The sequence below is a fragment of the Curtobacterium sp. MWU13-2055 genome (genome assembly GCF_023242305.1).
GTDB lineage: Bacteria > Actinomycetota > Actinomycetes > Actinomycetales > Microbacteriaceae > Curtobacterium.
In genome coordinates this window covers 1-55,962 of record NZ_JALLIO010000008.1, presented here as the reverse complement: position 1 = coordinate 55,962, position 55,962 = coordinate 1, and the positions used below count along the sequence as shown (strand labels likewise).

The window sequence follows — 55,962 nt, the reverse complement described above, 5'->3', positions numbered from 1 at the left end:
TCCCGCACGAGGTCGACGAGCCAGTCGGTGAACGCCGCCTGGTGCTCGAGGAGGTCGGCACCGAGCAGCGTGCGGCCGAGGTGCCAGTCGCCGGTGTGCAGGATGCGCATGCGGACACGGTAACGCCGGCCGGGGACATCGCCGGACGGCCGCGCGCCGCCTGTGGAGAACTCAGGGCACGCAGCTCGCCGACGCCAGGCCGAGGACCGAGACGACCCGCACCTTGACGGTCGGCGTGCTGGTCGCGGTCCAGTTGTTGCCGAGGTTCGTGCGGAGGTTCAGCGTGTAGGTCGTGCCGAGGTCGAGCAGGCCCGCACCGCCGTAGACGAGCGAACGCTGTCCGGGGGTCGTGGCGGTCGCGAGCTGGGTCGTCCCGTTCATGAGGTCGAACGAGTTCGGCACGGTGGGGTCCGTGTAGGTCCAGGTGATCGTCACGGTGCTCGACGACGCGGCCGTGCAGGTCAGCGTGGGGACACCGGTGGCCGTGCCCGCCGTGAAGTTCGACACCGGGTTCACGGTCGTCCGCGACCACGGCACGGCCACCGCCTGCGCCGGCACGAGCACCCCGATGCTCCCCGCGATGACGAGGACCGCCGCCGCACCGCCGAAGCGGCGCAGCCGCTGCACGCGACGCTCGTGCACCCGGAGCGAGCGACGGGTGACGACGGTGGTCCCGCCGGACGGGAGGCGCGTGGCGGCGTCGTCCCGTGCCTCCCGGCCGGTGTCGGTACCGTCCGACGGCCCGTCACCCGACCCGTGGGCGGTGTCGCCCCCGTCCGAGCCGTCGGCGTCGTCGTCGTCGATCGCCGCGAGGCGGCAGAGCGACCCGTCGACCGTGCAGAGCGCGAGCAGCGCCGTCAGGCCGAGTGCGAGCACGACGACCTTGACCCACTCCCCCTGCCGGAGCCACAGGATCGGCGCCCCGACGAACGGGATGCGCAGAAAGGCGACCCCGTGCACGGCCGAGCGTTCGAGCGGTGTGGAGTCCTGCTGCGGGTTCGCGTCGCCCTTGGTGACCAGGGTGCCTCCCGGGCCGTCCTCGACGTAGCGGTGCATGCGGAGGTGACCCGGCTGGTCCGGGTCGTCCGCGAGCAGGATCTTGCCCGTCCGGACCTCACCGGACGCGACCGGGCGCGAGACGACGACGTCCCCGGGCGTGAGGCGCGGCTCCATCGACCCGGTCATCACCGTCGTCGGTTGCCAGCCGATCAGCGCGGGGGCTGCCGCCCACAGGGCGAGGCCGAGGAGGGTCGCGACCACACCGCGTGCAACGGTGCCGACGACGACGCGCCCCCAGTCGACGACGTCACGGAGCACGGCGTGCGGTGTGGGACCACCGTGCACTGCGATGCTGCTCATGACTGCCTTCGACCGGGGGCGCGTTCTCGGGGGTGGTGACCGGGGCTGGCTCGGGCTCAGCCCCGGTCACCGGGTGGGGAGGGCTCCCGGCTCAGCTGTTCTGGGCCTCCCAGGTGAGGCCGAGGGACGCGGTGCCGCCCTGCACCGTGTTCGGCGCGGTGCTCGAGACCGTGTAGGTGAAGCGGTAGACGCGCGACTCGGACGCGGACCCGGTCGGGGCCCAGGTGCCGAGGCCGGTGGCGAAGTTCGTCGAGCCGGTGCCGAACGCGGCGAGGGTGCCGTTGTAGAGCGTTCCGCTGGTCGCGGCCGGTGTGAATCCGGTGCAGGAGCCGAAGCCACCGCCGGTGCCCTGCTCGACCTGCAGGTTGATGTTGCCCGAGAGGTTGTTCGTGGTGGCCGGGTTCGTGCCGTACAGCTTCACGGTCGAGGCCAGCGAGCCGGTCGACGTGACCGTGATGCAGTTGGCGCCGGTCGAGCCGGGCTTCAGGCCCGTCGCGGTGAAGAGCGCGGTGTTGTTGTCGTCGTCGGTGAGGGCGACGCTGCCGGCGGTCCAGTTGCTGGTCGGGTTGACGGTGGTGGCCGAGAACGCCGAGTAGGACGCGGTCGAGACGACGACACCCGAGGCGACGAGGGCGGCGGGGATGGCGATCCAGGCCGCGAGACGGGCGGCGCGAGGGGTGACACGAGACATTGCGGGAGCTCCTGATCCGGAAACGGTGGCGCCGTGGTCGCGGTGGTTGGTCGCGTCGGTGCCGTGGTGTTTGCTACGACGATCAAGTTACTTTTCCGCCGAGCAACTCACAAGGGAAGGAACCACCCCCGTGCTGGGGGTATCTTGACGAGTGAGATACTTGTTGACTGAGTCTTCCCACCCCCTGCCGAGAAGAGCCGCCGATGACGGACACCACCCAGCCCGTCCTGCCCGACACCCTGCCGCCCGCGCCCGTGTCGCCGACCGTCTCCGTGCCGGAGCGCGTGGACTCGGACACCGACCTCGCGAAGCTCCTCACCGCCTTCCGCCTGCTCCAGACGCAGCACGCCCGCGTCCTGCACCACGAGAGCGTCGTGCGCGGGCTGAACGCCACCGACACCCGCTTCGTGTTCTTCCTGGCCGCGGCCGACGGCGAGGGGATCACGCCGAAGCAGGCCGGCGAGTACCTCGAGCTCACCACCGGCGCCATGACCTCGCTCGTCGACCGGCTCGAGCAGCGCGGACACCTCGAGCGCCGCCCGAACCCGCAGGACCGTCGCAGCGTCCTGCTGCACCTCACCGCCTCGGGCGCCGAGGTGGCCCGGCAGATCGGCGCCGTCTACTCGGACGCCTTCCGCGAGGTCGTCGCCCCCGCCGACCGGGTCCGCCTCGCCGCCGCGTTCGCCGGGCTCGGCGACGCCCTCGACCGCCACTCGCGCGCGGAGACCGCAGCCCGCTCCGCGTGACCTCGTGTGTCGGGGCGCGCGCGTAGCGTGGTGCGCATGACACCGTCCGAAGTCCTGATCGAAGCGTTCTCCCGCGTCCCCGAGACCGTCGAGCGTGCCGTCGACGGCCTGTCCGAGGACCAACTCGCAGCGCGTCCGGCCGCCGGGGCGAACACCCTGGCATGGCTCGCGTGGCACACCGCCCGTGGGCAGGACGTCCAGATCGCCGACCTCGCCGGCACCGCGCAGGTGTGGACCGCCGACGGCTGGTACGACCGGTTCGGCCTGCCGTTCCCGGCCGAGGCCCTCGGCTACGGCATGTCCCGTGACGACGTCGGTCGCGTGCGTGCCTCGGCCGCGCTGCTCACCGGGTACCTGCGTGCCGTCCACGACCGCACCGTCGCGTACCTCGGCACGCTCGGCCCCGACGACCTCGACCCCGTGGTCGACGACGCGTGGGACCCGCCCGTCACCGCCGGTGCCCGGCTCGTGAGCATCCTCGACGACTGCACGCAGCACGCCGGCCAGGCCGGCTTCGTGCGCGGGTTGCTGTTCTTCAACCGCTGACGCGGTCGCGCGCGGGCGCGCAGCGCGCGGGCGGGCGTGCTCGCTTCGTGAGCAGAAATGGTCGGGTCCGATTTCCGGACCCGACCATTGCTGCTCACCATGTGACGGACGGGAGGCCCGTGGCGAGCTCGCCACGGGCCTCCCGTCGTGCGTGTGGTCGCGACTAGCGCGCGGCGAGCTCCGACACGATGCCGTCACCGGGGGCGGCCTGCACGAGGTCCGCCGCGATCTCGGCACGCTCGAGGATGCCCTCGATCTTGCGGATGCGACCACGCGGGACGAGGGTCACGACGGTGCCCTCCTTGCCGGCACGACCCGTGCGGCCGGAGCGGTGCATGTACGCCTTGTAGTCGTCCGGGGCATCCGCCTGCACGACGAGCGACACGTCGTCGACGTGGATGCCGCGGGCGGCGACGTCGGTGGCGACGAGCACGTTCACCCGGCCGCTCGTCAGGAGCTGCAGGTTCCGGGTCCGGCGCGACTGGTTCAGGTCGCCGTGGAGCGACGTGGCACGGATGCCGGCGTCCTCGAACTGGTCGGCGAGGCGCTCGGCGTAGGCACGGGTCCGGGCGAAGACGATCGTCTTGCCGTCGCCGGCGACGAGCTCCTCGAGGACACGGTCCTTCTCGCGCTGCTCGACCACGAGGACACGGTGGTCGATGGTCGAGGACGCCTGGTCCTCACCCGCGACCTCGTGCACGCTCGGCTCGTGCAGGAACTGCTCGACGAGCGCCGCGACCTGGGTGTCGAGCGTCGCGCTGAACAGCAGCTTCTGTGCACGGTTGCCCTGCGGGGTGACCTCGGCGGTGGCGGAGAGGATCTCCTGCACCGGCTCGAGGAACCCGAGGTCGCACATGTGGTCGGCCTCGTCGAGCACGGAGATGACGACCTCGCTGAGGTCGAGCTTCCCCTTGTTCATGAGGTCCTGCACACGACCAGGGGTGCCGACGATGATGTCGACGCCACGCTCGAGCGCACCCTCCTGACGGCCGTACGGCACGCCGCCGTAGATCTGCGTCGTGAAGAGGCCCACCGAGCGGGCGATCGGCTGCACCGTGCGGTCGATCTGCAGGGCCAGCTCGCGGGTCGGCGCGAGGATGAGCGCACGCGGGGCGCGGCCCATCTTGCGCTTCGTGCCGCCGCCGTGCTCCATGAGCTTCTCGACGAGCGGGGCGCCGAACGCGATGGTCTTGCCGGAGCCCGTGCGGCCACGGCCGAGGACGTCCTTGCCGGCGATCACGTCGGGGATCGTCGCGGCCTGGATCGGGAACGGGCTGCTCGCGCCGAGCTCCTGCAGGGCGCGGGAGATGTTGCCGCCGATGCCGAGGTCGCCGAAGGTCACGCCCTCGACGTCCGACGCCACGGTGGACTCGGCCTGGAGCTTCGCGAGCTTGACGTCGTCGGCGGGGACGAACTTGCCGCGCTCGGGCTCGTCGAAGGAGCGGCGGGGAGCGCTGCGGTCGTCGCGGTCGAACTTACGCGGAGCGCGGTCTTCGCGGTCGAACTTGCGCGGAGCGCGGTCGTCGCGATCGAAGCTGCGACGCGGACGGTCGTCGTTGTCACGACGCGGGGCACGATCGTCGCGGTTGAAGCTGCGCGGAGCGCGGTCATCGCGGTCGAAGCTACGACGCGGACGGTCGTCGTTGTCACGACGCGGCGCGCGGTCGTCGCGGTCGAAGCTGCGACGCGGGCGGTCGTCGTAGTCACGACGGGGCGCACGATCGTCACGGTTGAAGCTGCGTGGGGCGCGGTCGTCACGGTCGAACGAGCGACGGGGAGCACGATCGTCACGGTTGAAGCTGCGCGGGGCGCGGTCGTCACGGTCGAACGAGCGACGGGGACGGTCGTCGTTGTCACGACGGGGAGCGCGGTCGTCGCGGTTGAAGCTGCGCGGTGCACGGTCGTCGCGGTCGAACGAACGACGCGGACGGTCGTCGTTGTCACGACGGGGCGCACGGTCGTCGCGGTCGAAGCGACGGGGAGCACGGTCGTCACGGTTGAAGCCGCGACCACCGCGGTCGTCGCGCTCCGGGCGGCGCTGGCCGCCGCTGTCGCGGGGCTCCCAGTTCGGGCGCGCGGGGCGCTCGCCCTGCGCCGAGCGGCCGCGACGCTCCTCGGCGTCCCAGCGCTGCTTCTGGCGCGGCGCGGTCGGTTCGGCGGCGCGGAACCCGCGGTGCTTGCTGCTGCGTGCGGCGGGGGTGCCGTTCGGGTGGCGGGGACGATCGGAGGCGCGGTTGTCCGCGCCCTTGTTGTACGGAGCCATGACTGCTTTCTCGGGTGCGCAACGAACCGCAGCGCCCGACAGCGACATCGGCGGGGGCTGCTTGCGGAGAGGGGGTTCATCCCGTCGCGATTCGACGTGATTCCAGCCCTCGAGCAACACACACCCAACAAAAAGCCCGTGATCACGATGTCACGGCGTCGAAGGCCGACCGAGCGAGTCTACGCGACCCCGCGCTCTGATGCCAGCCCCGTCGTCGACGGACGGCCGCGAGCCGGACCCGGCCCGTGCCTCCCGGCCGGCCCGTCGGTCAGGACTCGGCGAGCCGCTGTCGTTGCTCGGCCACGTCGAAGTCCGCCTTCGGCCACGAGAGCTGCATGTCCTCGAGGGCCCGGAGCAGGAGCTGCTGCACCGCCAAGCGGGCGTACCACTTGCGGTTCGCCGGCACGACGTACCAGGGCGCCTGCGGGGTCGAGGTCCGGTCGAACACGATCTGGTACGCGTCCTGGTAGCGGTCCCACAGCAGGCGCTCGTCGATGTCGCCCGGGTTGAACTTCCAGTGCTTGTCGGGGCGGTCGAGTCGCTCGCCGAGGCGTTCGCGCTGCTCGTCCTTCGAGATGTGCAGCATCACCTTGACGATCGTGGTGCCCTCGGCGGTGAGGCGGTCCTCGAACTCGGTGATCGCGCCGTAGCGTCGTTCGATCTCGTCCGGCGCCGCGAACGCCCGGATGCGCTGGATGAGGACGTCCTCGTAGTGCGAGCGGTCGAAGACGCCGAGCTGACCGGCACTCGGGAGCTGCCGCTCGATGCGCCAGAGGAAGTCGTGCTCGCGCTCCTCGGCCGTCGGGGCCTTGAAGCCCGCGTACCGCACGCCGTTGGGGTCGACCGCACCGACGACGTGCGAGACGATGCCGCCCTTGCCGGCGGTGTCCATCGCCTGCAGGACGAGCAGCACCCGGCGCTGGTCGCCGGCGGTCGACGCCGCGTACAGCCGCTCCTGCAGGGCGGCGAGGCGGGACGCCCCCGCGGCGAGCGCTTCGAGCCCGTCGATCTTGCGGCCGGGGAAGCCCGGCGTCGCATCGGGGTCGACCTGGTCGAGGCGGAAGCCCGGGTCGACGCGGAGCAGTGGTTCGGGATCGGCGTTCCAGGCCTTGCGACGGCTCACGGGTCCTCCTGCGGTCCTGGCGGCGGGTGCCCCCTGCTCTCATCCTGGCACTGTGGCGGTTCCGCCGTCGGGTGCGCGGTCGAGTGCGCGGTCGGGTGCGCGGTCGGTTGCGCGGTCGGGGTTCCTCCGCTGGGGTGACGTGGCCGGCCTCGGGTGCGGCTACCGTGGAACCGATGAAGTCCGGCCGCCGCACAGTGCTCGCGCTCGTCGCCGCGGTCGTGGCGCTCGGCGCGGTCGCGTCCTGCAGTACGGACCCCGTCGGTGACGAGAACGCGACGGTCACCGCGGACAGCGTCATCTACCCGCTGTCCCTGCAGTACCACGGCATCGACGTGGTCGCGGATGTGCCGTACGGCACGGCTCCGCTGCAGCGACTCGACGTCTGCCTGCCGGCCGACAGCGCCCCGGAGACGACCGCGACCCCCACGGCGACGCCGTCCGCCACCCCGACGGCCGACCCCGCCGAGGCCGCAGCCAGCACCGGTCGGCCCGCGGTGCTGATGATCCACGGCGGCAGCTGGTCGCACGGCGACAAGGCCACGGCCGCCTACCGGTCGGTGTGCAAGTACCTGGCGTCCGAGGGCTTCGTCACGTTCAACGTCGACTACCGGCTCGCGCCCACCGACCCGTTCCCGGCCGGTCTCGACGACGTCCGACGGGCGCTCGACTACGTGTTCCGCCCCACGACGCTGTCCACGTACGACGTCGACTCCCAGCGGGTCGGGGTGTTCGGCGGGAGCGCGGGCGGCAACCTGGCGGCGATGCTCGCGGTGACCGACCACGAGTCCGCCGCCTACGCCGAGGGCGACCGGATCCGTGCGGTCGTCGACCTGAGCGGCCCCACGAACCTGACGTCGCGCTCGACCCGGGCCGACGGGGTGTCCGCGTCCTTCCAGCGGAAGCAGCTGCTGTACCTCGGCTGCCGGACCTACGCGAAGTGTCCGGCGGCGACCCGGGCGTCGCCGGAGTACCACGTCACCTCGGACACGGCGCCGTTCTTCATCGGGCACTCGACGGACGAGTTCATCCCGCTGTGGGAGTCGCAGGAGTTCGCGGCGACGCTCCGGTCGCACGACGTGCCGGTCACGTTCGTGCAGGTCGAGGGGACGGCGCACTCGATCGCGCAGCTCGACGAGGCGATGAGCCGCCGCGTGGCGACGTTCTTCCGGACCCAGCTGGGCTGAGGCGCTGCGGGGGCGCCGTGCGCGGGTTCGGCCGCGGGCGGGTTCGGCCGCGGGCGGGTTGTGTGCCGCCGAAGCGACACTCCTCGCCGACGAGCGGCCGTCCGTGCCGCGAGAGCGACGTTGTGCCGCCGATGTTAGGCGGAGAAGTGTCGCTTTCGCAGAGACGCCAGAGCGGGCGCGCTCGCGGAGCCGCACTGCCGCGTGCCCCGGGTGGGTGGCACCCGGAGTCGGGACTACTGCCGACAGCCACCACGTCGCAGACTTCCGGGGTGACCGACACCTCGACCCGCCCTGCACGCGCCGCCGCGACCCGCTGGGACCGTTCCGCGCTGCAGACCTCTGCGGAGTTGCTGCTCGGGCTGTCGTTCGCCGCCACCATGGCCTTCGGCGGGTACGCGGCTGCGACCGGGCACCTCGCTGTGTTCGCGCAGGGCGCCGGGATCGTCTTCCTCGTCACGCTGACCTGCGTGCTCGTGTCGTGGTTCCGCGCCGTCGAGCGCGAGGAGCGTGCCGACCACCGGGTCACCGCGCCCGTCGTGCCGGCCACGGCCTCGGCCTCGGTGCCCCTCACGACCGCCGCCATCGCGGCCGTCGACGCCGAGTACCGCAGGTAGCGGGGCCCGGCGCCGACAACGCCGCCGCTAGCCCGCCGCGGCCGCCGCCGCAGCCCGCCGATCAGCCCGCCGCTCCCGCGCCCGCTCCACCACGTAGTACAGCGCCGGCAGCACCACCAGGGTCAGCAACGTCGACGACACCAGCCCGCCGATCACGACGAGCGCGAGCGGCTGCGAGATGAACCCGGACTTGCCGGTCAGCCCGATCGCCATCGGCACGAGCGCGAAGATCGTCGCCAGGGCGGTCATCAGGATGGGCCGGAGTCGTCGGGTGGCCCCTTCGACCAGGGCCTCGCGTACCCGCAGTCCGCGCCGCCGGTACTGGTTCACCAGGTCGATGAGGACGATCGCGTTCGTCACGACGATGCCGACGAGCATGAGCACGCCGATGAGCGACGCCACACCGAGTGGGATGCCCGACGCGATCTGCAGCAGGATCGCGCCCGTCGCCGCGAACGGCACCGAGACGAGCAGCAGCAGGGGCTGGAGCAGGCTCCGGAACGTCGCGACCATCACCACGTAGACGATCAGGATCGCGACCAGGGCGGCGAGCAGCAGCTGGCTGAACGCCGACGTCTGGCTCGAGGCGACGCCGCCGATCGACGCGGACGCACCCTTGGGCAGGTCGAGCTGGTCGACCGCCGTGGTCACCGACTGCACCGCCGCGCCGAGGTTCGACGCGTCCGGGGTCACGGTGATCGTCGCGGTGCGGACGGCGTCCGAGGTGGTGACGGTCGTCGGCCCCTCGGCACGTTCGACGGTGGCGACGTCGGACAGCGGCACCGGGCCGGTCGAGGTCGGGACCGACAGTGCGCGCAGTGCCGTGATGGTCCCCGGCGGCGAGGGTGCGGCGATGTAGACGTCGAGCGAGGCGTCGTCGATCTCGACCGTCCCGGTGTCCCGCGGCGACACCGAGGCTGCGACGATCCCGCCGACCTGGGTCTCGGTCAGCCCGAGCGCGGCCGCCTTCTCGCGGTCGACCCGGACGGCCAGGTACGGCTCGGCCGACGACAGGTTGCTCGTCGCCCCCGTGGTGTCGTCGACCGTCCGCATCTCGCGCAGCACCTGCGACGCGGCGGTCCGGAGCTGCGCCTGGGTCGGCGCGCTGACGTCGACCTCGATGTCGCTGCTGCCGCCGAAGCCGCCACCCGACGACGCGACCGTGAGCTCGCCCTGGTCCTTGAGCCCGTCGAGTCGCTTCCGTGTGTCCGACTGCACCCGGGTCTGGTCGGCGCCCTCGTCGGTGGTCACCGAGTACTGCACCGATGCCGTGCCGCCGCCACCGAACGCGGCCTGGATCGACTCGCCGCTCGTGCCGATCGTGGTCTGGACGGTCTCGACGCCGTCGACCGCGCGGAGCTGGCGCTCGACGGTGCGCGCCGCGTCGGACTGCGACGCCAGGCTCGTGCCGGGCTCGAGGTCCTGCGTGACGGTGAAGGTGTTCTGCCCGGAGTCACCGAGGTAGTTCGTCTTGACGAACGGCAGCGCCGCCGCGGTCCCACCGAGCACGAGCACGGCGAGCACCAGGACTACCCACGGTGCGCGGAGCGCCCACCCGAGCACCGGCTGGTAGCCGCGGCGCAGCCGGTCGGGTGCGGATGCGTCGTGCAGGTCTGCCGCACTCGCGAGTGCGCCGTCCGTCGCAGAGCTGACGGGAGGCACGGCCCCCGCCGCCCCGTCGGCGTCGGTCCCCGACACGGCCGGCTGCACCGCCCCGGCGTGCTTGTGCCCCTTCGGCGCGCGCAGGAACCAGTACGCCAGCACCGGCACGATGGTCAGGGAGACCAGCAGCGAAGCGACCAGCGCCATCGTCACAGTGAGGGCGAACGGCCGGAACAGTTCGCCGACGAGCTCGGCGACGAACGCGACGGGCAGGAACACGACCACGGTCGTCACGGTCGACGCAGTCACGGCGCCGGCGACCTCGCGGACGCCGTCGAGCACCGCCCGTTGCCGGTCGACGCCGGGTTGCAGGTGCCGCTTGATGTTCTCGATCACGACGATGGAGTCGTCGACCACACGGCCGATCGCGATGGTCAGGCCGGCGAGCGTGATGATGTTGAGCGTGTAGCCGGCGGCCAGCATGCCGATCGCGGCGAGGAGCACCGACGTCGGGATCGAGATCGCGGTGACGATCGTCGACCGGACCGACAGCAGGAACAGCAGGATCACGAGGACGGCGAACGCCAGGCCGAGCAGTCCTTCCTCGGCCAGGGAGTCGATCGACTGCTGGATGAAGGGCGCCTGGTCGAACACGACGGTGAACCGGGGGTCGCCGTCGATCTTCGCCTCGATGCCGGGCAGGGCGTCACGGACGGTCTCCGAGACGTCGACGGTGTTCGCCTCCTGCGTCTTCGTGATCGCGATGGTGAGTGCCTGTTCGCCGTTCACGCGGCTGATCGAGGTGCGCGGTGACTCCTTGATGGCGACGGTGGCGACGTCGCCGAGGGTCGTCTCCGAGGTGCCGCCCGTCAGCGGTAGGTCCTCGATGTCGGCGACCGAGGCGATGCGTTCGCCGGTCTGCACGGAGAGCGTCGAACCGCTCTGCGTGATCGTGCCACCGGGGATCAGGGTGCCGTTGTCGTCGAGCGCGTCCGAGATCGCCGTCTCGCTGAGGCCCCGGGCTGCCAGGTCGTCCTGGTCCGGGGTGATGACGACGCGGCGACCGGGGTTGCCGTAGACGTCGGCGGCCCGCACCCCGTCGAGCTTCTCGAGGTCGGGCACCGCGGTGGCGTTCAGTCGTTCGACGAGCTGTTCCTGGTCGCCCTTCGCCGACACCGCGAGCTGCAGGACGGGCAGGTCGTCGAACGACCCGGTCACGATCTGGGTCTGCACGGAGTCGGGCAGCGAGAGTGCGTTGACGACGGTCTGGATCTTGTCCTCGGCGCTGGCCAGGTTGGAGCCGTAGTCGAACGAGGCCGACACGATGCTCTGCCCGGTGGACGAGGTCGCCGAGGTCGACTCGAGGTCCGGGACCGCCTGGATCCCCTGCTCGATCTTCGTCGAGACGTCGTTGGACACCACCTCGGGCGTGGCACCCGGGTACGCGCTGACGATCGCGACCTGCGGGAACTCGACGCTCGGGATCAGCTCCTGCTTGAGGTTCGACAGCGCGATGCCGCCGAAGATCGCGACGACGATGGTGACGAGCGCGATGAGGGCCCGGTTGCGGAGGCTGAAGACCGAGAGGAGGTGCACGTCATCGATCCTCGCAGCCGCAGCCCGTGCACGTCCGCATCAGCCACCGAGCAGCAGGTACGCGCCGAGCACGCCGACGGTGCCGAGCACGCCGCTGCCGAGGGCGATCACGCGGCCGACCGACGACCGGGCGGTGGCCACCCCGACGACGAGCACGAGGATGCCGACGACGATCTCGACCACCCACGTCACCGGGCCGGTCGTGGCCACCACCTGCAGCAGCGCCCGCACCCCCTCGCCGATGAGGATCGCGGCGGTGACCCCGAAGGCTCCCGCACGCCAGCGGGCGTCACGGGAGCGGACGAACACAGCGACCGCACCGGCGAGCAGCCCCGCGGGGACGCCGAGCAGCACCCAAAGGTTGGTGACGGACAGGAAGTCCGGGTAGCCGCGCAGGTTCGTCGTGGCCCAGTAGCCGACGTGCATGAGTTCGAGCAGCACGACGCCGAGCAGCATCGCGAGCGGCAGGGCGAACCGGCCGGCACGGGCTCCGGCGCCGATGCACAGCGCGACGGCGACCAGGAACCAGGGGCCGGCCGAGTTGGCGACCGACGACAGTGCGGGCACGGTCTGCCCGAACGAGGTCAGCACACCGGCGAGCAGCGCACCGCTCAGGGCCATCGTGACGCGCACCAGAGCCGGCACCGCGGGGCACGGCTCGGACGGCGACGCGGACGACGGGGACGCAGCAGGCGCCGGAGCACCGGCGGACAGGGTCGCGTTCATGGCATCAGCATCGCGTCGTCCGCCGCCGCGCACATCACCCCACGGAGCGAGAACGACCCCGGCCCATCACCCCAGAGGATGACCCCACGACTGCTCACACCACCGCGGCGAGCGACCCCCGCACCCCGGCGGACTCCCCACCGACCCGCGCCCATGCCCGTTCGAGCACGTCCACCAGACGGCCGCGGTCCGCCGGCGCCATCGTGAACGGCACCCGCAGGAACCGTTCGAACCCGCCGTCCGGGCCGAACACCCCGCCGGACGCCAGCACCACGCCCTCGGACCGCGCGGCCAGCACGAGCGCACTCGACACCGGACGCCCGAGGCCCACCCACGTCGTCAGCCCACCTGCCGGCGACGGGACGTCCCACTCGGGGAGTCGTGCCCTGAGCGCGCCCACGACGTCGTCGCGACCCTGTCGCAGGTACTCGCGCCGCGCCTCCAGGACGGCCGCCGTGCGTGGGACCAGCTCCCGCGCGACCAGCTGGTCGAGGACGGGGGTGCCGAGGTCGCCCGTCGGGCGGGCGGCGAGCAGCCGCTGCAGGAGGGCCGGTGCGGCGCGGATCCAGCCGATCCGCAGGCCGCCCCAGAAGACCTTGTCGGCCGAACCGATCATCACGACCGACGCCCCCGACGGGTCCGCTGCTGCCAGCGGCAGCGACGGCGCGCCGTCGATCCGCAGCTCGCCCATCGTCTCGTCGGCGACCACCGTCGTGCCGACCGACGCCGCGACCGACAGCAGCAGCTGGCGGGTCGACGCGGACATGGTCGCTCCGGTCGGGTTGTGCAGCTCGGGCATCACGTAGGCGACGGCCGGTGCGGTCCGGCGCAGCGTCGTCTCGAGCGCGGCGGCGTCCCACCCGGTCCGCGCGTCGACGGGCACGCCGACGAGTCGTCCGCCGGCCTCGCGGAACGCCTCGTGCGCGTGCGGGTAGGTCGGGGACTCGACGAGCACGGCGTCCCCGCGACGGACGAGCACCCGTGCGAGCAGCGCGATGGCGTGCTGCGCGCCGATCGTCACGATCACCTGGGACGGGTCGGTCGGCAGTCCGCGCTCGGTGTACCGGTCGGCGATGGCGGCGCGGAGCCCGGGGTCGCCGACGGTGTCGTACCCGATGCCGGCGAGCGCCGCGGGCACGTGTCGCACCGCCCGCTCGACAGCCTCGGCCATCCCCGGTGCCGAGTGCAGCGCGGCCTTCCGCAGGTCGAGGAGCTCGCCGTCGACCACCCCGCCGAGCCGTTCCGGGTCGGGACGGCCGATCAGGGACGCGGGCAGGTGGACCACGCTGCCGGAGCCACGAACCGACACGACGAACCCGTCGGACCGCAGTCGGGCGTACGCGTTCGCCACGGTCGTGCGGGAGATGCCGAGCGCGGTCGCGAGTCCGCGCTCCGCCGGCAGTCGCACACCCTGCGCGACCCGGCCGTCGATGACGAGCACCCGGATGGCGTCGGACAGTGCTTCGTACGCCGGGGCGTCGGTGCCGTCGCGCCAGTCGGTGAGCAGCAGGGCAGCAGATCGGGCACTCAACAGCACGGGTGTCATGGGTCCACGGTAGCGCGATTGGCTCTCGACCAGCAGTCCAATCCGCATCGACGATGAACCCATGTCCCGCAGCACCGCCCTCACGTTCCGCTTCGTCCAGCTCTTCGTCGGACTGTTCCTCTACGGCGCCTCCACCGCGCTGCAGGTCCGAGCGGTCGTCGGCGTCTCGTCGTGGACCGTCTTGACGCAGGGCCTCGAGAACGTGGTGCCGTGGTCGTTCGGCGTCATCACCGTCGTGTCGAGCGGCGTGATCCTGCTGTTCTGGATCCCCCTGCGCCAGAAGCCGGGCATCGGCACCCTGCTGAACGCGCTGGCGATCGGGCCGAGCGCCGACCTGGTGCTCTGGCTCGTGCCGGAGCCGTCCGGCCTGCTCGCCCGGATCGCCCTGTTCGTCGCGGGACTGGTGCTGCTCGCCGTCGCGACGGCGTTCTACATCGGCGCGGGGTTCGGCACCGGGGCCCGCGACGGCCTGATGGTCGGGCTGCACGAGCGCCTCGGCTGGCCGCTCTGGCTCGCGCGCACCCTGGTCGAGGTGTCCGTCGTCGTCGTCGGGTGGATCCTCGGCGGCAACGTCGGGGCCGGCACCGTCATCGCCGCCTTCGCGATCGGTCCGATGGTGCAGCCGCTCATGCCGTTCTTCCGCCGGTTCCCGTGGAGCCCCGAGCGCCGGGTCGTCCGGGAGGCCCGTCCCACCTCCGTCGCGCACGCTTCGTGAGCAGGAATGGTCGGGTCGCAGGGCCCCACCCGACCATTTCTGCTCACCATCTGCCCGGCACCCTTGCGCCTCGTCGACTCGCGATATAGCGTGACTTCCACAGACGCGATACATCGCGAGTTGGAGGAAGCAACATGACGCAGGAGAAGTGGCTCGTCGACGAGCCCAAGGTCATCGACACCGGCATCGTCCGCACACTCCGTGTCGGACTCGTCGGTGGTCAGGTGGACGTCGTGGCACACGACGAACCCACCGCACGGGTCGAGGTCCACAGCGTGTCCGGCAAGCAGCTGAAGATCGAGGTCGACGGCGACACGCTCACCGTCGACCACCCGCAGATCCGGTGGGACGACCCCATCGGGTTCCTCAAGTCGTTCCGCGGCAAGGCCCACGCGGACGTCAGCATCCTGGTCCCCCGCGACGCCTCGGTGCACCTCGGCGTCGTGTCGGCGGGTGCGCTGCTGTCCGGCACGAACCGAGGCGCGATGCTCAACACGGTGTCCGGCGACCTCGTCGTCGACGGTGTCGCCGGCGACGTCACGGTCAACGCCGTCTCGGGCGCGACGACCATCCGCGAGCTCGACGGCGCCCTGACGGTCCACACGGTCTCGGGTGACGTCGTGGCCACGGGCGAGATCCCGCGGTTCCAGGCGGACGGTGTCTCGGCCGACGTCGTGCTCGACCTGCACGGCGTGCCGGAGTCGGCGCGCGTCAACACGGTCTCGGGTGGCGTGAGCGTCCGGCTCGAGGACGGTGTCGCCTACCAGTGCACCGTCAGCACGGCCTCCGGCAAGCTCCAGTTCGACGACTCCGAGATCCGCGGTGTGCGCGGCTCGTACGTCAAGCAGGGTGGCGAGCTGGCCGGCCAGTGGCTCGACCTGCGCGTGAACTCGGTCTCCGGCGACATCGCGGTGCTGCACGCCCCGCCTGTCGCCACCGAGCCGACCGCACCCCCGGCACCCCCGACGGCGCCGGTCCCCCCGACGGCGCCCGTGCCCCCGACGGTCCCGACCAACGACGGCGAGGTGCCCGCATGAGTCCCGTCTTCGCCCACGGCCACCTCCGCCTGTACCTGCTCGTGCTGCTGGCGGACCACCCGATGCACGGCTACGAGCTCATCCAGGCCCTCGGCGACCGGTTCGGCGGTACCTACGTGCCGAGCGCCGGCACCGTGTACCCGCGGCTCGCGAAGCTCGAGGAAGAGGGCCTCGTCTCGAAGACCGCCGACGGCCGCAAGACCGTCTACGCGATCACCGAGGCCGGCCGCACCGAACTCGCGGCCCGTGCCGACGAGATCGCCGCGGTCGAGTCCGGGGTCGCCGACTCGGTGAAGTCCCTGGCCGACGGCGTCCGCGCCTCGGTCGGCGAGGCGATGCGCTCGCTCCGTGCAGACCTCGCCGCCTCGGCGGAGAGCCCCGGCACCGGTTCCCACGAGGACCCCGTCTCGGTGCCGTCGGAGAGCGCCCGCGCCCTGCGCGAGCTCGAGATGGCCCTGTCGTCGTTCCGGCAGCAGGTCCGCGCGGACCTGCGCCGACGTGCGACCCGCGGCACGCTCCGTGCGGACACCGTGACGCGCCTGCGTGACGGCCTGGAGGCCCTGCGAAAGTCGCTCTGACGGCCCGCGGCCGACAGGCGGTCGCGACCCGTGCCTCCCGGCCGCCCGTCGCACCGCCCCACCCCGCACAGCCCAACCCACGGAACCAGGTTCCGGACACAGCACCACGCCGATCCGTGGTGTCGTGACCGGAACCTGGTTCCGTTCGCGCACGACGGCCCGCAGTCCGCGCGCTACAGCCCGGCGTCCGCGAACGCGACCATCGCATCGCGCAGCGCACGTGCCGCACCCGCTCCGGCCCAGTCGTAGGCGTGCGCGAACCGCTCGTCGTGCACGTACATCTCGGCGAGGGTCCGGAACCGCTCCGCGGTGAGGTCCGCCGGCGGCGTCGACTCGGCGAGCCACGCGAACTGCCGCCGCGCCAGTGCCTGCGCGGCCGGTGAGCCCGGGCCGTCGCCGGACGCGGCGAGCGCTGCGGCGTCCTGGGCGATCGCGCGCAGTTCGTCCTGGAACGCCTGCTTGCCCGCGGTGTCCTTCGCGTCCCACCAGGCGGTGCCGCGCTGCCAGGCGTCCGCTCCCCAGCGCTCCTCGACCTCGTGCTTGAAGCGGGTCTGGTCGAACCCGTCGAAGGTGTCCGTGGCGTTCATGGTGTCCCCGTTCTCGATCCTGGTGATGGTGGTGCGCACGGCGGCGAGCTGCCGGGCGAGGCGGTCCCGCTCGCGTTCGAGCCAGGCGACGTGTGCGGTGAGGGCGGCGACGTCGTCCTGCTCGCCGTCGAGGACCCGGCGGATGTCGGGCAGCCCGAGGCCGAGGCCGCGCAGCAGCAGGATGCGCTGCAGCCGGACGAGCGCCCGGTCGTCGTAGCGGCGGAGTCCGCCGTCGCCGACGGCGGTGGCCGGCAGCAGCCCGATGGCGTCGTAGTGGCGGAGCGTGCGACTCGACACCCCGGCGGATCGCGCCACGTCGGCGATGCCGTGGGGTGCTTTCGCAGCTGCGGTGGCGATGTCTGACGGATCCCTCATGCAGCCCACCGTAGAGGTTGACGCAACGTCAACCGCAAGGGGTGATCGGGGTGCGGAGTCGACGACACGCGACCGACCGGGAATGACCGCCCGGGAACCCGTGTTGACTCCCGCCCGGAACTGAGTAGGTTTGCCGCTCGTGACGAACGAGGTCCGGTCGCTGAAAGCGCGACTGATCGGGGATCCCCTCCCCTCCGAGAAGCTCGAAGGACAGCTCCTCCCGAAGCACCTGGCACTGCCGATCTTCGCGAGTGACCCGCTGTCCTCCGTCGCGTACGCACCGCAGGAACTCCTGATGATCCTGCTGCTCGGCGGGATGTCGTTCCTGACCTTCGCACCGTGGGTGGCCGCGCTCGTCGTGCTGCTGCTCGTGGTGGTCGTCGCGTCCTACCGGCAGCTCATCAAGGCGTACCCGTCCGGCGGCGGCGACTACGAGGTCGCACACCGCAACCTCGGCGAGAAGGCCGGGCTGGTCGTCGCGAGTGCGCTGCTCGTCGACTACGTCATGACGGTCGCGGTGTCGGTCGCCTCCGGCGTGGACAACATCATCTCGGCGCTGCCGATGCTGAACGACGTCCGCGTCGAACTCGCGCTCGTGTTCGTCGTGCTCCTCGCCGCCACGAACCTGCGCGGCGTGCGGGAGTCGAGCAAGGCGTTCGCCATCCCCACCTACCTGTTCGTGGCGTCGGTCTTCGTGATGGTCGTCACCGGCCTGGTCCGGGTGGCCGCCGGGCACGCCCCGGTCGCCGAGTCCGCCGGGTACACCGTCGACAACGTCGAGCACACGACGCAGGCGGCGTTCATCCTGCTGCTGCTCCGCGCCTTCGCCTCCGGCTGCTCGGCCCTGACCGGCGTCGAGGCCATCGCGAACGGCGTGCAGGCCTTCCGACGCCCGAAGATCAAGAACGCGCAGGCGACCCTGGTGGCGATGGGCGGCATCGCGATCGTCCTGTTCATCGGGCTCATCACGCTCGCGCTCGTGTCCCGCGTGCACTACGCCGAACGCGCCTGCGACCTGCAGGGGTTCGCGGACTGCGCCACGACGCCGCAGCGCTCCCTCATCGCCCAGATCGCGGCGGCGACGTTCGGTGACAACTCAGTGCTGTTCTTCGTCATCCAGGCGACGACGGCCGCGGTCCTGCTCCTCGCCGCGAACACGGCGTTCAACGGGTTCCCGCTGCTCGGCTCGATCCTGGCCCGCGACTCGTACGCCCCCAAGGCCCTGTCGACGCGCGGCGACCGGCTCATCTACTCGAACGGCGTCATCGTCCTGGCGCTCGTCGCCGCGGCGCTGCTCGTGGTGTACCGGGCGAACGTCACGAGCCTCATCCAGCTCTACATCATCGGCGTCTTCGTGTCGTTCACCCTCGGGCAGACGGGCATGGTCGTGCACTGGACGCGACTGCTGCGCGCGGACCGGGCCGGCACCGCCGACCCGTCCGTCAACCGAGCACAGGTGCTGCGCTCACGAACGATCAACGCGATCGGAGCCACGTTCACCCTGGTCGTCCTGGTCATCGTCACGATCACCAAGTTCACGCACGGCGCCTGGCTCGTGTTCCTGATCATGCCGATCCTGTACGTGCTCATGCTCGGTGTGAACCGCTACTACCGCGACGTCTCGCACGAGATCGAGGCCGACGTCGAGACCGAGTTCGGCGCCACCGGCGACCACGCCGTCGTGCTCGTGAACAAGCTGCAGAAGCCCGTGCTCAAGGCCCTCGACTACGCGATCGCGGCCGAGCACGCCAGCTGCGAGGCGGTCCACGTCGCGATCGACGACGCCGATGCCCAGCACCTGCGCGACCAGTGGGCCGAGTACGGCATCCGGATGCCGTTGACCATCGTGCCGAGTCCGTACCGCGACATCTCGATGCCGCTCATCAAGTACATCAAGGCGCACCGGCTCGAGCACGGCTCCGAGGTCGTCACCGTCTACACGCCGATCTTCATCGTCGGTCACTGGTGGGAGGGCTTGCTCCACAACCACCGCGGCCGTCGCATCCGCAAGAAGCTCCTGCTCGTGCACGGCGTCACCGTGGCGCTGGTGCCGTGGCTGCTCGACTCGTCCGAACTGCTGTACGGCCGCCGGTCGCGTCCGCTCCCCGGCCAGGAACGTCGCGGCGAGCCCGTGCGGCCCCCGCTCCGCCGGTCCGTCGCCGGCTCAGCCGGAGCGCCGGTCGACGGTGTCGTCGACGATCGCCTGGCCCGGTCCGCGCAGCGGAACAGCCTGCAGCCGCGTCGCGCGACCCGACCGGCCGGTCCCGCCGAGGGCGTCGACCCCGCACAGTGCACCGGTGAGCTGCACGCGCTCGTGCCGACCTCGCCGCGCCGGGGCGACGAGTCGTAGCATCTGACGTCATGACGATCACCGACCTGCGGACGTTCGCCACGTTCGACGGCCACGGCGGCAAGGTGTCGAAGCGCGTCGAGGTGCTGGACCACGAGCCCGTCGCGGGCAGCCGCCACGAAGGACTCGTCGCCGTGCGCGGCGAGCACCCCCTGGGCGCGCTCGACGAGCGCGCCGCCGACGAGTCGGCAGCGCTGTCGCGCGGCGTCCCCAGCGTCGGCTGGGTCGACCCGTCGACCCTGCGCGACTGGTACCGCCCGGACCGCGTGGTCATCACCCGGCTCGAGGCGCGGCAGTCCGGCATCGAGCCCGGTCTCTACGCCGATTCGCGCGGTCGCGGACGGGTCCGGATCGACGGCCTGGAGGCACGACTCGCCCCCGACGGTCGGCCCGCCTTCCGCGCACTGGCCGGTTCCGAAGCGCCCTGGGTGGTCGACGTCCCCCTGCCGACGGACCAGGCGGTGCGCCTCGTGGCGGTCGCCGAGGTCGACGAGGGCTTCGAGGTCGTGACCGCTCCGGTGTCCCCGTTCCTGCAGCCCGGCGAGTACGCGGCGTACGACGACGACGTCCCCGGTCTGCCCCCGCGGCCGTCCAGCGGCCGGGTCGTGGTGTCCGCGACCGTGCTGCTCGACGGTTCGCTGCACGAGGTCGAGCGGATCGACGAGCAGGCCGCGACGATCTGGGTCCGGCGCGAGGGAAGGACCGTGCCGATCGCGACGAGTGCGGTCGGCCCGGACCTGGTGCGGTACTCGGCCACGCCGATCTGACGGGGGACACGGGCCTGCGGGGTGCGTCGGAGGTGCGGCGTAGCGTCCTCGGCATGAGTGATGCAGAAGAGACCCTCGGCGGCGCCCGTCCGGACCCGTCGACCGACGCGAGCAAGGACCCCGAGCAGTGGGTCACCGGTGACGAGCCGATGACCGGACCCCAGCGCAGCTACCTCGACACCCTGGCCCGTGAAGCCGGCGAGGAGCTCTCCGCTGACCTGACCAAGGCCGAGGCCTCGGAGCACATCGACCGCCTGCAGCAGCAGACCGGCCGCGGCACCGACACCACGGGTTCCTGAGAGCGGGTCCGCCCTTCGGCGGACCCCAGCCTGGGCATGTTCTGGTGATGTCCGGGCAGACCCCCGGACGAGGGGCATCGATGACGTGTCACCGGTTAGCTTCGTGGCCATGCGAACGACATCGACCTCCATCGGCCTGACCGCGCTCCGCATCGTCCTCGGGGTGGTGTTCATCGCCCACGGCGCGCAGAAGTTCGCCCAGGGCATCCCGAACGTGGCCCAGGGCTTCTCCGGCATGGGTGTCCCGCTCGCCGACGTCGCCGCGCCCCTGGTGGCGGGCCTCGAACTCGTCGGCGGCGTGCTGCTCGTGCTCGGCGTCGCGACCCGCGTCGTGGGCGTCCTGCTCGCCGTCGACATGGTCGTCGCGGGGCTGCTCGCGCACGCGTCGTCCGGCTTCTACTCGCAGGACGGCGGCTTCGAGTACGTGCTCGTCCTGGCGGTCGGGTCGCTCGTCGTGGCACTGACCGGCCCGGGGCGGTTCTCGCTCGACGCTGTGTTCCTGGCGTCGTCCCGTCGCCGTCGTGGCGTGCAGGAGCCCCTGCCCGCCTGACCCGCCCTGCGCCGCCCTGCGCCCCTGGAGCGGCTCACGCGGCGGCGAGCACGTCCATCACCTGCCGGGCGATGAGCCGTCCGGCCCGGTTCGCCCCGATCGTCGACGCCTGCGGCCCGTAGCCCGCCAGGAACAACCGCGGCTCGTCGACCGAGCGCCCGTCCGCCACGACGACCCCTCCGGCCGCGGTCCGCAGGTGCAGCGGCGCGAGGTGCCGCAGGTCGGCCCGGAACCCGGTCGCCCAGAGCACCGCGTCGGCGTGCACGTGCGTGCCGTCGGCCGTCACCACGCCGGTCTCGTCCATCCGCGTGAACATCGGCTGGTCGCGCAGGACCCCGCGGTCGATGCCGGCGCGGATCCGCCGCGAGACCGGCACGCCCGTGCCGCTCACGATGCTCGGCAGCACCTCGCCGGCACGGGCGGCACGGTCCTGCTCGTCGACCGCTGCGACCGCCGACTCGAGGTCGAGCGACGACGAGTCCGCCCACACCATCGGCCGTCGGGTGAACCAGTGGGTCGACCGGGCGACACCGTCGAGTTCGAGCAGGAAACCGATGGCACTCGTCCCGCCGCCGACCACGACGACGTCCTGCCGGGCGAACTCCGCGGCGCTGCGGTACTCGGTCGTGTCGAGCTGTCGTCCGCGGAACGCGCCTCGACCCGGGTACCACGGCACGAACGGCGTGCCCCACGTGCCCGATGCGTTCACCACGACGTCGGCGCGGATCCGGGTCTCCGTGCCGTCGGCGGAGCGGGTCGTGACGCACAGTCGGCCGTCCGCGGTGCGCGAGACCGATGGCACCGAGACCGGACGCCGGACCCGCAGGTCGTAGTGCTGCTCGAACCGCCGGTAGTACTCCCCCACGACGTCCCGGGCGGGTCGTGACCGATCGGCGTCGTCGAACTGCAGCCCCATCGCCCGCATCCCCGGCAGGTCGTGCACGCGGTGCGCCGCGCCGAGCCGCAGGGCCTCCCACCGGAACTGCCAGGCGCCGCCCGTGCTCGGGGCACGATCGAGCAGCACCAGGTCGGTGCCGGGCACGAGCCCCAGGCGGCGCAGGTGGTATCCCACCGACAGTCCGGCCTGCCCCGCACCGATGACGACGACACGGGCGGACTGGTCGGCTGCGTTCTCGAGGGGTTCGGTCATCACTTCGATTCTCCTGTGCGCGGAGCCGTCGCGGCGACGTCCAGATCGAGGTACATGGTAGAGTGATCGGCAGATTTCAAACCACGAACCGTCTGGTTCCCCGAGTGATCTTCCGTCATTCGCCAGGACCGGACCAGAGCCGAACGAGGGGGTCACGCATGGGGCGCGGCCGTCAAAAGGCGAAGCACACCAAGGTCGCCCGTGAGCTGAAGTACTTCAGCCCGCAGACGAACTACGGTGCACTCGAGCAGGAGCTCTCCGCCGGACAACACTCCGATGACGATCTCGTCGACCGCTGGGCGGACCAGTACGGTCCCGAAGCGGCAGACGAATCCGACGAGTTCGAGACCGAAGCGGACCAGAACAAGTCCGCCTGACCGGCACAGCCGTCACGCCGCGCGCCTCCGGGCAGCGCGGCGTTTCTGCGTGCCCACGCGGATGACGCGGACCGGTCGCGACTCCCCACGCGGGGAATGCCGAGTGGTCACGAAGTGCCGCCCGCGGCCGGACCGAGCGGCACTTCGTGACCGCTCGGCGGACACCTGACGGCAGGTCGTGCGGCCTGGAGGCACGACGAACGCCCGCCACGCGGCCTGCGTGACGGGCGTGGCCGGCAGGCTCAGGCGGCGTAGCTCCCGACGAGCCGCACGGCACCGCCGTCGACGCCCTTGGCGCCCTGCTCGAAGCCGGTCAGGTCGCGGGCCGACGTGGCGATCGTGCCGACGGGCCACGCGGGCATCCCGGCCACGCCGAGCGACTCGATGACATCCACCGCGGCGCTGGCGGACACCACGGCGAACATGCCGATGCCCAGGTTCCAGGTGCCCTCGGTGTCCTCGATCGGCGCGCCTGCCATGTCGGCGAGCACGCGGAAGACCGGAAGCGGCTGCCAGGTCGAGCGGTCGACCTCGATCCACGAGCCGACGGGCAGCACGCGCGCCAGGTTCGCCGCGATGCCACCACCGGTCACGTGCGACAGGGAGTGCACGGCGCCCGGGTGCTGCTCGAGCAGCTCCAGCAGCGGCGTCGTGTACAGGCGGGTGGGCTCGAGCAGGGCTTCGCCAACCGAGACGCCGCCGAACTCGGCCAGCTGGTCGGTGTACCCGACCCCGCGCGACGCCAGGATGTGCCGGACGAGCGAGTACCCGTTCGAGTGCAGCCCCGACGACTCGATGGCGAGCACGACGTCGCCGTCCTGCACCAGGTGGGCACCGAGCTGCGAACCGGCCTCGACGACACCGGTCGCGGCGCCGGCCACGTCGTAGTCGTCCGGGCCGAGCAGCCCGGGGTGCTCGGCGGTCTCGCCACCGACCAGCGCGGTGCCCGTCGCCGAGCAGCCGCGGGCGATCCCGGCGACGATGTCGGCGATGCGGTTCGGCACGACGCGCCCGCAGGCGATGTAGTCGGTCATGAACAGCGGCTTCGCACCGACCACCACGATGTCATCGACGACCATGCCGACCAGGTCCTGCCCGATGGTGTCGTGCTTGTCGATCGCCTGGGCGATGGCGACCTTGGTGCCGACGCCGTCGGTCGAGGTCGCGAGCAACGGGTGTGAGAAGTCCTTCAGGAACGACACGTCGTAGAGTCCGGCGAAGCCACCCACGCCGCCCAGCACGTGGCTGTTGTGCGTCGCCGCGACTGCGGACTTCATGAGTTCGACGGCCAGGTCACCGGCAGCGGTGTCCACTCCGGCTTCGGCGTACGGGTTGGGCATGCGGAGTCCTTCGCGGTGACATGGCAGACTTGTTCGGTACCCCCCGATTCTACGGTCTGGAGCACACCCGCGAATGTGCGGCATCGTCGGCCTCGTTGCACAGGGCCCCGCCAACCAATCCATCTACGACGCACTGCTCCTCCTGCAGCACCGCGGGCAGGACTCGACGGGCATCGCCACGGTCGAGGGTCACGTGCACCACATGCACAAAACCCGCGGCCACGTGCGGGAGTCGTTCCGAACCCGTGACATGCGCGCCCTCCTCGGCACCATGGGCCTCGGCCACGTGCGCTACGCCACCAAGGGCGCGGCGAGCAACGAGGAAGAAGCGCAGCCGTTCTACGTGAACGCGCCGTACGGCATCGTCCTCGTCCACAACGGCAACCTCACCAACACGCGGGAACTGACGCGTGAACTGTTCGACATCGACCGTCGGCACCTCAACACCACGTCGGACACCGAGCTCCTGGTGAACGTGCTGGCGCACGAACTGCAGGGACAGGTCCGCGGCACCGACCTCGACCCCGGGCAGGTCTTCGACGCCGTCGAGCGCGTGCACGAGCGGGTCGAGGGCTCCTACGCCACGATCGCCACGATCGCCGGCCACGGGCTCCTGGCCTTCCGCGACCCGTTCGGCATCCGCCCGCTCATCCTCGGCCACAAGTTCGACGAGGCCGGCCAGCCCGAGTGGGTCGTCGCGAGCGAGTCGCTGGTGCTCGAGTCCGGCGGCTACGAGATCGTCCGCGACGTCGCCCCGGGCGAGGCGATCTTCATCGAGATGAACGGGCAGATGCACGCCCGGCAGTGCGCGAAGAACCCGCGGCTCGTGCCGTGCTCGTTCGAGTACGTGTACCTCGCTCGTCCCGACTCGGTCATGAACGGCATCTCGGTCTACGACGCCCGCCTGCGCCTCGGCAACCGGCTGGCGGACACCATCGAGCAGTACGCGCCGACCGGTGACATCGACGTCGTGATGCCGATCCCGGACTCGTCCCGACCGGCCGCCATGCAGGTCGCGCGGAAGCTCGGCATCGAGTACCGCGAGGGCTTCTACAAGAACCGCTACGTCGGCCGGACCTTCATCATGCCGGGCCAGGCGGAGCGCAAGCGATCCGTCCGGCAGAAGCTCAACGCGATGTCGTCGGAGTTCAAGGGCAAGAACATCCTGATCGTCGACGACTCGATCGTGCGCGGCACGACGAGCAAGGAAATCGTGGAGATGGCCCGCGCCGCCGGTGCGAACGAGGTCACCTTCACGAGCGCCGCTCCCCCGGTCCGGTTCCCGCACGTCTACGGCATCAACATGCCGACGCGCGACGAGCTCATCGCGCACGACCGGAAGATCCCGGAGATCAACCGCGTGCTCGGCAGCGATCACCTGATCTACCAGGAGATCGGCGACATGCGGGACGCCATCATCGAGGGCTCCGACGTGACTGACCTCGAGATGAGCTGCTTCACGGGCGAGTACGTCACGGGCACCGTGAGCCCGGAGTACCTGTCCTGGGTCGAGGCGAACCAGCTCAGCTAGGTCGCGTCCGAGACGCACCCACCTGACAGACGGGAGGCCCGTGGCGGTGTCGCCACGGGCCTCCCGTCTGGAAGCGGTTGCGGCTACGGCCGCTGGTCGCCGTGCTCGTCGATCTCGCCGTCGACCGTCTCGGGCGGCAGCTCGACCTCGACACGCTCCGCCGTCAGGCGGGCCGCGCGCCGGGCGAAGACCCGGTCGAACACGACGGCGACGACCGCGCCGACGAAGGCGCCGATCGTGACGCCCCACAGGCTGAAGTAGCCCACCAGGCTGCCGAAGCTCGACTCCTCCTGCTGGCCACCGAGGTTCATGGTGAGCGAGACGACGATCAGGGTCGCGATGAACCCGAGCACCGCACCGCCGACGATGAACACCCCGAACTTCGGGGCACGACGGATCGTGACCTCGTCGGAGGTGGAGACGGCGTTCGGCGCAGGGGCCGGGACCGGCTGGTCGTCGGGTCGATCGGTGTTGCTCACCCACCCATTGTCCCCCACTGTGGGACGTCTCCCGGCCTGTCCGCGCAGTCCGATCCAGGAGAGGATGATCCGTACGCGTTGGTATCCCAAGGGCTGGAGGTGACACGGATGCGAGAACGGACCGTACGGGGACGAGGCCGCACCCCGAGCACCCCGGCGCGCGTGACCTGGCCCGTGATGCAACGCCACGAAGAGGACCGTGCCGTGTCCGTCGTCGCGGAGCACCAGTGGAGCGTCGCGCTCGTCGGTGCCCCGGGTCTCGGCAAGAGCACCGTCGCCGCCCGCGTCACCGACCGCGTCGCCGGACGGGACGCCACCGGGCGCACGGTCGTGGTGCCCATCACCGCCGTCGCCTCCGGGCGGTCGATGCCCTTCGGCGCGATCTCGGACCGCTTCGGCGAGCTGCCGGCGACCCTGTCGGAACTGTCCGACGACGCCGGAGCCGAGCAGCGCCTCCGGGCGATCGCCGGCCTGGCGGACCGCGACGTCCTGCTGCGCGTCGACGACGCCGACCACCTCGACGCGATCTCCGCCCGGTACGTGGCGTGGCTCGTCCGGCACCAGGGTGCGCGGCTCGTCCTGACCTGCCGTGACTTCACCGCACTGCCGGAACCGCTCCGCGCCCTGTGGCAGGACGACCTGCTCGAGCGCATCGACCTCGAGCCGCTCACCCTGCGCGAGACGTCGGCCCTGGTGGCCGAGGCACTCGGCTCGCAGCTCGAGAACGCCTCGGCCGAACGGGTGCACCGCGCGACCGCCGGCAACCCGCTCTACCTGCGCGAGGTCGTCCGCGCAGCCCGTACCTCGGGTGCCCTCGAGCACACGGCGTCCGGGTGGTACTGGCGCGGCCGGGTGACGGCGTCGAACAGCCTCGCCGACATGTACCGGACGGAACTCGGCTCGCTGCCGGAGGACCTACGCGACGTCGTCGACATCGTGGCGCTGGCCGACCCGATCCCGCTCGCGCGGCTGCTCGGCCTGGTCAGCGGTGGCGACGTCGACCGCGTGGTCGCGCTCGGGCTGGTCCGGATCGACTCGCTCGACGACGGCGCCGCGGTGGCCCGTCCGCAGCACCCCCTCGTCGGCGACGTGATCCGCGGCCTGGTGCCGGTCGCCCGCCGCACGGCACTGTTCGCCCGCGCGAACGCCTTCCGCGCCGACAGTCCCGAGGGTGCCCCGCCCGCCGCACGGTTGCGGTCAGCGCTCTGGGCGCTCGACTGCGGTGTCGTGCCCCCGGTCGAGCAGCTGCTCGACGCGGCGCAGGTCGCGGTGCGGCTGCAGGAGCACGAGAGCGCGATCGCCCTCGCCTCCGCAGCGCTCCGGCGGACGCTGCACCCGAACGAGCAGGTCGCCGCGCGCTGCCTGCGGTCGCTGGCGTACTCGTACACCGACGGGCGCGAGGCCGGTCGCGCCGACGCCGAGGCTGCCTGGGCCGTCGCCCGCGCGGACCCTGGCACGGTGGACGACGCCCTCGTGGTCGAGGCCTGCGAGATCCTCGCCAACATCCGGCAGTTCCACGACGACGACGTGCTGGCAGCGGTCGCGCTCACCGACGTCGCCAGCCGGCTGGTGTCCGGCGACGCGGTCGAACGGCTCCGCCTGCTGCGACTCGCACACCTCGGGTGGGGCGGACGGTTCGACGAGGTGCGGGCCGAACTCGAGCACAGCGGCATCGTGCACGCCCCGACGATCCCGTTCGCGTTCCTGTGCGTCGCCCCCTGCGCGATCATGGCGCTCGCCACGGCCGGCCGGCTCGACGACGCCTCGGCCCTCGGTCGCCGGGCACTGGCCACCGCGATCGAGCGCCTCGAGGACGCACCGTGGAGCGTCGGCGAGATCTTTTCAGTGCTGCACCAGGTGCAGGTCTGGCGCGGCGACCTCGCCGACCTGCTCACCGAGGTGCCGGTCCGCCGGTCGAACCCGTACCTGAAGTACGACTTCACCCTCGAGCTCATCGGCGACGGCAACCTCGCCATCGGCCAACGGCGCTGGGACGACGCGATCGCGGCGTTCTCGGCTGCCTGCGAGCGGTACGACGTCGCGGACCACGGCGGCTTCGCGGCCTACCCGTGGGCACGACTCGCGATGGCGTACGCCTACGCCGGTCGAACCGAGGACGCGACTCGTGCGCTCGACCGGGCGAGGGCCACCCCGCAGCGGGCGATGCGGATCACGGGCGAGCAGGTCGCGGTGACGATCGCCTGGACCGAGGCGGTGCTCGGCAACCCGGCCGGGCTCCGGCACGCCGACGACATCATCGACCGCGGGACGGCGAGCGGTGGGTGGACGCACGTCATGTACGCGCAGACGCTGCACTACGCGATGGACATGCTGAACGGACGCGAGACCGGTACCTCGCTCGGTCGCATGCGCGAGGCAGCGGCTCGGGTCGACGGTCCGCTCGCCGCGGCGATCGTCGAGTACGCCGACGCCCTGACCGCACGCGACCGGACGCGGGTGATCGCGGCGCAGGGGGTGCTCGCGTCGCACGGCATGGCGGTCACGGCCGGCCGGCCGAAACCACCGCTCACGAACCGCGAGTACCAGGTCGCCGAGCTCGCGGCGCAGGGGTTGAGCAACCGCCTGATCGGCGAGGAGCTCGGGCTCTCGACGCGGACCATCGACGCGCACCTGTCGCGGGTGTTCGGCAAGTGGGACCTGCATGCTCGTTCGGAGCTCGCCGGACTCTTCTGAGTCCACTCGTGACGCAAGAACGTTGCGCATTGCAGCACGACGCGCCGCGGCGGTTGACACGTTGTGTGGAACATCGCGTACCTTGGTCCCTGTCGCCGGGTTCGGACCCGTTCGGGTCGGGTCCGAATCCCGGCGACTTCAAGCGTAGGTTCGCAGTGCATGCGCCCGCATCGGTAGGGACTACCTAATTCGGTTCGTCCGCCTAGGTAGTGCTGAACGCGACTAGAGCGCGACCCGCACCGGCAGGAACGCCGTCAGGTCCGCACGCGAGCCGGAAGCGCTGACGCGTGATTGCGCGACGGCCTCGTCCCAGGTCAGCTCCGCGGTCGCGAGCGCGAGCCACGTCGTGGCGTCCGTCTCGACAACGTTCGGCGGCGTGCCACGGGTGTGGCGCGGGCCGGGAACGGCCTGGACCGCGGCGAACGGCGGCACCCGGACCTCGACGCTGTTGCCCGGCACGTCGTCGGCGAGGCGCTGCAGGGTCCACCGGACGGCCGTCGCGACGGTCGCCCGTGCCGTGTCGCCCTGCTGCACCGCGGTCAGTGCGGCGCGGCCGGCGGCGTCCTCGATCCTCCTGGGTGGCATCTCCACAGGCTAGCCGTCGCCTCGCGGGGGGCGAGTCCTGATCGGTAGGGTGATCGGGTGCGAATCCTCGTCCTCGGTTCCGGTGCCCGCGAGCACGCGATCATCACGGCCCTCCTCGCTGAACAGGCGGGCCACGTCATCACGGCTGCTCCCGGCAACGCCGGCATCGCCGCCGATGTCGAGACCGTCTCCCTCGACCCCACCAACGGCGCGCTCGTCGCCGAGTACGCGATCGAGAACGACGTCGAACTGGTCGTCGTCGGGCCCGAGGCGCCGCTCATCGCCGGTGTGGCCGACCCCGTCCGCACCCGGGGCATCCCGGTCTTCGGGCCGGGCAAGGCCGCCGCGCAGCTCGAGGGCTCGAAGGCCTTCGCCAAGCGCATCATGTCCGAGGCGAACGTGCCCACCGGCCGCCCGGTGTACGCCGGCACGGCGGAAGAGGCCGTCGCCGCGATCGACGAGCTCGGCGCACCGTACGTCGTGAAGGCCGACGGGCTGGCCGCGGGCAAGGGCGTCCTCGTGACCGAGGACCGTCAGGCCGCGATCGACCACGCCACCTACTGGCTGCAGCACGGGCACGTCGTGGTCGAGGAGTTCCTCGACGGCGAAGAGGTCTCGTTGTTCTTCCTGAGCGACGGCCACGACGTCCGCCCGCTCAGCCCCGCGCAGGACTACAAGCGCCTGGCCGACGGCGACCTCGGGCCGAACACCGGCGGCATGGGCGCCTACTCGCCGCTGCCGTGGCTGGCCGATCGGTGGGCATCCGAGCAGGCCTTCGTCGACGAGGTCACCGAGCTGGTCGCGCTGCCCACCGTCCGTCGTCTCGAGCACGAGGGCACCCCGTTCGTCGGGCTCCTCTACTGCGGACTCATCGTCACCGAGCAGGGCGTCCGGGTCATCGAGTTCAACGCACGCTTCGGCGACCCGGAGACCCAGGTCGTCCTCCCCCGCCTGGCGACGCCGCTGAGCGGGCTGCTGCTCGCCGCCGCGACGGGCCAGCTCGGGGGCACCCCGGCACCGTCGTTCCGTCCGGATGCGGCGGTCACGGTCGTGCTCGCGAGCGAGGGCTACCCGGAGAACCCGCAGACCGGCCGTCCGATCACCGGCATCGACGCCGCGAACGCGCGCGACGGCGTCTCCGTCGCACACGCCGCCACCGGGGTGCTCGACGACAGCCTCGTCGCCACCGGCGGCCGCGTGCTCAGCGTCGTCGCGACCGGGTCCGACTTCGCCCAGGCACGGGAGCGCGCCTACGCGGGCCTCGGTGACATCACCCTGCAGGGCGCGCAGTACCGCACCGACATCGCCGCGAAGGTCACCCGATGAGCGCCGCGCCCGTGATCGAGGGCTGGGACCACGTCTCGTCGGGCAAGGTCCGCGAGCTCTACGTGCCGACCGGCACCGCCGACATCCAGAGTGCGTCCGAGCTGCTGCTCGTGGCGTCCGACCGGGTCAGTGCCTACGACTTCGCACTCGAGCCACCGATCCCCGGCAAGGGCGAACTGCTCACCCGCTTGTCGCGCTTCTGGTTCACGCAGCTGAGCGACGTGCCGAACCACATCATCGGCCCGTCGTCCGGTGGCACCCCCGTACCGGCCGAGGTCGAGTCGCGGTCGATGCACGTCATGCCGCTCGAGATGTTCCCCGTCGAGTGCGTCGTGCGCGGGTACCTGGTCGGCAGCGGCTGGGCCGAGTACCAGCAGACCGGCAGCGTCTGCGGCGTCGCCCTGCCCCAGGGGCTGTCGAACGGCGACCGGTTGCCCGAGCCGATCTACACCCCGGCCTACAAGGCACCGCAGGGCGAGCACGACGAGAACATCTCGTACGAGCAGACCGTCGACCTGGTCGGCGCCGAGGTCGCGGCGACCCTGCGCGACCTGTCGCTGCACGTGTACACCGAGGCAGCCGCGATCGCCCTCGAGCGCGACGTCGTGATCGCGGACACCAAGTTCGAGTTCGGGCAGGACGCCGACGGCCGGATCCGGATCGCGGACGAGGTCCTGACCAGCGACTCGAGCCGGTACTGGGACGCCCGGGCCGACGGTCGGACGGACTCGTTCGACAAGCAGATCGTGCGCGACTGGCTCAGCGCCAACTGGGACCGCCAGGGCACGCCTCCGGTGCTGCCCGAGGCGATCGTGTCCCGCACCGCCGCGCGCTACGCCGAGCTCATCGAGCGCCTCGGCGCCTAGCTGATTCCTGCTGCGGGCCTGCTGCGCGGGCCCCGAGCGGGCCCCGACCGGGCCCCGACCGGTCACGACACCCCGCTCACATCCGGCGACCGGTCACGAGCCGTCGTTCAGACCCCCGGCGCCTGACCGTTCGTGACCGTCCGGCGGCGCGCCGACGGCACGTCGTGACCAGTCGACGAGCGACCAGTCCCGACCTGCCGACGACCTGCCGACGGCGCGTCGTCAGAGGTCGCGCGCGACGACGACGACGGTCAGGTCGTCGCCCGGGTCGTGGTCGACCGCACGTGACCGCACCCGCTGGAGGAACGTCGCGATGTCCGGCGAGCCGCGGTAGAGCTCCCCGAGCTGCGACAGCGACGCGAGCGTGGAGTCCCACAGCTCGAGCGCGCCGTCGCTGACCACGATGACCACGTCACCCGGACGCATGACGAGCGACCCGGAGGCACGTTCGATGCCCGCGGGGTGCAGCCCGATCGGCAGGTCCGACGACCGCAGGATGCGCTCGGCGCCGTCGTCGCGGAGCTGCAGGACGAGGCCGTGTCCGGCGTCGGTGAAGTCGATCCGGCCGGTCGAGGGCGTGAGGCGGCCGTGGAACATCGTCGCGAACGACTCGGCGCGGCTGAGGTCGGGTGCGACCTGCGCCTCGAGCTCGGCGACGGCGACGTCGGGTGCCAGGTCGCCGCGGGCGAGCAGTGCGCCGCGGATGTTCGCGGCGAGCAGCCCAGCGGACATGCCCTTGCCCATGACGTCCGCCACGGTCAGGTGCACGGCGTCGTCGCCGGAACGGTGCCAGTCGTGGAAGTCGCCGGAGACGACGCCGTGCGGCACCGACAGCCCCGCGATCCGGTAGCCGGGCACGTCAACCGTGCCGGGTTCGAGCCCCGCGAGCACGGACCGCAGGCGGTCCTCGTCGGCACCGGCTGCCAGTTCCCGCTCGGCCCAGACACCGAGCTCCTGGAGCAGGGCGACCTCGTCGGCGTCGAGGGTCCGTGGTTCCGGGTCGATGAGGCAGAGAGTGCCGACCTTGACGTCGTCGTCGCCGAGCCGCAGCGGGACCCCTGCGTAGAAGCGGACGTTCGGGTCGCCGACGACCATCGGCATGTCGGAGTAGCGGGCGTCGATGCGCGCATCCGGCACGAGCACGGGGCCGCGCTCCCCCAGCGTGCGCCCGCAGAAGGTGTCCTGCAGCGGGATGACCGGTCCGAAGTGGCTGTCGCTCTGCTGGGACTTGATGGTCAGCGAGGTCTCGCCCGCCAGGTTCAGGAAGGAGCCGGAGACACCGAGGGCTTCACGCGCGATGCGGGTGATCCGGTCGAAGCGTTCTTCGGCGCCACCCTCGACCACGTCGAGTGCGGCGAGCAGCGCTGCGCGGCGCACGGCGTCGGGCGCGCCGGTGACTGGGACGGTCGTCGCTGTCTCCGAGTGCATGCACCCACGCTAACGCGCCAACCGGACAGGGCCTGTCCCCACTACGGAGGACGCACCACCCCAGTCCGCGGGGCAGGCTCGCCGAGCGCTCGGCGGTCGACCCTGGTCCGGCGCGGCCCGGTGCCGGACTACCCTGGACGCGTGTCCCGCCGTGTCCTGCCCGCTGTCGCCCTCGCTGCGGCGGCTCTGGTGACGCTCGCGGGGTGCGGCGCCCACGACTCGACCGGCCAGGTCTCGGTCACCGTGTCGGACAACGCCGCCGACCACCCGTACGAGGTCAAGGTCTTCGCGTCGACGGGCAAGCTCTCCGAGCACCAGCGGGTGTTCCCCGGAGGCACCGCGGACTTCGCGGGCGTCCCGCTCGGCAAGGTGACGGTCCGCGCGGGCTCGCTGTGCCCGCAGACGACGACGGTGACGAACGACGCCGTCGCGACGGTCACCCTGACGACGACGGGCTGCTGAGCGCGGTTCGGTTCAGACCGCGCCCGGACCTCGCGCGATCGTCTCGTGCGGCTGCTCGCCGAAGCGTGCGCGGTAGTGGGCGGCGAAGCGACCGAGGTGCGTGAACTGCCAGCGCCGGGCGACGTCGCTCACCAGCAGCCCGCCCGAACGCGATCGGCCGAGTTCGAGGTGGACCCGGTCGAGCCGCACCTCGCGCAGGTACTGCATCGGCGTCACCGCGAGCCGCCGGCGGAAGAGGTCCTGCACGCCGCGCTCGCTCAGGCCGCACGAGTCCGCGATGTCGGCCACCGAGAGCGGCTGGTCGGCCTGGTCGTGCACGAAGCGGATCGCACGACGCATCCGGTGCTCGACGTCGGACCGTGACGGCGAGAACGTCGACAGCACGACCGTCGCGATGCGTCGGTTCAGGGCGGCTCGCTCGTCGGCCGGCAGCGCGGGGTCGAGGACGCGACCGGTGACGTCGCGGAGGAGTGCTCGGAGGGGTTCGATCCGAGGGTCGGCGGCGTCCGGTTGCCGGAACTCGGCCGCTGGACCGCCGCCGCCGAGCAACGCCGTCGACAGGTGCAGCAGGGTCATCGCCGTGGCGTCGGTGTCGAAGCCGTACGCCACCGAGGCGGAGAGCATCATCGGGCGTTCGGCGCCGACGTCCCAGCTCGAGCCGTCGTCCGCGGTCAGGCGGGCACGGCCGTCGGCGAGCCAGAAGACCACGTGGTCCGGTCGGGGGCCGATCGTGCCGGAGCGGTGTCCGTGCGTCCCGATGCGCCGGATCGACAGCTCCGCGTCACCCCCGGTCACGTAGTCCATGGGCGCAGCGTTGATGGGCACAGCATCGAAGGGCACAGCGTCCATCGGAACAGTGCCTCCGCTCACCCCGCTGCGGACGGTCCGGCACGGGAATCGGAACGCTACCGCACCGGACGACCGGGGCGGGCAACGACCGCCCCGGACCGCTCAGGACGGGTCCGGCACCTGGTCCCACTCGTCGGCGTACCGCGAGAGCACCGTCCACCGTGACACCGGCCACGTGGTGATGAACGCACGACCGACCACGTCGTCGACCGGCACCGTGCCGTGCACGCGGGAGTCCGCCGAGTTGTACCGGTTGTCGCCCATCACCCAGATGCGCCCCTTCGGCACGGTGATGTCGAAGTCGGTGCCGGAGACCCGGTCCGACCCGATCTCCGGCACGACGTACGGTTCGTCGACCGGGTGGCCGTTCACCGACAGGTGTCCGCCGGTGCCGCAGCACGAGACGGTGTCGCCGGGCAGGCCGATCACGCGCTTGATCAGGTCGTCGCCCTGCCCGGTGCCGAGCCAGCCGCCCGGGTCCTGGAACACGACGACGTCACCGCGCTGCAGCGGCACGGCGCCGGGGACGAGTTCGTTGACGAGCACGCGGTCGCCGATCAGCAGCGTGTTCTCCATCGACGCGGACGGGATGTAGAAGGACCGGACCAGGTAGGTCTTCACCAGGAACGACGCCAGCAGCGCCACGACGACGATGACGACGAGGTCGCGGAGGAACTTCCAGCCGGCCCGCTTCGGCTTCGGCTCGGACTCGGTGGCACTCAATGCGTCAACACCACCTTCACGAGACCGATCACGAAGGCCAGGGCGGCCAGCACGATGCCGCCCCAGAGTCCGAGGAACGTGGGCCGCTTGCCGCTGAACCGCTGCATGAAGACGCCGACCATGCCGATGCGCACGACCAGGATGACCAGGGCGGCCGTCTGCGCCCACCCCGTCGGGATCCACCCGATCCACGCCACCGCGTACAGCACCGCGGGGATGAGCCCGGACGTCGCGATCGGGTTCGCGTTCCGCATGATCGTCAGGACCGATTCGCGCCGGGCGTCGTCCGTCTGGGAGTCGTCGCCGCCGAGGCCGTGCGCCACCAGGTGCGCGAGCACGTGCGCCAGGTAGGTCAGGACCGCGGTCGCCAGGACGGCCCAGATCGCCGACCCGTGGTGGATGGCGGCCGGGTCGACGGCGATCGCGGCGGCGAGCACCGTGATGTTGCCGTAGATGTAGGACGACATCCGGTCGCGGACGTGCTCGATCGGCAGGTCGCGCGGGTCCGGACGACCGCCGCGGGGTCCGCGTCCGCGTCCGAGCGGTGGTCGTGTGCGTGGCATCCGTCCATCTTGGCCCTCGCGTGCCGGTCCTCGCCGACAGGACACCGAGTGCGATGGCCACGCGCGTGGCCGGTTCCGGCAGACTGGGTGGCGATCGGTGCGACGGCGCACCGGACAGGAGGCCCGTATGACGTCCGCACGACCACTCGCCCTGGTGACCGGCGTGGGCCGCAGAGCCGGCATCGGCGCGGCGCTCGCCACCCGTCTGGCGACCGACGGCTGGGACCTGGCCATCTCGTGGTGGGGCCCGTACGACGACCGCGTGAGCGGTGGGGCGGATCCCGACGGGGTCGAGTCCGTCGTGCAGGAGTGCGAGTCGGTGGGTGCACGCGTGACGCGCCTCCCGGTCGACCTGGAGGACCCGGACCAGGCGGCCGCCCTGGTCGGCCGCGCCGAGACCGAGGCGGGCGCCCCCGTCACCGCGCTGGTGATGTCGCACTGCGAATCGGTCGACTCGGACGTCCGGACCACGACTGTCGAGTCGTGGGACCGGCACTTCGCGGTCAACGCCCGCGCGCCGTTCCTGCTCGTGCAGGCGTACGCGGCCGCACTCGAACGTGCTGGCGACGCCGCACCGCGGGACCGCCGGCGGATCATCGCGCTGACGAGCGACCACATCGCGTACAACCTGCCCTACGGGGCGTCGAAGGGGGCGCTCGACCGCCTTGTGTTCGGTGCCGCGAAGGAGCTCGGCAGCCTCGGCGTCAGTGCGAACGTGGTGAACCCCGGCCCGAACGACACCGGCTGGATGTCCGACGACGTCAAGCGCTGGGCGGTCGAGGGCACGCCGCTCGGCCGACTCGGACGACCGTCGGACACCGCTGCGCTCGTCGGGTTCCTCTGCTCGGAGCAGGGGCGCTGGGTGAACGGGCAGCTACTGACGTCGGACGGCGGGATCTCGAACCGCGCGTGACCCTGCCGGCGGACCGCGTCAGCCGCGACCGGGCGCGGTCACCTCGATGCGGTTCGCCCACGGGTCCTCGAAGGCGACCGTCCGGCCGTCGTCGGCGGTCTGCACCCCGGTGTCGTGCATGCGTGCGACGAGGGCACCGAGGTCGTCCGACCCAGGCACTTCGATCCGCACGAGGCCCAGCCCGAGCGCGAGCTGGCGGCGCCCGGCCCCGCGGGAGTTCCAGGTGTTCATCGCCATGTGGTGGTGGTACCCGCCGGCGCTGACGAACAGGGCCTCGCCCCACCCGGCCGTCGTCGCGAAGCCGAGCTTGTCGACGTAGAAGTCCTTCGCGCTGGCGACGTCGCCGACCGACAGGTGCACGTGGCCGACCCGACCCGGCGCGTTCGACGCGGACGCCACCGCGTCGGCCGTCAGGTGCTCCTGCAGGAACGCGTTCGGGTCGACGTACTTCGTGTCCATGTCGACCATGCCGTGCGTCCACGACCACTCCGTGCGGTCGCGGTCCCAGTACAGCTCGACGCCGTTGCCCTCGGGATCGGTGAAGTAGAACGCGTTGCTCACCAGGTGATCGGCGCTGCCGGTGAAGGTCTGCGGGAACTTCGTCGCGACCGAGTAGAGCGCGGCAGCCAGGTCGGCCCTCGTGTCGAACAGGATCGCGGTGTGGAACAGGCCGGCGTCGTGCGGGCCGGCGTGCTGCATCGACGGCGCGTGCTCGAGGATCACGATCGGGACCGCCAGGCCACCGGCGCCCGGTCGCCCCAGCACGGCGACGCCGCCCTCGTTCGAGAGCAGCGAGAGCTGGACGCCGTCGCGGTAGTAACCGATCATCCGGTCGAGGTTCGCGACGCGGAGGGTGACGGCACCCATCCCGGTGTCGGCGGCGAGGAGGTCCTGCGTGTGCATGGCACCAGTGTGCGCCCATTTGGTTGACGCGTCAACCAAATGGGTTCATCGGTGGTCGCGGCGAGTTTCGTGGTGGGCGACACTTCTCGCGGCCCGGCGCCCGAGATGTGTCGCTCAGCGCGAACTGAAGTGGCGCAGCACCCGGCTGCGGTCAGCGGGAACGGAAGTAGCGGTGCAGCGCGCGCTCGCGGATCGCGGCCGCGGCGAGCGCCCCGCCGAGCAGCGCGCCCACGAGCCCGAGGGACGCGATCGCGATCGCCTCGCGCACGATCGGCAGTGCGTCGTCGACGTCGAGGCCGCGCACCGACACCACCGCGACGCTCGTCGCGACCAGGGCCCCGACCGAGCCCCAGACCAGGTGCTGCAGGACGATGCCGAGGACCTGCGCGCACCGCGGCACCCCGACGTGCCGGTCGGAGGCCAGGGCGAGCCGGCGCCGTGCGACCGCTGCCGCGCCGATCGTCAGCCCCACGAGGGCCGCTGCCCCGAACGGGACGAGCACTGGCTGCCGCGCCGCGGGGGTGAAGACCGCGCCCAGGGTCGGGTTGAGCTGCCCGGCGGTGGGTCGGTCTTCGCCCTCGGCGCCGCTCGCCGGCAGGACGGTGCGCCGGAGCATCGAGACCGTGTCGTCGCGCTGCGGCCACACCGTCGCCCAGCAGGCGTCGAACGGCGACCCGTCGTCCACCGTCGGCGCGAGGACCGCGTACTCCAGGTCGGGGTCCCGGCCGTCGTCGGGGTGGTCGTACACACCGGCGACTCCGGTGCCCGCGCCGCCCACCCTCACGAGGCGATCGCCGGCAGCAAGACCCAGGGTCTCGTGCACCGTGGGCGAGATGATCACTCCCGCGGCCCCATCGGCAGCGGAGCCGCCGAGCAGGCCACGCACCCCGGCGGTCACCCCGTAGCTCGGGATCGCCGAGCCCGGCAGCGCGGCGGGGACGACCCCGGCGTCGAGGCGACGGAACGCGCCAGACGCGATGACCCCTTCGGCATCCGCGAGGGCATCGCACACGCGGCCGTCGATCCGGCCCTCGGCCCGCTGGACGGTCGTCGCCGCACCGCTCGCGACGAACACCGCAGCCGCCCGGACGTCACCGGCGACCGCAGCTGCGCGCATACCCACGACACCGCTGAGCAGCACCGCGAGGACGACAGCGGTCACGGCTGCCCACGAGGCTCCGGAGGCGATGTCACGCCACGCCTCCCGCCAGACCTCGGTCACCTGCATCCGGCGGGGGCTCATCGGTACCGCCCGAGGTCGAGCACTCCGTCGCAGGCGTCACGGGTCGCGTCGTCGTGCGTGGCGACGACGACGACCGTCCCCGACGCGGCGAGCGCGCCGATCCCACGGTTCACCTCGATCGCGGTTGCCCGGTCGAGTTGCGCCGTCGGCTCGTCGACCAGCATCAGACCCGGCGCACTCGCGATGGCGCGCGCGAGCATCAGGCGTTGCGCCTCACCACCGGACAGTTCGGCGAACCGCGCGTGCGCCCGCGAGCCGAGCCCGAAGCGCTCGAGGACCTCGAGCGCCCGGACGTCCGCGGTCCGACGATCCGCGCCCTGGGCGACGAACGGCAGCGCGACGTGGTCGAGCACGCGGCGGCGGGCCACCCCGTACGGGTTCTGGAAGACCCAGAGCGGCCGACAGCCCGGCGGACGGACGGCGGCACCGCGCGTCGGACGGAGCATCCCGGCGAGGATCGCGAGCAGCGTGGACTTGCCGGAACCACTCGGCCCGACGACCGCGGTCACGCTCCCCTCGGCGAAGGCGCGGTCGACGCGGTCGAACAGCACGGTGCCGTTCGGCCAGACATGTCCGACGCCCTCGAGCGTCACCGACACGAGCTGGACCGGTCCGGCGCGGCACGGATCCGGTCGAGCGTTCGTCCGCCGGGCACCCGGACGAACGACTGCCCGAGTTCCGACCCGAGGACCTCGACCCGGAGGGACCGCCCCGTCGTCGGTTGCACGCACGCCCGGTCGCCCTCGAGGTCCCAGAGGGCCGTCGGTGGCACCACCTGGACCGTTCGTGGCCGGCTGAGCGCCCACGTCGCGGCCACCGTCGGTGTGCCGTCGGCCGAAGCGACCGTCGCCGCGTACTCCGGCAGGGCGGTGATCGCGGCGAGGGACGTCGGCGACGAGACCACCCCGGCGGCGTCGATCGGGACGTCGGCGTTCCCGATCCGCAGCACGCGCTCCCCCGGCGCCGGATCAACCGGGAGCGCCTCGATGCGCGCACCGCGGAGTTCGGCCGGGAGTTCGACGAGGACACCGTCGGCGTCGACCGCCGCCCCGACGACGGCCACGCACGCCAGGACGGCGTTCTCGGCGGCTGGCACCCATGCGAACGGGTCACGCGGCACGACGTCGTCGGGCAGGTCGTCGCGGTCGACACCTCGGTCGACCAGGAACTGGAGCGCAGCTCGGAGCGTGCCCGGGCCGAGGACGCCGTCGATGCTCAGTCCGGCACCGAGGCGCGTGAGTTCCCGCTGCAACCCCGTGACGTCGGCCCCGCGGTCGCCGAGCTCGAGGTCGCGCCACAGCGGCTCGTCACTGGCGAGCGCGATCACCGGACGCCCGTCGACCCGCGCGAGGACGTCCCCACTCCGCACGGGTACCCCGGTCGAGCACGTCGACGTCGTCACCGTGCCGGTCCGCGACGTCACGACCGCCCGTGGGGCACCGGTGTCGAGTGCGAGCTGCACCTGTCGTTCATCGGCATCGGTGCGCTCGGTCACCCGGACGGTGCTCGCGGGAGCCGCTGTCCGGAGTGCAGCCGGCACCTCGGCCGGCACAGTGACCACGATGGCGGCGGCCGTCGCCGCCGCGACCACCATCGCCCCGAGCGCCAGGAGTGCGGCAGACGGGAAGCGCATCACTGCCGCCAGAGTCCGAGGGGGTCCAGCCGACACTGTACGGCTCCGGGGTCCCACGGCGAGAAGGAGAAGTTCCCGTCGTCGTTCTGGGTGCGCCATTCACGTTCGGTGTACGTGTCGTCGACGAGTCTCGCGGCACGGAGGCACGCGACGGTGATCGTTGCCTCGTCCTGCTTGTCCGGGTTCCGCCGGACTTCGTTGAACAGGTACGTCACGTCACTGTCGAAGTCCTTCGCGCACTTCGACTTCGAATCGTTGATGGCCGTTGCGTCTTCAGCCTTCCGCCCCGGGAGCGGCGACGCTTCGGACGTGCCGTCCTCTGCTGTCGTGTAGTCGTAGCCGAGATCCCGCATGCATGCGCTCATGCGGGACTGCGCATCTGCGACCTCCCGCGCCGAGATCGTTCCGTCCGACAGGATCTGCCGCTGGTACGGGCTGGTGTCGGAGGCTGATTCCGCGAACTCATCCGCCCACGGCCCGGCCGCGGAGAAGCCTGACGGATCGACGACCCGGGGCGCAGCATCTGCGGAGGCGCAGCCAGCGAGTGCCGTGGCGGCGATCACCACGACGACCGTTGCTCCTCGAGCACGGTTCCGAACCACCGCGTCAGGCCCGGACCATGCCGTACTGGGCGATGTTGGTCCAGCAGGCAGCCTCGTAGGACCACTTGTTGCCACCGACCACGTTCCCCCACTTCATCGTCCCGCTCTTCAGCCGGTTGAAGTGCTGAGCGCGGCCACACCCCGACTCGTTGAAGCCCTTGCTCTGCGTCACCTTCCGCCAGCACGTCGCAGCACTCGCCTCCGGCGCCGTCACGGTGTCGACTGCGATCCCGCCGCCCACGACACTCCCCAGGACGACCGCACCCAGTATGACGTTCTTGATCGACATCGATCTCCCCTTCGTTGCGACATCACCGTGATTTCACCGTTAACGTATTACCGGTCAGTAAGAGAACGCAACGACACCCACCACATCCGTGCAGGATGGACGCGTGACTGATGACATCCGGTGGGAGGTGGTCGAGGAGAGCTCCCTCTCGCTCCCGGACCACGAAGCGATCGCAGCACTGCTCGCGCAGGCGTTCCCGGACTGGTCCCACTGGTACGTGGGCGGCCGCAGCTGGTCCGGCATGCAGCCCGAACGCCGGGTCCTCGCCCGTGACCAAGACGGCGTCGTCCTGGCGCACGTCGGGATCCGCCGCATGTTCATCACGGTCGGCGGGCGCGATGTCCTGGTCGGAGACACCGGCCTCGTCGCCGTGTCGCCCAGGCTCCAGGGATCGGGCAAGGGCCGGGAACTCATGGAGCGCACGCACGCCGTGCTCGACGGGCTCGCGGTGCCGTACGGCTTCCTCGGCGCGGGCGAGAACCGCATCCCCTTCTACGCGAAGCTCGGCTGGCACGAGTTCCCCGAGGTCATCGGCACCTTCTCGGCGTTCACCGCCGAGGGCGCCGGCATCACGAACACGGAGCAGGGCGGCTGGATGGTGCGGCCGGTGGCCGCAGCCCTGGAGGACTGGCCGGCCGGCCCGATCTGGCTGAACGGACAAGAGGTCTAGGAAGAGGACTGGGCACATCCCCCGAGGCGGCCCGATCTGGCTGAACGGCCAAGAGGTCTAGAACGCAACGACAGACGGACGGGAGGCACGGTGCCAGCTGGCACCGTGCCTCCCGTCCGTCAGGTGGTGGACCGGGGCTCACGCCCCCGCGTCCACCGGACTACGCCTCGACCGCCACGGTCTCCGGGTCCTCGTTCGAACCCGGCGCGCTCGGCACGACCGCGGCGCGCACGCGCGCACCGAGGTCGGCGTCGACGTTCGTCCAGTACGCGAACACGCGCTCGCGCAGGTCGTCGCGCGTCACCTTCGAGACGTGACCGGCGATGTTGCCGACCAGGCGCTCACGGGCGGCGTCGTCGAGGACCTCTCGAACGAGCGTGCCGGCCTGACCGAAGTCGTCGTCCTCCGGGTGCAGGGTCGCGGCGGAACGCTGCAGCGCGCCGTCGGACTCCCAGCCGGGCACGTCGTCGGTCGCGGTCGGGTCGGCGTGTGCGCCACCGAGCGAGTTCGGCGCGTACACGGGCACCTCGGACTTCTGGAAGTCGAAGCGCATCGCGCCGTCCTTCGAGTACGAGTGCACCTCGTTCTTCGGGGCGTTGACCGGCAGCTGCGCGTGGTTGGTGCCGACGCGGTAGCGGTGGGCGTCCGCGTAGCTGAAGATGCGCGCGAGGAGCATCTTGTCCGGGCTGGCAGCGATGCCGGGAACGAAGTTCGAGGGGGCGAAGGTCGCCTGCTCGATCTCGGCGAAGTAGTTCTCCGGGTTGCGGTTGAGCTCCATCGTGCCGACCTCGATGAGCGGGTAGTCCGCGTGCGGCCACACCTTCGTCAGGTCGAACGGGTTGAAGCGGTAGGTCGCGGCGTCCTCGTAGGGCATGACCTGCACCTTGAGGGTCCAGCGCGGGTGGTCACCACGCTCGATCGCGGCGTGCAGGTCACGGATGTGGAAGTCCGCGTCTTCACCGGCGATGCGGTCGGCGTCCTCCTGCGTCAGGGTCTTGTGGCCCTGCTCGGTGATGAAGTGGTACTTCACCCAGAAGCGCTCGCCCTCGGCGTTGATCCACTGGTAGGTGTGCGAGCCGAAGCCGTCCATCTCGCGCCACGACGCGGGCAGGCCGCGGTCGCCCATCAGCCACGTGACCTGGTGCGCCGACTCGGGCGACAGGGTCCAGAAGTCCCACTGCATGTCGTGGTCGCGCAGGTGCGAGCCGGGCAGGCGCTTCTGCGAGCGGATGAAGTCCGGGAACTTGATGCCGTCGCGGATGAAGAAGACGGGGGTGTTGTTCCCGACGAGGTCGTAGTTGCCCTCGGACGTGTAGAACTTCAGCGCGAAACCGCGGGGGTCGCGCCACGTGTCGGGCGAACCCTGCTCACCGGCGACGGACGAGAAGCGCGTGAGCATCTCGGTCTGCTGGCCCGGCTGCAGGAACGCGGCGCGGGTGTACTTGCTGACGTCCTGCGTGACGGTGAAGGTACCGAAGGCGCCGCCGCCCTTCGCATGGACGACGCGCTCCGGCACACGCTCGCGGTTGAACTGGGCGAGCTTCTCGACCAGGTAGTGGTCGTGCAGCGCGAGGGGGCCGTCGGCCCCGACGCCCATCGAGTGCTCGTCGCTCGAGACGGGAGCGCCGGAGTTGGTGGTCGTGGTGGGGGTGCCGGCCGGCTGGCCGGGCGTCGTGTTCTGGTCGGACACGGTTCCTCCTTGGGTGGAACGGTTGGTTCGGTCAGGGGTGCTCGGGTGGTTCAGGGGACGCGCGGGGCGTCGGGGGCGACTGCGCTTGCGCCTGCGTCGGGCGCGTCTGCGCCCGAGTCGTCGCGCTCGGCCGCGGCGCAGCGCTCGCAGATGCCCCAGTAGGTGACCTCGGCGGTGGTGACGGCGAAGCCGTGCGCGTCCGACGGGGTCAGACAGGGCGAGTGCCCGACGGCGCAGTCGACGTCCTCGATCGCGCCGCACAGCGTGCAGACGACGTGGTGGTGGTTGTCCCCGGTCCGTCGCTCGTAGCGCGCGGGGCTGCCTGCCGGCTCGATGCGTCGGACGAGCCCGACGCCGGTGAGTGCGGCGAGGACCCCGTAGACGGCCTGGTGGCTGGTCGTCGGGAGTTCGGCGGTGAGTGCCGTGACGATGTCGTCGGCGGTGGCGTGCGGCATCGACTCGGTCGCGCGCAGCACCGCGAGTCGCGGTGTCGTCACCCGGAGGCCCGAGGTGCGGAGCAGATCGGCGTCGGCGTCCATGCTGAGCCTTTCTTTTGCAGGAATCAAGACAACACGGCCACTGTACACGAGCCGTCGTGGCGCGTACCCGTCGGAACACATTCCGCGACCGGTATGCGACGTGTCACGATCTGGCGGCGATCACCTGGAGGGACCCTGGAACGATCGGTCTGCACGCTAACGTCCCGACATGTCCACGAGCCACGGCCTGTCTGAACAGGCGAACAGCGCACCGGACGTCCGGGGGATCATCGCGAAGCGGGACCTGGTCGTCGACCTCATCCGGACGGCCTGCGTCGTCCTCGTCGTCATCGTGCACGTCACGATGGTCGGCGTCGCCGCCGACGACCAGGGGGTCCGGGTGACGAGCCCCCTGCAGGAACTCCCGTGGTACGTCGCCGCCACCTGGGTCGGGCAGGTGATGCCCCTCTTCTTCGTGGTCGGCGGCTTCGCGAGCGCAGTCGGCTGGCGCAGCACCGTCGCCCGCGGTGCGCCGAGCCCTGCTCGCGACTACCTGGCCACCCGCCTCGTGCGCCTGTTCCGGCCAGCGGTCCCGCTGTTCGTGTTCCTCGCGCTCGGGCTCGGTGTGGCCACGGCCGTCGGCACCCCGCCGGACCTCCTCGCCGAGGTCGCGTTCGGCATCGGCTCACCGCTCTGGTTCCTCGCCGCCTACGGCATCACGCAGTGCTGCGTGCCGCTGATGATGCGGTTCCACGAGCGCGCACCCTGGGCAACCCTCGGCGTGTTGCTCGTGCTCGCCGCGGTGGTCGATGCGGTCCGCCTGGCCACCGGGGTCGCCGAGGTCGGACTGCTCAACCTCGGGCCGGTGTGGCTCTTCACGCAGCAGCTCGGGTTCCTCTGGGCCGACGGGTGGTTCGCACGGCGGTCGAAGGCGCTCCTGCTCGCGGTGGCCGTCGCCGCCTACGCTCTGCTCGTCCCGATGACCTCGATCGGCTTGTGGGCACCGGACATGCTGCAGGACCTCAACCCGCCGATGCTCCCGCTGGCGTTCCTCGCGATCGCGCAGGCCTGCCTGGTCCAGCTCGTGCACGCCCCGCTCAGTCGCCTGATGCGCACCAGGGCCGCGCTCGGAGCCGTGTTCGTCCTCGGCCGCGACGGCATGACCATCTACCTGTGGCACCTGCCGCTGTTCATCGCGCTGAACGGGGTCGCCCTGCTGGTCGGGGTGCCGTTCCCGTCGCCGGGCTCGGGTGGGTGGTGGGCGTCCCGGCTGATCGCGCTGGTCGCGGTGCTCGCCGTCGCGCTCGGGGTTGCTCGCGCGCTCCGTTGGTTCGACCGCCCGCTCCCCCGGCTGCTGCCCTCGGCCGACCGCCCGTCCTGGCCGGTCGTCGCTGTCGCTGCGCTCTGCGCGATCGGTCCGGCGTTCCTGGTGATGCAGCTGCACCTGTCGTTCGGGATCGCGGTCATCGGCGCCGTGGCCGTGCCGATCGGGGTGTGGTTGCTCTCGCGGACCACGCCGGCCCGGGGCGTCACCCGGATCTGAAACGGTTCTCACCGTTCGGGGCCACTCGGGCCTGCACCGGCACACGCGCCGGGCAGAGGATGGCGGCAGGCCGATCCCCTGGAGGCACCCGACGCCGTCGACACCCGAGTTCTGGAGCACCTGGCGGTTCGATCCCCTGTCCGCGGTGATGATCGCCGTCGCCGCGGTCGCCTACGGCTGGTGGGTCGTCGCCGCCGCACGTCGCGGCGCACGCTGGCCCTGGTGGCGCACCCTCGCGTTCGGCGCGGCACTGGTGCTGTTCGGGATCCTGCAGTTCGGCAGCGTCGGCGTGTACGACCAGCAGCTGCGGTGGGCGTTCGTGCTGCGGTCCGCCCTGCTCTTCTTCGCGGTCCCCACCTTCGCCGCGCTCGGTGCGCCCGTCTCGTTGCTCCGGACAGGAGGCCCGGATCGCCTCGCGCACGCCGCCGATGCCGCCATGCGGTCGCGTCCAGTGCGCCTGCTCGGCAACGCGATCGTCGCGCCGCTCGTCGCCCTCGTCCTGTTCGGCCTGTTGCTGACACCGTTCGCGGCGGCCCTGCGCGAATCGTCCGTCTGGGCCGTCGTGATCACGGTGACGGTCCCGATGCTCGGGTTCGGGTTGCTCGCTCCGCTGTCCGAGCCCGGGGTGCTGCGGTCGTCGACGTTCGTCACCGCGGAGTTCCTGCTCGCCTTCGTGGAGCTGATGATCGACGCGGTGCCGGGCATCGTGCTCCGGATCACGAACCACGTGCTCGACGGGTCGGTGGTGCAGGCCGTGGGGCAGCCGTGGTTCCCGTCGCCGCTGCGCGACCAGCACCTGGCGGGCGACCTGCTGTGGTTCATCGCCGAGGTGGCGGACATCCCCGTGCTCATCTCGCTGTTCATCCGGTGGCAGCGGACCGATCGCCGCGAGGCCCACGCCGTCGACGCCCTGACCGACGAGCAGATCGACGAGTTGACGCGGGAGCACCTGCAGCGCCGGGGTTGAGCGCGCGGGCGGGGCGCCGACCCGGAACGACGACCTCGATGTCGTTCGACGTCGAGGGTGTCGCACCCCCGCGGCCGCAACTGTTGCAGACGCGGGACTGCGACGAACCCGTTGTCGTACGACGTCGACGGTGTCGCACCCCCGCGGCCGCAACGACTGCGCCGGGACCCCGGCTACACGCGGGCCCCGGGCCGCTCGTGGGAGCAGCCCGGGGCCCGGGTGGTCGGCGCGGGTCAGGCGTCGGCGTGCTTGCCGTGGTGGTCGATGGCGGCGAGCTCGGCCTCGGCCGTCGCCGGAGCAGCGGCCGCAGCGTGCACGCCGTGCTCGGTCGGCTTCGCGTCGCCCTCGGCCGGCGCAGTGCCCTCCGCGTCGGGCTGCGCGGTCACGCCACCGGTCTGCTGCCAGGCGACGGTCTGCTTCGGCTTCGCCAGGAACAGCGCCGCCACGATCGCCGCGATGAGCACGATCGCCGGAAGGAACAGCGACTCACCCATGGCCCGCGAGAACGGCTCGAGCAGGAACCCGGGCAGTCCGCCGACCTGCTGCTCGGCACCACCGGCGGAGGTCCCACCGGTCGAGGCCGGGAAGTTCGCGGTGATCCGGGCCTCCATCAGCGCCGCGATGCCGGCCGAACCGAGCACGGCACCGATCTGACGCGTCGTGTTGTAGACGCCCGAGCCGGCACCGGCCAGCTTCGGCGGCAGGTTGCGCGTCGCCGAGACGGACAGCGGACCCCACATGCAGGCGTTGGCGATGCCGAGGAGCGCGCTCGGCAGGAGCACCCATCCCCAGTCGGCACTCGACGACAGCAGGGCGCCGAACCAGAACAGTCCGGCCGAGAAGCACGCGAGACCGAACGCGGCGACCCAGCGCGGGTTCCACCGGTTGAGGTTCTTGCCGACGAGCGGTGCGAGGCCGGCGGACAGCACGGCCTGCGGCACGAGGAGCAGTGCCGCCTGGGTCGGCGAGAACCGCAGGACGTCCTGCGCCCAGAGCATGATCGGTAGCGCGAACGAGGCGATCGCGACACCGACGGCCGTGATGGCGACGTTGGCCAGGGTGAAGTTGCGGTCCTTGAACAGGCCGAGGGGCAGCAGCGGCTCACCCTTCTGCACGCCCTGCCAGACGACGAACCCGGCGAGCACCACGAGCCCGACGATGATGAGCGACCACACCGAGATCGGTCCGGCGATGACGCCCCAGTCGTAGGTCTCGCCTTCCTGGATGCCGAAGACGAGCAGGAACAGGCCGGCCGCGGACAGGAAGATGCCGAGGTAGTCGAAGCGGTGCCCGTGACGGTCGAACGACGGCACGAAGCGCTGCGCGAGGACGAACGCCACGACACCGACGGGGACGTTCACGAAGAAGATCCACTCCCAGCCGAAGCCGTCGACGAGCAGGCCGCCGACGATCGGGCCGACGAGCGAGGCGACACCGGCGACGGCGCCCCAGAGACCCATCGCGGCACCGCGGTTCTGCGGCGGGAAGATGCGCGTGATGACGGACATCGTCTGCGGGCTCATCATCGCGGCGCCGAGGCCCTGCACGACGCGGGCCACGATGAGCATCTCGATCGAGCCGGCCAGACCGCACCAGAGGCTGGCGAGCGTGAAGACGACGAGGCCGATCTGGTACATGACCTTCGGGCCGAAGCGGTCACCGAGGCGGCCGGTGATGAGCAGCGGCACCGCGTAGGCGAGCAGGTACGCGCTCGTCACCCAGATCACGGAGTTGATGTCCGCGTCGAGCTTCTGGGCGATGGTGGGGGTGGCGACCGACACGATGGTCGAGTCGACGAGGATCATGAAGAAGCCGACGACGAGCGCCCAGAGCGCGGGCCACGGCTTCTTCTCGGTCGTCCGCGGAGGCGTGACGGTGGTCATCGAGTGGTGTCCTTGCTGTTCGTGGGGAAGTCAGTGTCTGTGGAGACGGCCGGGCCGTCCCATGGGAGGTCGCCGCTGGCGATGCGGTCGACGGTGGTGCTGAGCCACTCGATCTGCGCGGCGAGCATCGCACGGACGTACGACACGTCGAGCCAGTACCGCTCGGTCAGCTGCTTGGCCTGCACGCGCTGGAGTGCCTGGTCGTAGTCGTCGCGCTCCTGTTCGAGTGCGACGATCCGGGCCCGGACGGCATCGACCGCCTCGGAGTGCGGCAGGTTCTCGAGCACGGAGAGGGCCAGGTGGAACTCCGGGTACTCGTCCGCGGGCTCCGCCACCATGCGGCGGAGGCCGTCCGCGAGTGCTGCGCGGCCGGCTTCGGTGATCGTGTAGGTGGTGCGTTCCGGCCGGTTGCCGTCGCGGTCGGTGCCCACGACCTCGGCGAACCCGAGCTCGGCGAGGCGGCCGACCTGGTGGTACAGGGTGCCCGGGCGGACCTTGACGTTCCGCTCCTCCTGCCGGTGGACCATCGTCTGGAACATCTCGTACGGGTGCATCGGTGCCTCGTTCAGCAGGTCGAGCGCGGCGAACGCGAGGGGCGTGAGCGACGCCATGCGGGCCTCCTGACGGATCGATGCGGCAGTCTTCCGACTGGACTATTCGACTTCGAATATACGGAGTCGAACACAGGTGAGCAAACGCACAGCACGTTCTCCACAGGAGGCCCGGATCCGTCCCGGCGTGTCGCGCGCGCCCCGTAGACTGGTCCCGTCCCCCACCCCTGAAGCGCTGGAGAGAACACGTGCCAACGATCGTCGTCGAGGTCATGCCCAAGGCTGAGATCCTCGACCCCCAGGGCAAGGCGGTGGGCAACGCCCTCGCCCGTCTGGGCAAGGCCGACCTGACCAACGTCCGCATCGGCAAGCGCTTCGAGGTGACCGTCGACGGCCCCGTCGACGACGCCAAGCTGGCCGAGGTCCGCGACATCGCCGCCGACGTCTTCTCGAACGCGGTCATCGAGGACGTCGTCTCCGTGACCGTCGAAGGTCAGTGACCCGGATGCGCATCGGCGTCATCACCTTCCCCGGCTCCCTCGACGACCGTGACGCCCAGCGCGCGGTCCGTCTCGCCGGTGCCGACCCCGTCGCCCTCTGGCACGGCGACCACGACCTGCAGGGCGTCGACGCCATCGTGCTGCCCGGCGGGTTCTCGTACGGCGACTACCTGCGCGCCGGAGCGATCGCCGCGAAGGCGCCGATCATGGCCGAGGTCATCGACGCCGCCGGCAAGGGCATGCCCGTGCTCGGCATCTGCAACGGTTTCCAGATGCTGGCCGAGGCCCGCCTGGTCCCCGGGGCCCATACCCGCAACGCGCACCAGCAGTTCATCCGCCGCGACCAGAAGCTCCGCGTCGAGACCACCTCGACCGCCTGGACCTCCGGGTTCACCGCGCAGCAGGAGATCACGATCCCGCTCAAGAACGCCGACGGCCGGTTCGTCGCCGACGCCGACGAGATCAAGCGCATCGAGGACAACGGCCAGGTCGTGTTCCGCTACGTCGGCGTGAACCCGAACGGGTCGATCGACGACATCGCGGGCGTCTCGAACGAGCGCGGCAACGTCGTGGGCCTGATGCCGCACCCCGAGCACGCGACCGAGCCCGGCTTCGGCCCGGACACCGCCGCTGCCATGGCCTCCGGCACGGACGGCCTCACCTTCTTCACCTCCGTGATCGAGTCGACGCTCGTCAAGTGACGGCCGCGACTCCAGTGACAGGGAACGACAACACCGTGACGACTTACGTGCGCCCGAAGCCCGACACCGTGCAGGATGCCGCGGCGACTCCCGACAAGGACCAGCCGTACGACGCGCTCGGCCTGAAGCCGGACGAGTACGCCCGCATCAAGGAGATCCTCGGCCGCCGCCCCACCTCGGGCGAGCTGGCGATGTACTCCGTCATGTGGTCCGAGCACTGCTCCTACAAGTCCTCGAAGAACTACCTCCGTCAGTTCGGCAAGAAGGTCACGCCGGAGATGACGAAGAACCTGATGGTCGGCATGGGCGAGAACGCCGGTGTCGTCGACGTCGGCAACGGCTGGGCGGTGACCTTCAAGGTCGAGTCGCACAACCACCCGTCCTACGTCGAGCCGTACCAGGGCGCCGCGACCGGCGTCGGCGGCATCGTCCGCGACATCATCTCGATGGGTGCCCGCCCGGTCGCCGTGATGGACCAGCTCCGCTTCGGCGCGATCGACCACGAGGACACCGCACGCGTCGTGCACGGCGTCGTTGGTGGCATCTCGTTCTACGGCAACTGCCTCGGCCTGCCGAACATCGGCGGCGAGACCTACTTCGACCCGGTGTACCAGGGCAATCCGCTGGTCAACGCCCTGGCGGTCGGCGTCCTGCGGCACGAGGACCTGCACCTGGCGAACGCGTCCGGTGCCGGCAACAAGGTCGTGCTGTTCGGTGCCCGCACCGGTGGCGACGGCATCGGCGGCGCGTCGATCCTGGCGTCCGACACCTTCACCGAGGGCGGCCCGACCAAGCGTCCCGCCGTCCAGGTCGGCGACCCCTTCGCCGAGAAGGTCCTGATCGAGTGCTGCCTCGAGCTGTTCCAGAAGGAACTGGTCGAGGGCATCCAGGACCTCGGCGCCGCGGGCATCTCCTGCGCCACGTCCGAGCTCGCGAGCAACGGCGACGGCGGCATGCACATCTCGCTCGACGACGTCCTGCTGCGCGACCCCACGCTCACGGCCGAAGAGATCCTGATGTCGGAGAGCCAGGAGCGCATGATGGCGGTCGTCCGCCCCGACAAGCTCGACGAGTTCCTCGCCGTGGTCGGCAAGTGGGAGGTCGAGACCAGCGTCCTCGGCGAGGTCACCGGCACCGGCCGTCTCGTCATCGACTGGCAGGGCCAGGAGATCGTCAACGTCGACCCGCGCACCGTCGCCGTCGACGGCCCGGTCTACGACCGCCCGGTCGCCTACCCGACCTGGATCGACGCGCTGCAGGCCGACACCGCGGCGTCGCTCGACCGTCCGGCCGACGGCCCCGCGCTCAAGGCGCAGTTCCTCAGCCTGCTCGGTTCGCCGAACCTGGCGTCGAAGAACTGGGTCACGAACCAGTACGACACCTACGTGCTCGGCAACACGGCCCTGTCCTTCCCCGACGACGGTGGCATGATCCGCGTCGACGAGGAAACGGGGCTCGGTGTCGCCATCGCCACCGACGCCAACGGTCGCTACTGCCAGCTCGACCCGAAGCTGGGCGCGCGTCTGGCCCTGGCCGAGGCGTACCGGAACGTCGCCGTGACCGGTGCCGTCCCCGCTGCGGTCACCGACTGCCTGAACTTCGGCTCCCCCGAGAACCCCGAGGTCATGTGGCAGTTCTCCGAGGCGGTCGAGGGACTGGCCGACGGCTGCATGGAGCTCGGCATCCCCGTCACCGGCGGCAACGTGTCGTTCTACAACCAGACCGGCTCGACCCCGATCCACCCGACCCCGGTCGTCGGTGTGCTCGGTGTCATCGACGACGTCGCCAAGCGCGTCCCGTCGGGCTGGCAGGACGACGGCCACAACATCTACCTGCTCGGCACCACGAGCCTCGAGCTCGACGGTTCGGCCTGGGCCGGCACGGTGCACGGACACCTCGGCGGTCGTCCGCCGGCGGTGGACCTCGGTCGCGAGAAGGAGCTCGCCGAGCTGCTCTTCGCAGCGAGTGGCGAGCAGCTGCTGACGAGTGCGCACGACCTGGCGGACGGTGGCCTCGGCCAGTCGCTCGCCGAGTCGGTGCTCCGCTTCGGCCTCGGCGCCCGCGTGGTCCTCGACGAGCTCGAGTCCCGCGACGGCGTCGACACGGCGACCGCGCTGTTCTCCGAGTCGACCGGTCGCGTCATCGTGACCGTCCGGCGCGAGGACGACGTCCGCTTCCAGGGCCTGTGCGCCGGTCGGGGCTTCCCGGTCCTGCGCATCGGCGTGACCGACGCCACGTCGAACGCGCTCGAGGTCCAGGGTGCGTTCACGGCGACGCTCGACGAGCTCCGCGGTACGCACAACGCGACGCTGCCGGCCCGCTTCGGCGACGTGATCGTCGAGGACGTCACCGAGGGGTACGTCGGCCGTGGGCCGCTCGACTCCGACGGTGCGTTCTCGCCGCGCACGGACTCCTAGGCCGGGCGGACACCGCGTGCCCATCGTCACCCTGCCCTTCGCGGAGCTCGTCGACCGGTTCGGCCCCGTGCCGGACGGCATCGAGCTGGACGTGTGGGACGTCGAGGCGCCGTACGGTCGCCCGGACGACGTCGCAATCACGTTCCTGCCGTTCTACTTCGGTGGACGGCACCGCTGGCAGTTCGTGCACGACCTGCCGGCGCTCGAGCTCCTGCAGCTGCCGAGCGCCGGCTACGAGCACGCGGTGCCGCACGTGCCCGGTCATGCCCAGCTGGCGAACGGTCGGGGGATCCACGACGACGAGACCGCCGAGCTCGCCGTCGGCCTGGCGCTGACCTCGCTGCGCGAGCTCGGGGCGTTCCAGGCCGATCGCGCCAACGGTGTCTGGGACGCCCGGAAGACCCGTTCCCTGGCCGACCGCCGGGTCACGGTCGTCGGCTACGGCGCGATCGGGTCGGCGATCGCCACCCGGTTCGAGGCGTTCCGCACCGACGTCACCGTGGTGGCCCGTACGGCTCGCGACCAGGACGGTCGCCACGTGCACGCGTTCGGCGAGCTGCCCGAGCTGGCACCGACGACGGACGTCCTCGTGCTCATCGCGCCGCTGACGGACGAGACCGAACGGCTGGTCGACGCCGAGCTGCTGGCCGCGCTGCCCGACGGCGCCCTGGTGGTGAACGTCGCCCGCGGCAAGGTCGTCGACACCGATGCGCTGGTGGCGGAGCTGGAGTCCGAGCGACTGTTCGCGGCACTCGACGTCACCGATCCCGAGCCCCTGCCCGACGGCCACCCGCTGTGGACGACGCCGAACACGGTCCTCACGCCGCACGTCGGGGGCAACACCGACCTGAGCGTCCCGCGGTCGATCGAGCTGATGCGTCGGCAGGTCGCAGCGCTGGCCGAGGGTCGCCCGTTCGAGAACCTGATCGAGCGCTAGCGACCCGTCGGCGTCAGTCCAGTCGGAGTGCCATGCCGAGACTCGGCGCGACGTCGTCGAACCCGAGCGATCGGTACAGCCGCTGACCGGGCGGATCCCCGACGAGCGTGACGTAGGCACCGGCGGGTGCTCGGTCGCGGACATCCTCGAGCAGCCACTCGACCACACGGCGTCCGAGCCCACGGCGCTGGTGGTCGGGATCGGTGGCGATGTCGGCGATGTGGAAGTACCACCCGCCGTCGCCGATCGTCCGGCCCATCGCCACCGGTGTGCCGCCGGCGTCCACGACGTGGCACGCCGACCAACTGCCGGCGATCGCCCCGGCGCCCTGCTCGGCGTTCTTCGGTGAGAGTCCGGAGTCCTGGCGCAGACGCAGGTAGTCCGCCAGCGGCGGTGCCCCGACGACCAGGGTGTACGGGTCGACCTCGGTCATGGTCAGAGCGGGACGATGCACGTCGGGGTCCCGACGGCGATCTGCTCCACGGCCTCGCCCGGCACACCGTCGGCACCGATCGGCAGCACGGCGATGGCGTCCGACCGCTCGTTGGCGACGAGCACGTACCCCGGCACCCGGGCGAAGTGGCGCGGCCAGGCACCCCCGCACGAGGCGGACCCGACGAGCGCGAGCCCGTCGTCGGCAGCGTCGAGCACGACGATCAGGTCGCGGCCACGGACGGCGACGGTGACGAGTCCGGCATCGTCGACCTCGATGTGGCTGAGGAGCGACTCCCCCACGGCACCCTCGAACGTCGGGGTCGAGGCGATCGTCACGAGCGAGCCGGACTCGTCGCGGCGGAGTCGGTGGACCGCGCCGTCGAGCTCACCGGCGACGACCAGGTCGCCTGCGTACCAGGCCAGGTGCCGCGGACCGACGCCGGGCGCCACGTGGTGCACGCGCAGCGCCTCGAGCGTGGGGACGCCGCCGGCTGACACGGTCACGCGGAACTCGTGCAGCGCGTCGCCACCCAGGTCGGCGACGAGCACCGTGCCGTCCGGCGTCGCGACGGACTGGTGCGCGTGCGGCGCATCCTGCCGGTCCTGCACCGGGCCGGTGGCGGCGGGCAGGGTCGCGACTGCGATGGCCGAGGCAGGGACCGCGAGCCGGTCGGTTCGGCCGTGCACGCCGTCTGCGGGCAGGACGACGCCGTCGCTCGCGAGCACCGAGGCGGAGAACGACTCGGCCGCCGCCAGGGACACGGCGGTGACGGTGCCGGAGACGTAGTTGGTGACGATGAGCGCCCCGGACGGGTCGACCCGCAGGTGGCACGGGGCGTCACCGCCGGCGGAGGCGTCCCACAGGTGTTCGAGCGCGCCGTTCTGCATCCGGAAGGCGGAGACGCCGCCGTCGTTCGTCTCGGACACGGCGTAGACACGGTCGCCCGACACAGCGAGGAACGAGGGATCGTCGAGCACCGCGACGGTACGAGCGCCCGCGCCCGCGCGGGCAGCCCCGCCGTCGACCAGGGAGATGCCGGTCGCGTTCCCGCCGCCGGTGGCGGTGTAGGAACCGACGAGCAGGGTCGGCAGGTCGACGCTCATTCGTCGCGTCCGGCGATGCGCTCGTGGTGGTGGATGACCTCGGCGACGATGAAGTTGAGGAACTTCTCGGCGAACGCGGGGTCGAGGTGCGCCTCGGCGGCGAGGCTGCGGAGCCGTGCGACCTGGATCTGTTCGCGGTCCGGGTCGGCGGCGGGCATGCCCGATTCGGCCTTCAGGTGCCCCACTCGCTGGGTGTACTTGAAGCGCTCGGCGAGCATGTGGATGACGGCGGCGTCGATGTTGTCGATGCTCTGCCGGATGCTCCGGAGTTCGGCGACAGCCGTCGCTTCGGCCGTCGCTTCGGGCTCGGGCGGGGTGACGTCGTCGCTCATGCCCCGAGCCTACTGGCGGACGCGCAGCCGAACCCCGCCGACGCCTGCGAGAATGAGCACATGTCGGTCTTGCTCGTGATCTCGGGCGTGTGTGCGGTCCTCGCTGGCCTCGTCCACGTGTACATCTGGTTCCTCGAATCCATCATCTGGACGAGTCCACGCGCCCGCAAGGTGTTCGGCATCGCGACCGAGACCGAGGCCGACGCGACCCGCTCCCTCGCGTTCAACCAGGGGTTCTACAACCTGTTCCTGGCGATCGGCGCGATCCTCGGTGTCGTGCTGGTGCTGGCGGGCAACACCGCGACCGGCTGGACCCTCGTCGTGTTCTCGACCGCGAGCATGCTCGGCGCCGCGGTGATCCTGGTCGGCTCCGGCCGCAAGTACGTCAACTCCGCGTTCAAGCAGGGCACGCTCCCGTTGATCGCCCTGCTCTTCGCGCTGCTCGGCTCGAGCTTCCCCGTCTGAGCCGTCTGAGCCGTCTGAGCCGTCTGAGCCGTCTCGACCAGACCGTCAGCCCCGCCACGCAAAAGCGACAGGGTGCCA

The 55,962-nt window shown here is 71.5% G+C and carries 56 protein-coding genes (1 of these 56 only partly in view); 26 read left to right on the top strand and 30 right to left on the bottom strand.

Features of this window, described 5'->3' with window-relative positions; all coding sequences use genetic code 11:
- From M4960_RS15310 to M4960_RS15300, 3 genes are all read right to left on the bottom strand, one after another.
- On the bottom strand, positions 1-110 hold the 5' end (the start) of the coding sequence (locus M4960_RS15310) for an exonuclease SbcCD subunit D C-terminal domain-containing protein (RefSeq protein ID WP_173169721.1). It extends 1,054 nt beyond the left edge of the window; 110 of the gene's 1,164 nt are visible here — the first part of the coding sequence; its start codon is at positions 108-110; its stop codon lies beyond the left edge, outside the window.
- A 61-nt stretch (positions 111-171) separates the two neighbouring features.
- Entirely contained in the window at positions 172-1,359 is a 1,188-nt protein-coding gene (locus tag M4960_RS15305) for a S24/S26 family peptidase (RefSeq protein WP_173169722.1), read from the bottom strand.
- A gap of 91 nt (positions 1,360-1,450) precedes the next feature.
- Positions 1,451-2,050, bottom strand: coding sequence for a hypothetical protein (locus M4960_RS15300; protein ID WP_111085548.1), 600 nt, complete (start codon positions 2,048-2,050; stop codon positions 1,451-1,453).
- 203 nt (positions 2,051-2,253) lie between these two features.
- On the opposite strand from M4960_RS15300, the gene M4960_RS15295 reads away from it, so the two are divergent.
- Positions 2,254-2,796, top strand: a complete 543-nt coding sequence (locus tag M4960_RS15295; RefSeq protein WP_123937540.1) for a MarR family winged helix-turn-helix transcriptional regulator — start codon at positions 2,254-2,256, stop codon at positions 2,794-2,796.
- Between the two features lie 36 nt (positions 2,797-2,832).
- Positions 2,833-3,342: a DinB family protein gene (locus tag M4960_RS15290; RefSeq protein WP_123937539.1), complete on the top strand. Its 510-nt coding sequence runs from the start codon at positions 2,833-2,835 to the stop codon at positions 3,340-3,342.
- A gap of 163 nt (positions 3,343-3,505) precedes the next feature.
- On the opposite strand, the gene M4960_RS15285 is transcribed toward M4960_RS15290, so the two are convergent.
- Positions 3,506-5,605: a DEAD/DEAH box helicase gene (locus tag M4960_RS15285; RefSeq protein WP_248704686.1), complete on the bottom strand. Its 2,100-nt coding sequence runs from the start codon at positions 5,603-5,605 to the stop codon at positions 3,506-3,508.
- Positions 5,606-5,873: 268 nt separating this feature from the next.
- Positions 5,874-6,728 carry a polyphosphate kinase 2 family protein gene (locus M4960_RS15280; RefSeq protein ID WP_248704685.1) on the bottom strand — a complete coding sequence of 285 codons (855 nt, stop codon included), beginning with the start codon at positions 6,726-6,728 and terminating at the stop codon, positions 5,874-5,876.
- Positions 6,729-6,901: 173 nt separating this feature from the next.
- Between M4960_RS15280 and M4960_RS15275 the strand changes: the two genes are divergently transcribed.
- The gene (locus M4960_RS15275) at positions 6,902-7,912 is read left to right on the top strand and encodes an alpha/beta hydrolase (RefSeq protein WP_111085552.1); all 1,011 of its coding nucleotides are present in this window, start codon (positions 6,902-6,904) and stop codon (positions 7,910-7,912) included.
- 269 nt (positions 7,913-8,181) lie between these two features.
- Positions 8,182-8,526 carry a hypothetical protein gene (locus tag M4960_RS15270; RefSeq protein ID WP_248704684.1) on the top strand — a complete coding sequence of 115 codons (345 nt, stop codon included), beginning with the start codon at positions 8,182-8,184 and terminating at the stop codon, positions 8,524-8,526.
- Between the two features lie 27 nt (positions 8,527-8,553).
- On the opposite strand, the gene M4960_RS15265 is transcribed toward M4960_RS15270, so the two are convergent.
- From M4960_RS15265 to M4960_RS15255, 3 genes are all read right to left on the bottom strand, one after another.
- Complete coding sequence (locus M4960_RS15265; RefSeq protein WP_248704683.1) at positions 8,554-11,724, bottom strand: efflux RND transporter permease subunit; 3,171 nt, start codon at positions 11,722-11,724, stop codon at positions 8,554-8,556.
- Between the two features lie 39 nt (positions 11,725-11,763).
- On the bottom strand, positions 11,764-12,450 hold the full coding sequence (locus M4960_RS15260) for a DUF6518 family protein (protein ID WP_131921251.1): 687 nt from the start codon (positions 12,448-12,450) through the stop codon (positions 11,764-11,766).
- Positions 12,451-12,544: 94 nt separating this feature from the next.
- Positions 12,545-13,996 carry a PLP-dependent aminotransferase family protein gene (locus M4960_RS15255; RefSeq protein WP_173169726.1) on the bottom strand — a complete coding sequence of 484 codons (1,452 nt, stop codon included), beginning with the start codon at positions 13,994-13,996 and terminating at the stop codon, positions 12,545-12,547.
- Positions 13,997-14,057: 61 nt separating this feature from the next.
- On the opposite strand from M4960_RS15255, the gene M4960_RS15250 reads away from it, so the two are divergent.
- The 3 genes from M4960_RS15250 to M4960_RS15240 all read left to right on the top strand — a co-directional run bounded on the left by M4960_RS15250 (position 14,058) and on the right by M4960_RS15240 (position 16,326).
- Complete coding sequence (locus M4960_RS15250) at positions 14,058-14,711, top strand: YitT family protein (protein WP_123293664.1); 654 nt, start codon at positions 14,058-14,060, stop codon at positions 14,709-14,711.
- Between the two features lie 134 nt (positions 14,712-14,845).
- Positions 14,846-15,748 (top strand): DUF4097 family beta strand repeat-containing protein, encoded by a 903-nt coding sequence (locus M4960_RS15245; RefSeq protein ID WP_248704682.1) that lies wholly within the window; start codon positions 14,846-14,848, stop codon positions 15,746-15,748.
- Positions 15,745-16,326, top strand: coding sequence for a PadR family transcriptional regulator (locus M4960_RS15240; protein ID WP_111085559.1), 582 nt, complete (start codon positions 15,745-15,747; stop codon positions 16,324-16,326). Before M4960_RS15245 ends, M4960_RS15240 begins: the two co-directional genes overlap by 4 nt.
- Before the next feature lie 173 nt (positions 16,327-16,499).
- Here M4960_RS15240 and M4960_RS15235 read toward each other — a convergent pair whose 3' ends face one another.
- Positions 16,500-17,288 carry a MerR family transcriptional regulator gene (locus tag M4960_RS15235; protein ID WP_248704681.1) on the bottom strand — a complete coding sequence of 263 codons (789 nt, stop codon included), beginning with the start codon at positions 17,286-17,288 and terminating at the stop codon, positions 16,500-16,502.
- Positions 17,289-17,418: 130 nt separating this feature from the next.
- On the opposite strand from M4960_RS15235, the gene M4960_RS15230 reads away from it, so the two are divergent.
- The 4 genes from M4960_RS15230 (at position 17,419) to M4960_RS15215 (ending at position 21,254) form a co-directional block, all read left to right on the top strand.
- Positions 17,419-19,638, top strand: coding sequence for an APC family permease (locus M4960_RS15230; protein ID WP_248704680.1), 2,220 nt, complete (start codon positions 17,419-17,421; stop codon positions 19,636-19,638).
- 11 nt (positions 19,639-19,649) lie between these two features.
- A complete protein-coding gene (locus tag M4960_RS15225; RefSeq protein ID WP_248704679.1) occupies positions 19,650-20,405 on the top strand; it encodes a hypothetical protein in 756 nt (251 codons plus the stop codon).
- A 53-nt stretch (positions 20,406-20,458) separates the two neighbouring features.
- On the top strand, positions 20,459-20,704 hold the full coding sequence (locus tag M4960_RS15220) for a DUF3072 domain-containing protein (RefSeq protein ID WP_123293659.1): 246 nt from the start codon (positions 20,459-20,461) through the stop codon (positions 20,702-20,704).
- A gap of 109 nt (positions 20,705-20,813) precedes the next feature.
- Positions 20,814-21,254, top strand: a complete 441-nt coding sequence (locus tag M4960_RS15215; RefSeq protein WP_123671966.1) for a DoxX family protein — start codon at positions 20,814-20,816, stop codon at positions 21,252-21,254.
- A 34-nt stretch (positions 21,255-21,288) separates the two neighbouring features.
- Here the strand turns inward: M4960_RS15215 and M4960_RS15210 are convergent, their stop codons facing one another.
- Positions 21,289-22,404, bottom strand: a complete 1,116-nt coding sequence (locus M4960_RS15210) for an NAD(P)-binding domain-containing protein (RefSeq protein ID WP_248704678.1) — start codon at positions 22,402-22,404, stop codon at positions 21,289-21,291.
- Positions 22,405-22,562: 158 nt separating this feature from the next.
- Between M4960_RS15210 and M4960_RS15205 the strand changes: the two genes are divergently transcribed.
- Positions 22,563-22,781: a DUF3073 domain-containing protein gene (locus tag M4960_RS15205; protein WP_111085566.1), complete on the top strand. Its 219-nt coding sequence runs from the start codon at positions 22,563-22,565 to the stop codon at positions 22,779-22,781.
- A 242-nt stretch (positions 22,782-23,023) separates the two neighbouring features.
- Here M4960_RS15205 and purM read toward each other — a convergent pair whose 3' ends face one another.
- Complete coding sequence (gene purM, locus M4960_RS15200) at positions 23,024-24,121, bottom strand: phosphoribosylformylglycinamidine cyclo-ligase (protein ID WP_248704677.1); 1,098 nt, start codon at positions 24,119-24,121, stop codon at positions 23,024-23,026.
- A gap of 73 nt (positions 24,122-24,194) precedes the next feature.
- On the opposite strand from purM, the gene purF reads away from it, so the two are divergent.
- A complete protein-coding gene (purF, locus tag M4960_RS15195) occupies positions 24,195-25,652 on the top strand; it encodes an amidophosphoribosyltransferase (protein ID WP_111085568.1) in 1,458 nt (485 codons plus the stop codon).
- A gap of 83 nt (positions 25,653-25,735) precedes the next feature.
- Here purF and M4960_RS15190 read toward each other — a convergent pair whose 3' ends face one another.
- Positions 25,736-26,131 carry a hypothetical protein gene (locus M4960_RS15190; RefSeq protein WP_111085569.1) on the bottom strand — a complete coding sequence of 132 codons (396 nt, stop codon included), beginning with the start codon at positions 26,129-26,131 and terminating at the stop codon, positions 25,736-25,738.
- A 162-nt stretch (positions 26,132-26,293) separates the two neighbouring features.
- Here M4960_RS15190 and M4960_RS19815 point away from each other — a divergent pair, with 162 nt between their 5' ends.
- Positions 26,294-28,825: a LuxR C-terminal-related transcriptional regulator gene (locus M4960_RS19815; protein WP_248704676.1), complete on the top strand. Its 2,532-nt coding sequence runs from the start codon at positions 26,294-26,296 to the stop codon at positions 28,823-28,825.
- A 222-nt stretch (positions 28,826-29,047) separates the two neighbouring features.
- Here M4960_RS19815 and M4960_RS15180 read toward each other — a convergent pair whose 3' ends face one another.
- A complete protein-coding gene (locus M4960_RS15180; RefSeq protein ID WP_131846930.1) occupies positions 29,048-29,410 on the bottom strand; it encodes a sterol carrier family protein in 363 nt (120 codons plus the stop codon).
- A gap of 57 nt (positions 29,411-29,467) precedes the next feature.
- On the opposite strand from M4960_RS15180, the gene purD reads away from it, so the two are divergent.
- Positions 29,468-30,736, top strand: coding sequence for a phosphoribosylamine--glycine ligase (purD, locus tag M4960_RS15175; RefSeq protein ID WP_248704675.1), 1,269 nt, complete (start codon positions 29,468-29,470; stop codon positions 30,734-30,736).
- Positions 30,733-31,602 carry a phosphoribosylaminoimidazolesuccinocarboxamide synthase gene (locus M4960_RS15170; protein WP_248704674.1) on the top strand — a complete coding sequence of 290 codons (870 nt, stop codon included), beginning with the start codon at positions 30,733-30,735 and terminating at the stop codon, positions 31,600-31,602. The genes purD and M4960_RS15170 overlap by 4 nt, the downstream gene beginning before the upstream one ends.
- Positions 31,603-31,824: 222 nt before the next feature.
- Here M4960_RS15170 and M4960_RS15165 read toward each other — a convergent pair whose 3' ends face one another.
- Positions 31,825-33,030 carry a PP2C family protein-serine/threonine phosphatase gene (locus M4960_RS15165; RefSeq protein ID WP_131921262.1) on the bottom strand — a complete coding sequence of 402 codons (1,206 nt, stop codon included), beginning with the start codon at positions 33,028-33,030 and terminating at the stop codon, positions 31,825-31,827.
- Positions 33,031-33,171: 141 nt separating this feature from the next.
- Here M4960_RS15165 and M4960_RS15160 point away from each other — a divergent pair, with 141 nt between their 5' ends.
- On the top strand, positions 33,172-33,492 hold the full coding sequence (locus tag M4960_RS15160; protein WP_123340134.1) for a hypothetical protein: 321 nt from the start codon (positions 33,172-33,174) through the stop codon (positions 33,490-33,492).
- Positions 33,493-33,504: 12 nt separating this feature from the next.
- Here the strand turns inward: M4960_RS15160 and M4960_RS15155 are convergent, their stop codons facing one another.
- From M4960_RS15155 to M4960_RS15145, 3 genes are all read right to left on the bottom strand, one after another.
- Positions 33,505-34,296 carry an AraC family transcriptional regulator gene (locus M4960_RS15155; protein WP_131846926.1) on the bottom strand — a complete coding sequence of 264 codons (792 nt, stop codon included), beginning with the start codon at positions 34,294-34,296 and terminating at the stop codon, positions 33,505-33,507.
- A gap of 147 nt (positions 34,297-34,443) precedes the next feature.
- Entirely contained in the window at positions 34,444-35,064 is a 621-nt protein-coding gene (lepB, locus tag M4960_RS15150; protein ID WP_123293649.1) for a signal peptidase I, read from the bottom strand.
- A complete protein-coding gene (locus tag M4960_RS15145; protein WP_248704673.1) occupies positions 35,061-35,627 on the bottom strand; it encodes a hypothetical protein in 567 nt (188 codons plus the stop codon). Before M4960_RS15145 ends, lepB begins: the two co-directional genes overlap by 4 nt.
- A 127-nt stretch (positions 35,628-35,754) precedes the next feature.
- Between M4960_RS15145 and M4960_RS15140 the strand changes: the two genes are divergently transcribed.
- Positions 35,755-36,540, top strand: a complete 786-nt coding sequence (locus M4960_RS15140; RefSeq protein ID WP_131846924.1) for an SDR family oxidoreductase — start codon at positions 35,755-35,757, stop codon at positions 36,538-36,540.
- Between the two features lie 18 nt (positions 36,541-36,558).
- On the opposite strand, the gene M4960_RS15135 is transcribed toward M4960_RS15140, so the two are convergent.
- The 6 genes from M4960_RS15135 to M4960_RS15110 form a co-directional block, all read right to left on the bottom strand.
- Positions 36,559-37,443 carry a VOC family protein gene (locus M4960_RS15135; protein WP_248704672.1) on the bottom strand — a complete coding sequence of 295 codons (885 nt, stop codon included), beginning with the start codon at positions 37,441-37,443 and terminating at the stop codon, positions 36,559-36,561.
- A gap of 151 nt (positions 37,444-37,594) precedes the next feature.
- Positions 37,595-38,686: a hypothetical protein gene (locus tag M4960_RS15130; RefSeq protein WP_248704671.1), complete on the bottom strand. Its 1,092-nt coding sequence runs from the start codon at positions 38,684-38,686 to the stop codon at positions 37,595-37,597.
- Positions 38,683-39,285 carry an ABC transporter ATP-binding protein gene (locus M4960_RS15125; protein WP_131880723.1) on the bottom strand — a complete coding sequence of 201 codons (603 nt, stop codon included), beginning with the start codon at positions 39,283-39,285 and terminating at the stop codon, positions 38,683-38,685. The genes M4960_RS15130 and M4960_RS15125 overlap by 4 nt, the downstream gene beginning before the upstream one ends.
- Positions 39,276-40,319, bottom strand: a complete 1,044-nt coding sequence (locus tag M4960_RS15120) for a peptidoglycan-binding protein (RefSeq protein ID WP_248704670.1) — start codon at positions 40,317-40,319, stop codon at positions 39,276-39,278. The genes M4960_RS15125 and M4960_RS15120 overlap by 10 nt, the downstream gene beginning before the upstream one ends.
- Positions 40,319-40,672, bottom strand: coding sequence for a hypothetical protein (locus tag M4960_RS15115; RefSeq protein ID WP_248704669.1), 354 nt, complete (start codon positions 40,670-40,672; stop codon positions 40,319-40,321). Before M4960_RS15115 ends, M4960_RS15120 begins: the two co-directional genes overlap by 1 nt.
- A 253-nt stretch (positions 40,673-40,925) precedes the next feature.
- The gene (locus M4960_RS15110; RefSeq protein WP_248704668.1) at positions 40,926-41,210 is read right to left on the bottom strand and encodes a hypothetical protein; all 285 of its coding nucleotides are present in this window, start codon (positions 41,208-41,210) and stop codon (positions 40,926-40,928) included.
- A gap of 103 nt (positions 41,211-41,313) precedes the next feature.
- Here M4960_RS15110 and M4960_RS15105 point away from each other — a divergent pair, with 103 nt between their 5' ends.
- Positions 41,314-41,880 carry a GNAT family N-acetyltransferase gene (locus M4960_RS15105; protein WP_248704667.1) on the top strand — a complete coding sequence of 189 codons (567 nt, stop codon included), beginning with the start codon at positions 41,314-41,316 and terminating at the stop codon, positions 41,878-41,880.
- 160 nt (positions 41,881-42,040) lie between these two features.
- Here M4960_RS15105 and M4960_RS15100 read toward each other — a convergent pair whose 3' ends face one another.
- Positions 42,041-43,570 (bottom strand): catalase, encoded by a 1,530-nt coding sequence (locus M4960_RS15100; RefSeq protein ID WP_308222016.1) that lies wholly within the window; start codon positions 43,568-43,570, stop codon positions 42,041-42,043.
- Positions 43,571-43,620: 50 nt separating this feature from the next.
- On the bottom strand, positions 43,621-44,109 hold the full coding sequence (locus tag M4960_RS15095; protein ID WP_248704666.1) for a Fur family transcriptional regulator: 489 nt from the start codon (positions 44,107-44,109) through the stop codon (positions 43,621-43,623).
- 169 nt (positions 44,110-44,278) lie between these two features.
- Here M4960_RS15095 and M4960_RS15090 point away from each other — a divergent pair, with 169 nt between their 5' ends.
- Both M4960_RS15090 and M4960_RS15085 read left to right on the top strand, forming a co-directional pair.
- Positions 44,279-45,592, top strand: a complete 1,314-nt coding sequence (locus M4960_RS15090; protein ID WP_248704665.1) for an acyltransferase — start codon at positions 44,279-44,281, stop codon at positions 45,590-45,592.
- Between the two features lie 148 nt (positions 45,593-45,740).
- Positions 45,741-46,559 carry a cytochrome c oxidase assembly protein gene (locus tag M4960_RS15085; RefSeq protein ID WP_248704798.1) on the top strand — a complete coding sequence of 273 codons (819 nt, stop codon included), beginning with the start codon at positions 45,741-45,743 and terminating at the stop codon, positions 46,557-46,559.
- A gap of 233 nt (positions 46,560-46,792) precedes the next feature.
- Here M4960_RS15085 and M4960_RS15080 read toward each other — a convergent pair whose 3' ends face one another.
- Together M4960_RS15080 and M4960_RS15075 are read right to left on the bottom strand one after the other, a co-directional pair.
- A complete protein-coding gene (locus M4960_RS15080) occupies positions 46,793-48,442 on the bottom strand; it encodes a DHA2 family efflux MFS transporter permease subunit (RefSeq protein WP_123671983.1) in 1,650 nt (549 codons plus the stop codon).
- Positions 48,439-49,053, bottom strand: coding sequence for a PadR family transcriptional regulator (locus tag M4960_RS15075; RefSeq protein WP_248704664.1), 615 nt, complete (start codon positions 49,051-49,053; stop codon positions 48,439-48,441). Before M4960_RS15075 ends, M4960_RS15080 begins: the two co-directional genes overlap by 4 nt.
- Before the next feature lie 188 nt (positions 49,054-49,241).
- Here M4960_RS15075 and purS point away from each other — a divergent pair, with 188 nt between their 5' ends.
- From purS to M4960_RS15055, 4 genes are read left to right on the top strand one after another with little or no spacing between them, the layout of a single operon-like run.
- Positions 49,242-49,493, top strand: coding sequence for a phosphoribosylformylglycinamidine synthase subunit PurS (gene purS / locus M4960_RS15070; protein WP_017886272.1), 252 nt, complete (start codon positions 49,242-49,244; stop codon positions 49,491-49,493).
- Positions 49,494-49,498: 5 nt separating this feature from the next.
- Complete coding sequence (gene purQ, locus M4960_RS15065; RefSeq protein WP_111085606.1) at positions 49,499-50,194, top strand: phosphoribosylformylglycinamidine synthase subunit PurQ; 696 nt, start codon at positions 49,499-49,501, stop codon at positions 50,192-50,194.
- Between the two features lie 35 nt (positions 50,195-50,229).
- Positions 50,230-52,611, top strand: coding sequence for a phosphoribosylformylglycinamidine synthase subunit PurL (gene purL, locus M4960_RS15060; protein WP_248704663.1), 2,382 nt, complete (start codon positions 50,230-50,232; stop codon positions 52,609-52,611).
- A 16-nt stretch (positions 52,612-52,627) separates the two neighbouring features.
- On the top strand, positions 52,628-53,548 hold the full coding sequence (locus M4960_RS15055; RefSeq protein WP_248704662.1) for a 2-hydroxyacid dehydrogenase: 921 nt from the start codon (positions 52,628-52,630) through the stop codon (positions 53,546-53,548).
- A 13-nt stretch (positions 53,549-53,561) separates the two neighbouring features.
- On the opposite strand, the gene M4960_RS15050 is transcribed toward M4960_RS15055, so the two are convergent.
- The 3 genes from M4960_RS15050 to M4960_RS15040 are packed head-to-tail and all read right to left on the bottom strand — an operon-like array spanning position 53,562 to position 55,419.
- Positions 53,562-53,981, bottom strand: a complete 420-nt coding sequence (locus M4960_RS15050) for a GNAT family N-acetyltransferase (RefSeq protein WP_123293631.1) — start codon at positions 53,979-53,981, stop codon at positions 53,562-53,564.
- A gap of 2 nt (positions 53,982-53,983) precedes the next feature.
- The gene (locus M4960_RS15045) at positions 53,984-55,087 is read right to left on the bottom strand and encodes a beta-propeller fold lactonase family protein (RefSeq protein WP_248704661.1); all 1,104 of its coding nucleotides are present in this window, start codon (positions 55,085-55,087) and stop codon (positions 53,984-53,986) included.
- The gene (locus M4960_RS15040; protein WP_123293629.1) at positions 55,084-55,419 is read right to left on the bottom strand and encodes a chorismate mutase; all 336 of its coding nucleotides are present in this window, start codon (positions 55,417-55,419) and stop codon (positions 55,084-55,086) included. Before M4960_RS15040 ends, M4960_RS15045 begins: the two co-directional genes overlap by 4 nt.
- A gap of 60 nt (positions 55,420-55,479) precedes the next feature.
- On the opposite strand from M4960_RS15040, the gene M4960_RS15035 reads away from it, so the two are divergent.
- Positions 55,480-55,884: a DUF1304 domain-containing protein gene (locus tag M4960_RS15035; protein WP_123293628.1), complete on the top strand. Its 405-nt coding sequence runs from the start codon at positions 55,480-55,482 to the stop codon at positions 55,882-55,884.
- The last annotated feature ends 78 nt before the right edge of the window (positions 55,885-55,962 follow it).

Coding starts and splice junctions, on each gene's coding strand:
- M4960_RS15170 (WP_248704674.1), top strand. CDS start 30,733: ATGAGCGCCGCGCCCGTGATCGAGGGCTGGGACCACGTCTCGTCGGGC.
- M4960_RS15115 (WP_248704669.1), bottom strand. CDS start 40,672: ATGCGGGATCTCGGCTACGACTACACGACAGCAGAGGACGGCACGTCC.
- purQ (WP_111085606.1), top strand. CDS start 49,499: ATGCGCATCGGCGTCATCACCTTCCCCGGCTCCCTCGACGACCGTGAC.
- M4960_RS15040 (WP_123293629.1), bottom strand. CDS start 55,419: ATGAGCGACGACGTCACCCCGCCCGAGCCCGAAGCGACGGCCGAAGCG.
- M4960_RS15240 (WP_111085559.1), top strand. CDS start 15,745: ATGAGTCCCGTCTTCGCCCACGGCCACCTCCGCCTGTACCTGCTCGTG.
- M4960_RS15245 (WP_248704682.1), top strand. CDS start 14,846: ATGACGCAGGAGAAGTGGCTCGTCGACGAGCCCAAGGTCATCGACACC.
- M4960_RS15260 (WP_131921251.1), bottom strand. CDS start 12,450: ATGAACGCGACCCTGTCCGCCGGTGCTCCGGCGCCTGCTGCGTCCCCG.
- M4960_RS15225 (WP_248704679.1), top strand. CDS start 19,650: ATGACGATCACCGACCTGCGGACGTTCGCCACGTTCGACGGCCACGGC.
- M4960_RS15300 (WP_111085548.1), bottom strand. CDS start 2,050: ATGTCTCGTGTCACCCCTCGCGCCGCCCGTCTCGCGGCCTGGATCGCC.
- M4960_RS15235 (WP_248704681.1), bottom strand. CDS start 17,288: ATGAGGGATCCGTCAGACATCGCCACCGCAGCTGCGAAAGCACCCCAC.
- M4960_RS15145 (WP_248704673.1), bottom strand. CDS start 35,627: ATGCCACGCACACGACCACCGCTCGGACGCGGACGCGGACCCCGCGGC.
- M4960_RS15140 (WP_131846924.1), top strand. CDS start 35,755: ATGACGTCCGCACGACCACTCGCCCTGGTGACCGGCGTGGGCCGCAGA.
- M4960_RS15085 (WP_248704798.1), top strand. CDS start 45,741: ATGATCGCCGTCGCCGCGGTCGCCTACGGCTGGTGGGTCGTCGCCGCC.
- M4960_RS15215 (WP_123671966.1), top strand. CDS start 20,814: ATGCGAACGACATCGACCTCCATCGGCCTGACCGCGCTCCGCATCGTC.
- M4960_RS15135 (WP_248704672.1), bottom strand. CDS start 37,443: ATGCACACGCAGGACCTCCTCGCCGCCGACACCGGGATGGGTGCCGTC.
- M4960_RS15155 (WP_131846926.1), bottom strand. CDS start 34,296: ATGGACTACGTGACCGGGGGTGACGCGGAGCTGTCGATCCGGCGCATC.
- M4960_RS15285 (WP_248704686.1), bottom strand. CDS start 5,605: ATGGCTCCGTACAACAAGGGCGCGGACAACCGCGCCTCCGATCGTCCC.
- purM (WP_248704677.1), bottom strand. CDS start 24,121: ATGCCCAACCCGTACGCCGAAGCCGGAGTGGACACCGCTGCCGGTGAC.
- M4960_RS15210 (WP_248704678.1), bottom strand. CDS start 22,404: ATGACCGAACCCCTCGAGAACGCAGCCGACCAGTCCGCCCGTGTCGTC.
- M4960_RS15120 (WP_248704670.1), bottom strand. CDS start 40,319: ATGCGCTTCCCGTCTGCCGCACTCCTGGCGCTCGGGGCGATGGTGGTC.
- purF (WP_111085568.1), top strand. CDS start 24,195: ATGTGCGGCATCGTCGGCCTCGTTGCACAGGGCCCCGCCAACCAATCC.
- M4960_RS15095 (WP_248704666.1), bottom strand. CDS start 44,109: ATGGACGCCGACGCCGATCTGCTCCGCACCTCGGGCCTCCGGGTGACG.
- M4960_RS15275 (WP_111085552.1), top strand. CDS start 6,902: ATGAAGTCCGGCCGCCGCACAGTGCTCGCGCTCGTCGCCGCGGTCGTG.
- M4960_RS15035 (WP_123293628.1), top strand. CDS start 55,480: ATGTCGGTCTTGCTCGTGATCTCGGGCGTGTGTGCGGTCCTCGCTGGC.
- M4960_RS15130 (WP_248704671.1), bottom strand. CDS start 38,686: ATGAGCCCCCGCCGGATGCAGGTGACCGAGGTCTGGCGGGAGGCGTGG.
- M4960_RS15255 (WP_173169726.1), bottom strand. CDS start 13,996: ATGACACCCGTGCTGTTGAGTGCCCGATCTGCTGCCCTGCTGCTCACC.
- M4960_RS15180 (WP_131846930.1), bottom strand. CDS start 29,410: ATGCCACCCAGGAGGATCGAGGACGCCGCCGGCCGCGCCGCACTGACC.
- M4960_RS15050 (WP_123293631.1), bottom strand. CDS start 53,981: ATGACCGAGGTCGACCCGTACACCCTGGTCGTCGGGGCACCGCCGCTG.
- M4960_RS15080 (WP_123671983.1), bottom strand. CDS start 48,442: ATGACCACCGTCACGCCTCCGCGGACGACCGAGAAGAAGCCGTGGCCC.
- M4960_RS15290 (WP_123937539.1), top strand. CDS start 2,833: ATGACACCGTCCGAAGTCCTGATCGAAGCGTTCTCCCGCGTCCCCGAG.
- M4960_RS15075 (WP_248704664.1), bottom strand. CDS start 49,053: ATGGCGTCGCTCACGCCCCTCGCGTTCGCCGCGCTCGACCTGCTGAAC.
- M4960_RS15250 (WP_123293664.1), top strand. CDS start 14,058: ATGTCCCGCAGCACCGCCCTCACGTTCCGCTTCGTCCAGCTCTTCGTC.
- M4960_RS15090 (WP_248704665.1), top strand. CDS start 44,279: ATGTCCACGAGCCACGGCCTGTCTGAACAGGCGAACAGCGCACCGGAC.
- M4960_RS15305 (WP_173169722.1), bottom strand. CDS start 1,359: ATGAGCAGCATCGCAGTGCACGGTGGTCCCACACCGCACGCCGTGCTC.
- M4960_RS15045 (WP_248704661.1), bottom strand. CDS start 55,087: ATGAGCGTCGACCTGCCGACCCTGCTCGTCGGTTCCTACACCGCCACC.
- M4960_RS15220 (WP_123293659.1), top strand. CDS start 20,459: ATGAGTGATGCAGAAGAGACCCTCGGCGGCGCCCGTCCGGACCCGTCG.
- M4960_RS15110 (WP_248704668.1), bottom strand. CDS start 41,210: ATGTCGATCAAGAACGTCATACTGGGTGCGGTCGTCCTGGGGAGTGTC.
- M4960_RS15295 (WP_123937540.1), top strand. CDS start 2,254: ATGACGGACACCACCCAGCCCGTCCTGCCCGACACCCTGCCGCCCGCG.
- M4960_RS15205 (WP_111085566.1), top strand. CDS start 22,563: ATGGGGCGCGGCCGTCAAAAGGCGAAGCACACCAAGGTCGCCCGTGAG.
- M4960_RS15165 (WP_131921262.1), bottom strand. CDS start 33,030: ATGCACTCGGAGACAGCGACGACCGTCCCAGTCACCGGCGCGCCCGAC.